The 55,475-nt window shown below is 67.9% G+C and carries 51 protein-coding genes (1 of these 51 running past the window's edge); 23 read left to right on the forward strand and 28 right to left on the reverse strand.

Translation table 11 applies throughout. The features are described from left to right. Positions 1-562 precede the first annotated feature (562 nt). Both ACP7AU_RS05680 and ACP7AU_RS05685 read left to right on the forward strand, forming a co-directional pair. On the forward strand, positions 563-1,387 hold the full coding sequence (locus ACP7AU_RS05680; RefSeq protein ID WP_426050796.1) for a DUF3667 domain-containing protein: 825 nt from the start codon (positions 563-565) through the stop codon (positions 1,385-1,387). A 363-nt stretch (positions 1,388-1,750) separates the two neighbouring features. Further along, a complete protein-coding gene (locus tag ACP7AU_RS05685) occupies positions 1,751-2,929 on the forward strand; it encodes a DUF819 domain-containing protein (protein WP_426050797.1) in 1,179 nt (392 codons plus the stop codon). 364 nt (positions 2,930-3,293) lie between these two features. Here the strand turns inward: ACP7AU_RS05685 and ACP7AU_RS05690 are convergent, their stop codons facing one another. Both ACP7AU_RS05690 and ACP7AU_RS05695 read right to left on the reverse strand, forming a co-directional pair. After that, on the reverse strand, positions 3,294-3,719 hold the full coding sequence (locus ACP7AU_RS05690; RefSeq protein WP_426038855.1) for a hypothetical protein: 426 nt from the start codon (positions 3,717-3,719) through the stop codon (positions 3,294-3,296). A 32-nt stretch (positions 3,720-3,751) separates the two neighbouring features. Then, complete coding sequence (locus ACP7AU_RS05695) at positions 3,752-4,855, reverse strand: phytase (RefSeq protein WP_426050798.1); 1,104 nt, start codon at positions 4,853-4,855, stop codon at positions 3,752-3,754. 252 nt (positions 4,856-5,107) lie between these two features. Here ACP7AU_RS05695 and ACP7AU_RS05700 point away from each other — a divergent pair, with 252 nt between their 5' ends. The 5 genes from ACP7AU_RS05700 (at position 5,108) to ACP7AU_RS05720 (ending at position 12,839) form a co-directional block, all read left to right on the forward strand. Then, a complete protein-coding gene (locus tag ACP7AU_RS05700) occupies positions 5,108-7,825 on the forward strand; it encodes a TonB-dependent receptor (RefSeq protein ID WP_426050799.1) in 2,718 nt (905 codons plus the stop codon). 204 nt (positions 7,826-8,029) lie between these two features. After that, entirely contained in the window at positions 8,030-9,895 is a 1,866-nt protein-coding gene (locus ACP7AU_RS05705; protein WP_426050800.1) for an ATP-binding protein, read from the forward strand. 74 nt (positions 9,896-9,969) lie between these two features. Beyond that, the gene (locus ACP7AU_RS05710) at positions 9,970-10,479 is read left to right on the forward strand and encodes a hypothetical protein (RefSeq protein ID WP_426038851.1); all 510 of its coding nucleotides are present in this window, start codon (positions 9,970-9,972) and stop codon (positions 10,477-10,479) included. 142 nt (positions 10,480-10,621) lie between these two features. Then, the gene (gene lpdA, locus ACP7AU_RS05715; protein ID WP_426038850.1) at positions 10,622-12,046 is read left to right on the forward strand and encodes a dihydrolipoyl dehydrogenase; all 1,425 of its coding nucleotides are present in this window, start codon (positions 10,622-10,624) and stop codon (positions 12,044-12,046) included. Between the two features lies 1 nt (position 12,047). Beyond that, positions 12,048-12,839, forward strand: a complete 792-nt coding sequence (locus tag ACP7AU_RS05720) for an SDR family oxidoreductase (RefSeq protein ID WP_426050801.1) — start codon at positions 12,048-12,050, stop codon at positions 12,837-12,839. Here the strand turns inward: ACP7AU_RS05720 and ACP7AU_RS05725 are convergent. Continuing rightward, positions 12,836-13,840, reverse strand: a complete 1,005-nt coding sequence (locus ACP7AU_RS05725; RefSeq protein WP_426050802.1) for a retropepsin-like aspartic protease — start codon at positions 13,838-13,840, stop codon at positions 12,836-12,838. The genes ACP7AU_RS05720 and ACP7AU_RS05725 overlap by 4 nt on opposite strands. A gap of 136 nt (positions 13,841-13,976) precedes the next feature. Between ACP7AU_RS05725 and ACP7AU_RS05730 the strand changes: the two genes are divergently transcribed. Beyond that, entirely contained in the window at positions 13,977-14,348 is a 372-nt protein-coding gene (locus ACP7AU_RS05730; RefSeq protein ID WP_426050803.1) for a hypothetical protein, read from the forward strand. On the opposite strand, the gene ACP7AU_RS05735 is transcribed toward ACP7AU_RS05730, so the two are convergent. From ACP7AU_RS05735 to fsa, 3 genes are all read right to left on the reverse strand, one after another. After that, positions 14,345-15,307 (reverse strand): tyrosine recombinase XerC, encoded by a 963-nt coding sequence (locus ACP7AU_RS05735; RefSeq protein WP_426050804.1) that lies wholly within the window; start codon positions 15,305-15,307, stop codon positions 14,345-14,347. The two genes, ACP7AU_RS05730 and ACP7AU_RS05735, sit on opposite strands and share 4 nt — an antisense overlap. After that, entirely contained in the window at positions 15,289-15,999 is a 711-nt protein-coding gene (locus ACP7AU_RS05740; protein ID WP_426050805.1) for a DUF484 family protein, read from the reverse strand. The genes ACP7AU_RS05735 and ACP7AU_RS05740 overlap by 19 nt, the downstream gene beginning before the upstream one ends. A 66-nt stretch (positions 16,000-16,065) precedes the next feature. Then, on the reverse strand, positions 16,066-16,719 hold the full coding sequence (gene fsa / locus ACP7AU_RS05745) for a fructose-6-phosphate aldolase (RefSeq protein ID WP_425989386.1): 654 nt from the start codon (positions 16,717-16,719) through the stop codon (positions 16,066-16,068). A gap of 217 nt (positions 16,720-16,936) precedes the next feature. Here fsa and ACP7AU_RS05750 point away from each other — a divergent pair, with 217 nt between their 5' ends. Continuing rightward, positions 16,937-19,099 carry a primosomal protein N' gene (locus ACP7AU_RS05750; protein WP_426050806.1) on the forward strand — a complete coding sequence of 721 codons (2,163 nt, stop codon included), beginning with the start codon at positions 16,937-16,939 and terminating at the stop codon, positions 19,097-19,099. A gap of 379 nt (positions 19,100-19,478) precedes the next feature. Here the strand turns inward: ACP7AU_RS05750 and ACP7AU_RS05755 are convergent, their stop codons facing one another. From ACP7AU_RS05755 to ACP7AU_RS05765, 3 genes are all read right to left on the reverse strand, one after another. Further along, positions 19,479-20,315, reverse strand: coding sequence for a glutaminyl-peptide cyclotransferase (locus ACP7AU_RS05755; protein ID WP_426038843.1), 837 nt, complete (start codon positions 20,313-20,315; stop codon positions 19,479-19,481). Next, entirely contained in the window at positions 20,315-21,145 is an 831-nt protein-coding gene (locus ACP7AU_RS05760; protein ID WP_426038842.1) for a TerC family protein, read from the reverse strand. The genes ACP7AU_RS05755 and ACP7AU_RS05760 overlap by 1 nt, the downstream gene beginning before the upstream one ends. 66 nt (positions 21,146-21,211) lie before the next feature. After that, a complete protein-coding gene (locus ACP7AU_RS05765; RefSeq protein ID WP_426050807.1) occupies positions 21,212-22,216 on the reverse strand; it encodes a cation diffusion facilitator family transporter in 1,005 nt (334 codons plus the stop codon). Positions 22,217-22,427: 211 nt separating this feature from the next. Here ACP7AU_RS05765 and ACP7AU_RS05770 point away from each other — a divergent pair, with 211 nt between their 5' ends. From ACP7AU_RS05770 to ACP7AU_RS05805, 8 genes are all read left to right on the forward strand, one after another. Beyond that, complete coding sequence (locus ACP7AU_RS05770; protein WP_426038840.1) at positions 22,428-22,982, forward strand: F0F1 ATP synthase subunit delta; 555 nt, start codon at positions 22,428-22,430, stop codon at positions 22,980-22,982. 100 nt (positions 22,983-23,082) lie between these two features. Further along, positions 23,083-24,618: a F0F1 ATP synthase subunit alpha gene (atpA, locus tag ACP7AU_RS05775; protein ID WP_426038839.1), complete on the forward strand. Its 1,536-nt coding sequence runs from the start codon at positions 23,083-23,085 to the stop codon at positions 24,616-24,618. Positions 24,619-24,652: 34 nt separating this feature from the next. Beyond that, positions 24,653-25,531, forward strand: a complete 879-nt coding sequence (locus ACP7AU_RS05780) for a F0F1 ATP synthase subunit gamma (RefSeq protein WP_426038838.1) — start codon at positions 24,653-24,655, stop codon at positions 25,529-25,531. A 43-nt stretch (positions 25,532-25,574) separates the two neighbouring features. After that, the gene (atpD, locus tag ACP7AU_RS05785; protein WP_426050808.1) at positions 25,575-27,122 is read left to right on the forward strand and encodes a F0F1 ATP synthase subunit beta; all 1,548 of its coding nucleotides are present in this window, start codon (positions 25,575-25,577) and stop codon (positions 27,120-27,122) included. Between the two features lie 2 nt (positions 27,123-27,124). Then, positions 27,125-27,394: an ATP synthase F1 subunit epsilon gene (locus tag ACP7AU_RS05790; RefSeq protein WP_426038836.1), complete on the forward strand. Its 270-nt coding sequence runs from the start codon at positions 27,125-27,127 to the stop codon at positions 27,392-27,394. A gap of 15 nt (positions 27,395-27,409) precedes the next feature. Further along, entirely contained in the window at positions 27,410-27,733 is a 324-nt protein-coding gene (locus ACP7AU_RS05795; RefSeq protein WP_426038835.1) for a YnfA family protein, read from the forward strand. Between the two features lie 135 nt (positions 27,734-27,868). Next, positions 27,869-28,255: a DMT family transporter gene (locus tag ACP7AU_RS05800; RefSeq protein ID WP_426050894.1), complete on the forward strand. Its 387-nt coding sequence runs from the start codon at positions 27,869-27,871 to the stop codon at positions 28,253-28,255. A gap of 19 nt (positions 28,256-28,274) precedes the next feature. Then, positions 28,275-28,511 carry a DUF1272 domain-containing protein gene (locus ACP7AU_RS05805; protein WP_426038834.1) on the forward strand — a complete coding sequence of 79 codons (237 nt, stop codon included), beginning with the start codon at positions 28,275-28,277 and terminating at the stop codon, positions 28,509-28,511. Between the two features lie 106 nt (positions 28,512-28,617). Here ACP7AU_RS05805 and ACP7AU_RS05810 read toward each other — a convergent pair whose 3' ends face one another. From ACP7AU_RS05810 to obgE, 8 genes are all read right to left on the reverse strand, one after another. Further along, complete coding sequence (locus ACP7AU_RS05810) at positions 28,618-29,106, reverse strand: RNA pyrophosphohydrolase (protein ID WP_426050809.1); 489 nt, start codon at positions 29,104-29,106, stop codon at positions 28,618-28,620. A gap of 143 nt (positions 29,107-29,249) precedes the next feature. Continuing rightward, complete coding sequence (locus ACP7AU_RS05815) at positions 29,250-30,449, reverse strand: divergent polysaccharide deacetylase family protein (protein WP_426038874.1); 1,200 nt, start codon at positions 30,447-30,449, stop codon at positions 29,250-29,252. Positions 30,450-30,725: 276 nt separating this feature from the next. Beyond that, positions 30,726-32,087 (reverse strand): S41 family peptidase, encoded by a 1,362-nt coding sequence (locus ACP7AU_RS05820; protein WP_426050810.1) that lies wholly within the window; start codon positions 32,085-32,087, stop codon positions 30,726-30,728. A 179-nt stretch (positions 32,088-32,266) separates the two neighbouring features. Next, a complete protein-coding gene (locus ACP7AU_RS05825) occupies positions 32,267-33,319 on the reverse strand; it encodes a murein hydrolase activator EnvC family protein (protein ID WP_426050811.1) in 1,053 nt (350 codons plus the stop codon). Continuing rightward, complete coding sequence (gene rlmH / locus ACP7AU_RS05830) at positions 33,319-33,783, reverse strand: 23S rRNA (pseudouridine(1915)-N(3))-methyltransferase RlmH (RefSeq protein WP_303697093.1); 465 nt, start codon at positions 33,781-33,783, stop codon at positions 33,319-33,321. The genes ACP7AU_RS05825 and rlmH overlap by 1 nt, the downstream gene beginning before the upstream one ends. Positions 33,784-33,795: 12 nt before the next feature. Further along, entirely contained in the window at positions 33,796-34,296 is a 501-nt protein-coding gene (gene rsfS / locus ACP7AU_RS05835) for a ribosome silencing factor (protein ID WP_426038830.1), read from the reverse strand. Between the two features lie 218 nt (positions 34,297-34,514). Next, on the reverse strand, positions 34,515-35,162 hold the full coding sequence (locus tag ACP7AU_RS05840; RefSeq protein WP_426050812.1) for a nicotinate-nucleotide adenylyltransferase: 648 nt from the start codon (positions 35,160-35,162) through the stop codon (positions 34,515-34,517). A gap of 230 nt (positions 35,163-35,392) precedes the next feature. Beyond that, positions 35,393-36,445 (reverse strand): GTPase ObgE, encoded by a 1,053-nt coding sequence (gene obgE, locus ACP7AU_RS05845; RefSeq protein ID WP_426038829.1) that lies wholly within the window; start codon positions 36,443-36,445, stop codon positions 35,393-35,395. A 161-nt stretch (positions 36,446-36,606) separates the two neighbouring features. On the opposite strand from obgE, the gene ACP7AU_RS05850 reads away from it, so the two are divergent. Further along, positions 36,607-37,362 (forward strand): hypothetical protein, encoded by a 756-nt coding sequence (locus ACP7AU_RS05850; RefSeq protein WP_426038828.1) that lies wholly within the window; start codon positions 36,607-36,609, stop codon positions 37,360-37,362. Positions 37,363-37,541: 179 nt separating this feature from the next. On the opposite strand, the gene lpdA (ACP7AU_RS05855) is transcribed toward ACP7AU_RS05850, so the two are convergent. The 5 genes from lpdA (ACP7AU_RS05855) to ACP7AU_RS05875 form a co-directional block, all read right to left on the reverse strand. Continuing rightward, the gene (gene lpdA / locus ACP7AU_RS05855; RefSeq protein ID WP_426050813.1) at positions 37,542-38,939 is read right to left on the reverse strand and encodes a dihydrolipoyl dehydrogenase; all 1,398 of its coding nucleotides are present in this window, start codon (positions 38,937-38,939) and stop codon (positions 37,542-37,544) included. Between the two features lie 22 nt (positions 38,940-38,961). After that, positions 38,962-39,459, reverse strand: coding sequence for a hypothetical protein (locus ACP7AU_RS05860; RefSeq protein ID WP_426050814.1), 498 nt, complete (start codon positions 39,457-39,459; stop codon positions 38,962-38,964). Between the two features lie 90 nt (positions 39,460-39,549). Continuing rightward, entirely contained in the window at positions 39,550-41,253 is a 1,704-nt protein-coding gene (locus ACP7AU_RS05865) for a 2-oxo acid dehydrogenase subunit E2 (protein WP_426050815.1), read from the reverse strand. Then, positions 41,253-42,380 (reverse strand): alpha-ketoacid dehydrogenase subunit beta, encoded by a 1,128-nt coding sequence (locus ACP7AU_RS05870; RefSeq protein WP_426038824.1) that lies wholly within the window; start codon positions 42,378-42,380, stop codon positions 41,253-41,255. The genes ACP7AU_RS05865 and ACP7AU_RS05870 overlap by 1 nt, the downstream gene beginning before the upstream one ends. 4 nt (positions 42,381-42,384) lie before the next feature. Next, positions 42,385-43,617, reverse strand: a complete 1,233-nt coding sequence (locus ACP7AU_RS05875) for a 3-methyl-2-oxobutanoate dehydrogenase (2-methylpropanoyl-transferring) subunit alpha (RefSeq protein ID WP_426050816.1) — start codon at positions 43,615-43,617, stop codon at positions 42,385-42,387. A gap of 143 nt (positions 43,618-43,760) precedes the next feature. On the opposite strand from ACP7AU_RS05875, the gene ACP7AU_RS05880 reads away from it, so the two are divergent. Beyond that, positions 43,761-44,249, forward strand: a complete 489-nt coding sequence (locus ACP7AU_RS05880; protein WP_426038822.1) for an Lrp/AsnC family transcriptional regulator — start codon at positions 43,761-43,763, stop codon at positions 44,247-44,249. Positions 44,250-44,277: 28 nt separating this feature from the next. After that, complete coding sequence (locus ACP7AU_RS05885) at positions 44,278-45,213, forward strand: pirin family protein (RefSeq protein WP_426050817.1); 936 nt, start codon at positions 44,278-44,280, stop codon at positions 45,211-45,213. Here the strand turns inward: ACP7AU_RS05885 and ACP7AU_RS05890 are convergent. Together ACP7AU_RS05890 and ACP7AU_RS05895 are read right to left on the reverse strand one after the other, a co-directional pair. Further along, on the reverse strand, positions 45,210-46,565 hold the full coding sequence (locus tag ACP7AU_RS05890) for an alpha/beta hydrolase family protein (protein WP_426050818.1): 1,356 nt from the start codon (positions 46,563-46,565) through the stop codon (positions 45,210-45,212). The two genes, ACP7AU_RS05885 and ACP7AU_RS05890, sit on opposite strands and share 4 nt — an antisense overlap. Positions 46,566-46,718: 153 nt before the next feature. Beyond that, the gene (locus ACP7AU_RS05895; RefSeq protein WP_426038819.1) at positions 46,719-47,678 is read right to left on the reverse strand and encodes an alpha/beta fold hydrolase; all 960 of its coding nucleotides are present in this window, start codon (positions 47,676-47,678) and stop codon (positions 46,719-46,721) included. A 60-nt stretch (positions 47,679-47,738) separates the two neighbouring features. On the opposite strand from ACP7AU_RS05895, the gene ACP7AU_RS05900 reads away from it, so the two are divergent. After that, positions 47,739-48,575, forward strand: a complete 837-nt coding sequence (locus tag ACP7AU_RS05900; RefSeq protein ID WP_426050819.1) for an aldo/keto reductase — start codon at positions 47,739-47,741, stop codon at positions 48,573-48,575. Positions 48,576-48,697: 122 nt separating this feature from the next. Beyond that, positions 48,698-49,027 carry a hypothetical protein gene (locus ACP7AU_RS05905; protein WP_426050820.1) on the forward strand — a complete coding sequence of 110 codons (330 nt, stop codon included), beginning with the start codon at positions 48,698-48,700 and terminating at the stop codon, positions 49,025-49,027. A gap of 76 nt (positions 49,028-49,103) precedes the next feature. Here the strand turns inward: ACP7AU_RS05905 and ACP7AU_RS05910 are convergent, their stop codons facing one another. Continuing rightward, the gene (locus ACP7AU_RS05910; RefSeq protein ID WP_426038816.1) at positions 49,104-51,281 is read right to left on the reverse strand and encodes a 3-hydroxyacyl-CoA dehydrogenase NAD-binding domain-containing protein; all 2,178 of its coding nucleotides are present in this window, start codon (positions 51,279-51,281) and stop codon (positions 49,104-49,106) included. An 11-nt stretch (positions 51,282-51,292) separates the two neighbouring features. After that, positions 51,293-52,498: an acetyl-CoA C-acetyltransferase gene (locus tag ACP7AU_RS05915; protein ID WP_426050821.1), complete on the reverse strand. Its 1,206-nt coding sequence runs from the start codon at positions 52,496-52,498 to the stop codon at positions 51,293-51,295. 123 nt (positions 52,499-52,621) lie between these two features. Here ACP7AU_RS05915 and ACP7AU_RS05920 point away from each other — a divergent pair, with 123 nt between their 5' ends. Further along, on the forward strand, positions 52,622-53,218 hold the full coding sequence (locus ACP7AU_RS05920; protein ID WP_426050822.1) for a CAP domain-containing protein: 597 nt from the start codon (positions 52,622-52,624) through the stop codon (positions 53,216-53,218). A 103-nt stretch (positions 53,219-53,321) separates the two neighbouring features. Here ACP7AU_RS05920 and ACP7AU_RS05925 read toward each other — a convergent pair whose 3' ends face one another. After that, positions 53,322-53,825, reverse strand: coding sequence for a ferritin-like domain-containing protein (locus ACP7AU_RS05925; RefSeq protein WP_426038813.1), 504 nt, complete (start codon positions 53,823-53,825; stop codon positions 53,322-53,324). A gap of 84 nt (positions 53,826-53,909) precedes the next feature. Further along, positions 53,910-55,475: the 3' portion of a threonine--tRNA ligase gene (thrS, locus tag ACP7AU_RS05930; RefSeq protein ID WP_426050895.1), read on the reverse strand. It continues 369 nt past the right edge of the window; 1,566 of the gene's 1,935 nt are visible here — the last part of the coding sequence; its start codon lies off the right edge, out of view; it ends in the stop codon at positions 53,910-53,912.

Raw genomic sequence — 55,475 nt, forward strand, 5'->3', positions numbered from 1 at the left:
AGGCCGGATGCCACCCGTCGGCGAAAGCACCGAAAACACCGACGAGGACTCCCGATCGAACCGCCGTCCGATCGAACTCATCGACTCGCCGGCCTTCCAGCGATCCCAGATTTCAGCCCGCTGGGCCGCCGAGTAATAGATCCGCCGCCGCTGCTTCATGACCCACGCTCCATCTCCGAAGAAAAGCTAGCGTGTTGCGGTCACCGGTTGAGCCCACCCTCAAAAGCGGACATTCGGACGGTCCGGGAGGGGGTGGGCGAGCGGACCTTCCCAAATCAGACATTCGTCACTTCAACGGCAACCGCCGCTCCGCTGCTGTGATCTGGTCTGGCTCTTCCAGGAAGGAGCGCTGGCGGCAGATTCATCTCCTGGCCGCCGGCGGGCAGCCGCCGCATTCGCTTGCTTGGGAAGACGGGATTTTTCTAGAGTGTCGTCTCAGGGTTGAGAGCGAGCCATGGCGACTGAACCGGGTGTCTGCGCGGCGTGTGAAACGCCTCTCGCCGGGCGATATTGTCATGCCTGCGGTCAGGACTCTCAGGCCAGGCCCGCGCCGTTACTTGCCATGGCGAAGGAGGTCGCGGCCTCCTACAGCCTGATCGACGGCAAGCTGGCCCGCACCCTGGCGGTACTGGCGGTGCGGCCGGGTCGGTTGCTGGAGGCCTGCCGCGCCGGGGCGGGGTCGCTGTATATCACGCCGCTGAAGCTTTTCGTGGCCACGACGGCCCTGTTTCTGGCCGTGCTGCACTTCGGCGACACCCGTCTGTATCAGTCCACCTGGAAGGTCGTGCCGGGTCAGACTGTCGTGGTGACCCGTGATCCGGGTGTGGGCAACATCGTCACCGGGGCAGTCGAGCAATCGCGTTGGCTGCAGAAGAATATCGAGCCTGCCGTCGATCCGGCGGTGACACTGGCGCTCCAACAGGCTGCGGCGGCCGCGAGGACCCCGCCAGAACGCACCTCGCTCGAGGCCGTCATCGCCGGGATCCAGATCGACGAGAAGGCAGCGAAGCGGATGTCGGCCTGGTTGCCGAACCTGCTGTGGCTGCTGATGCCACTCTACGCGACGTTGTTGATCCCGTTGTTCGGGCGACGACGGCTGTTCCTGGAGCACGTCATCTTCGCCATGTGGGCCCATGCGATCTCGTTCGTGATGATGATGATCCTGGCCGGGATCAACAGCCTGGGGGGCAATCTGCCGGCCTACCTTCTGATCCTGCCCTATCTGGCCTATTTCACCGTGGCGGCAGCCCGGTACTATGAGATGGGCCCGATCTCGGCCCTGTGGCGTGGGGTGGCCCACCTGACCGCCTATGGGTTGCTCGTGCTTTTGCCGATGGTGGTTGTGATCATGATGACCGTCGCCGACTGGGGCGTGATCTTGCCGTAGACGAAGGCCTGACATCTGGTTTCCGGCACGTCATGATCACGGGTCAAATGCTCCCGAGAGACAACGGGTATCAGTCCTGAATGTCAGGCGCAGCATGCAGCATCTTGAACGGCGCCTGACGCCCCGAGGCGATACGATTTGGCCGGCGTGAAACCCGGTCGACCCCTGATCGGTGCAATCAGCAGCGTACGGTTAGGGCCGAACGCGGTCATGCATCCACGATCCGAAACCATGCCTGGGGGCAGGCGCCAATGGACGTCACCTAGGCCTCGCGCACCATGAGCGAGAGGCAGGCGGAGCCTCCCGTCAGGCCTCGCGCGCCGGCCTGATTGCCACCGTCCCCAATCCGGCTAGTGTCGTTCGATGACTTCATCGGCCGCCCTGATTTCCAGCCCGCTCGGCGTTCTCACTGTCCTGGTCGTCATCGTAGCCCTGTCCGATGCGCTCGGCCGGATCGGAGTGTTCCGAAAGCTCGGGGCGGCGATGATCGTCATCGTGCTGGGGGCGCTACTGGCCAATCTCCGGGTCATTCCGCCCGCCGCCTCGGGCGGGCCGGTCTATGATCCGATCTTCACCTACGTCATCCCGGCGGCGATCTTTCTTGTGTTGCTGGACGTTAATCTGAAGGCGTTGAAGCGGGCCGGGGCTCCGATGATTGGGGCCTTCCTGATCGGTGCGGTCGGCACCTTCCTGGGCGTCTGGATCGCCAATGTCGTCACGCCGATCCAGGGCATGGTCGGGGCGTCCTACGGCCCGCTCGCCGGGATGTTCACCGGCACCTACATCGGCGGCGGCGCCAACTTCAACGCTGTGGCCCAGGCCTACGACATCACGCGCGACGGCGGGCTCTATACGGCGGCAACCGTGGTCGACAACGTCATGACCGACGTCTGGATCATCGTCACCCTGGCCCTGCCCGCCCTGTTGCTGAAGTCCGGATGGTTCGGCAAGCCGGGCGATCCGGCACAGGCTCCGGTCCACGCCCACACGCCGCCGCCACCGCTCACCGGCACGCTGGCCATCGCCATTCCCCTGGCCCTGACCGCCGTCGCCATCTGGCTGTCCGGCCTCGCCTCGACCTGGCTGGAGGCGCGGGGCATCACCGTTCCCTCCATCCTGATCGTCACCACCCTGGCCCTGCTCGTGGCCCAGGCGCCCGCCGTCGCCCGCCTGACCCAGGCCAATACGCTCGGCCTGTGGGGCATCTATCTGTTCCTGGCCGTCGTCGGGGCCAATGCCGACCTCGCCGCCCTGGTCGCGGCCGGCAGCCTGACGCCGGTGTTGTTCGCCTATGTCGGCATCGTCTTTGCAGTCCATTCCGTTGTCCTGTTCGGCGTTGGCGCGGTGCTGAAGCTGGAGCCCATCGTCCTGGCCCTGGCCTCCAGCGCCAACATCGGCGGCTCCTCCACCGCCTTCGTCCTGGCCGAGTCAGAGCGCCGTCAGGACCTGGTCCTGCCCGCCATCCTGATCGGCTCCATCGGCAACGCCATCGGTACCTATGCCGGCTTCGCCATGGTCGCCCTGCTGGCCGCCACGGGCTGAGATCGACCTGGCCCGGAGCGGGTCCTCCGAAGGTCTTGTGTGGCTCCATTTGCGACCCTGGCCCACGGTCGAAAGGGACCTTCGGCCACAAGACGGTCCGGCCACCCATGGCCAAAAGGTGCGGAGAAAGAATTTATTCCCATTGCGTCCTTGTGCCTGGGCGTGTTGGCGCCCATGTCATCGCCAGGGTCTTTGACAATACCAGGACGCGCCACTCGCCGGCATTTCGCATAATCCCGCCGCCGGACGAAGGCGGGGGAGCCAGCTGATTGATTTTATGAGGTCCGGTTGCGGTGTCGTCCATTTCGTCAGGGTGTTTTCGGCGGACGAACCCGGACCAGACCGCCGAAGAGGAGGGTCGCCCTCAGTCCTCGTTCGCCGCGTTCGGGTCGATCGCCTCATCGACCAGACGTCGCCAGTGGGGATCGGTGTCGTCGACCAGATCGACGTCATCCAGCAGGGCTACCACCGCGTCGCCGTCGGGCAGGATCAGGCCCAGGACTTCCATGGGTTCGCCGAAGGCGCCGGCATGGACCTCCGCCTGGACCGCGACCGCCCCCTGTTCGCCGTCATCGTCCCACCAGATGACGGGCTGGGGCAGGTCCATGTCGATGACCTTCGGGTCTTCCGAGTCGCCCAGGGCGAAGACCGCGCGCCGCGCCTGGACGTCGTCCAGGGTGGCGACGCGGCCGGTGAAGGGCTTCAGCCGCGACCAGTCGTCGGCGTCGAAGCCTCCGCCATCTTCGCCAGGGCCTTCGGGCGAATCGTGGGTGTTGTGGTCGTCGGTCATCCAGCCAGACTAGCGACCTGAGGCCCTGAGGATCAATCGAGGCCGAGGGCCGCCTTGATCACGCGCCAGTCGATGTATTTGAAGTTCTGGGTGCCGACGTCGTTGACGTCGTCCTGCACGACCACCAGCCCTTCCGGGAAGGCGTCCGAGACGCGACCGCCCATGGCCGCCAGACCGTCTGTGCCTGTGACGCCGTCCACGACCCCGTCCTCGACCACGAACCGGCCCTTGTATTCGGGGGCGGCGCCGTCGATGTGCCAGACCGGGAAGGCGCTGTCGCCCTGGCTGGAGCCGATCAGATAGCGGGCCGCGCCGTCGGCGAGGATCGTCAACCCTTCTGCGTCGGCGACCAGTCTGTCGGTCTCGATGCCCTGGATCAGGGTGCGGACGTCGCCCGAGGCCGGGTCGAGGCCGTAACGCCAGACGCCGACATTCTCCTCGGCCAGATAGAGGGCGTTGGTCGCCTCGTCGGCGGCGCAGCCCTCGGAGATCGACCCGATCTCGAAGCGACGGACCTCGCGCGAGACCGGCCGGTCGGCGGCGTCGGTGGTCAGGACGAACTGGCGGACCTCGCCCTTGTGGCCGACCAGGATGGCATGGATCTCGCCGCTACGACGCGCGAAACAGAACCCGTAGGGCTCGACCACGTCGGTGCGGATGGCGCCCCAGGGCCGGACGCCGTTCTGGCCCGTCCCGGCGGGATCGAACAGATAGAGGGACACCCCCTCCCTGCCCGGGGTCCGGTCGCTGGCGCCCAGCACGACCTGAGGCCGGCCGGCGACGGTCAGTCCTTCGATCGCATCGACGTTGTTCAGCAGCCCCTCGGGCAGGAACTGGAGCACGACGCCGTCGAAGCCGTAGATGTAGAGGCCGGCCTTCTTGTCGGTGCCGGCGACGAAGCCGGCGGTGGTGGTTCCCATGACCTCGACCGGTCGCTGACCGACCCAGATGGCGGGATCGTCGGCCGCATCCTCGCCACCGCCGGTGCCGACCGACGGCGTTTCCAGCGTCGCCCGGACGCGGACGCCGGCGCCCACCAGACCTTCGCCCTCGCCCTGGTAGTCGACGTCGTGGGTGGCGCAACCGACGAGGAGCAGTGAGGCGATTGCAGCGGTGCAGAGGCCGATCTGGCGCATGGCGGATCCTCAATGAAAGGGCGTGGCGCGGCGGTGCAGACCACGTGGGAAACCGCCGGTCAACCCCGGGCTCCGGCTTTCTCGGACGGCCGCAGCGGTCATTCACCGTCTACGGAAGAACTGTCACATCCTGGCCAGGCAACCGCTACCACAGCGTCGCACAAGCGTCGCTGTGGCGTCGTCGCTGTGGCTTAGCAGCGGCCTCCAGAGCCGACGGCCGGGGGGTCGATCGGACCATCGGGGATGCTCAAAATGAAACGCGCACTTCTGCTGGGGGCTGCTGTCGCGCCCCTGCTCATCGGCAACGCCGCCTTCGCTCAGGTACAGGCCGCCGATCAGGTTGACGAAATCGTCGTCACCGGCCGCCGGCCGATCGCCGAATCCGAAGCCGCCGCCCTTCAGGTCCAGCGCAACTCCGACAGCCTGGTCAGCGTCATCGCTTCCGACGCCGTCGGCAGTCTGCCCGACCAGAACATCGCCCAGGCGATCGCCCGCGTGCCCGGCGCGGCCGTGGCCAGCGACCAGGGCCAGCCCCGCTACATCAGCCTGCGTGGCGCGCCAGTGAACTGGACCACCCTGTCGATCAACGGCATCGGCGTCGTCAGCCCCGAGGGCCGCGACACCCGCTTCGACAGCCTGCCCTCGGCCATCGCCTCGCAGATCGTCGTCAACAAGGCGGTCACCCCGGACCTGACCGGCGAGACCATCGCCGGCAACATCAACATCGTCACGCGCTCGGCCTTCGACTATCCAGGCCTGCGCGTCGCCGGCAAGCTGGGCGCCGGCGTCGTCGAACTGGGCGACCGCGAGGAATACGAAGGCCAGCTGGTCGTGTCGGACCGTTTCGACACCGGCATAGGAGAGATCGGCATCCTGGCCTCGGGCTCGTACTACGAGCGCAACATGGTCACCGACAACTATGAGATCGACTGGGAGATCGTGTCCCAGGACGTTCAGCCCGGCGGCGCCAACCGCCTGTGGGCGCGCGAGACCGAGAACAAGCTCTATCGCCTGACCCGCACCAACTATTCGCAATCGGGCCGTCTGGACTGGCGTCCGAACGACACGAACCGGGTCTTCTTCGAGTCCATCTACACCACATTCCAGGACGACGAGGCGCGCGACAACTTCCTGTTCGACATGGACGACCGTCAGGCCGATCCGTCGGTCCCGCCGCGCTCGGCCGCCGCGCCCTGCGCCGTCGTGCCCACGGGCGTCGTGACCAACACCGGCTATGCCGACAGCTGCATCGGCAACACCTCGCTGCTGGGCACGGTCTACGGCATCGACATCAACCAGCGCGCCACCCTGCGCGCCTACGAGCAGTCGATCTTCACCAATACCCTGGGCGGAGAGCATGAGCTCGGCGCCTGGAACCTGGACTGGCGCCTGAACTTCACCCGCTCGATCGACGATCGTTCGGTGGTCGGCGAAGCCCGCTACGAAAGCCCGTCGACCCGCAACCTGCGTCCGACGATCTTCTACGACTTCACCAATATCGACCGCCACAACATCGAGCTCTACAATACGATCACGACGGGAACAGGCGTGGCCACGACCTACAGCCGCGGCGCTCGCGTCACCAACATCGACGACTTCCAGCGCACTCTCACCCAGCTGACCTCGCTGCGGGCGATCGATGAAACCGAGGCCTACACCGGCCGTTTCGACGCCCGGCGCGAGCTGTCGCTGTTCGGGGCTGACGCCCGGGTCACTCTCGGAGGGCAGTACGATCAGCGCACCAAGGAATCGAACGAAAGCCAGATGGCGCTGACCACCGCCGCCCAGTTCGCGGCGGCCGGGGTGTCGACCACCTATCTGCCGGTCTCGCTCAGCACGCCTTTCATGGGCAGGATTCCGCTGGGCTACACCTTCCGCTATTTCGACCTGCAGGCCATGCGGGACCAGGTGTCGCGCGCCGCGGCCCTGAACCCCTACACGCCGATCAACGCCAACTTCTACAATGTCAAGGAACAGGTCGCGGCGGCCTACGGCATGGTTCGCCTCGGCTATGACTGGGGTTCGTTCCTGGCCGGCGCCCGCATCGAGCACATCACCAACACCGGCCAGGCGATCGTGGCCCTGGGCGGCGCCAACACCCGGGTCGAGGTCGAGAACGAACAGACGCTGGTCTATCCGAGCGTCCACGTGAACTACGACATCGACGAGGACCGCAAGCTGCGCCTGTCCTTCTCGACCGGCGCGGCCCGTCCCGACTACGACCAGCTGCGTCCGAACTTCACCTTCAACGACGCCAACCAGACCGTCTCGGGCGGCAACCCGGACGCCAAGCCGGAACGGGCATACGGCGTCGACGCCTACTATGAATGGTACGTCCAGCCGCAGGGGTTCTTCTCGGCGGGCCTGTTCTACAAGCGGGTAGAGGACGTGTTGTTCACCGACACGCGCCTGTTCAATTCGACCGTCCTGAACACCACGGGCACGGATCGTTCGCAGTATCGTCTGTCTACCCTCGTCAACGGCGGCGAAGGCTATATCTGGGGCTTCGAAGGCGCTTTCCAGCTGCAGCTGGACCCGTATGTCGAACAGCTGGAACTGCCGGAATGGATGGGCGGCTTCGGTTTGACCATCAACGTCACCGCCAACCAGAGCCAGGCCACCGCTCCGGACGGGTCGCGGGTGTCGCTGCCGAACACCTCCGACGTCGTCTACAATCTGGGCGCCTACTATGAGAAATACGGCCTGTCGGCTCGCCTGAACTTCCGCAAGCGCACGGCCTGGCTCGACGCCTATGGTCCGGTCGCGGACGGCGGCAGCACCTACTGGGCTGCCGATGACGAGATGGACGCCTCGGTCCGCTATGCGGTCACCGACAACTTCGAGGTCTATCTGGACGCCTCGAACCTGACCAACACGCCGGGCCGTCGCTACTCTCGCGAAAGCCAGTACACGATCGAGTGGGAACGGTTCGGCCGTCGCTTCGACGCAGGTATTCGCTTCAACTTCTAAGGCGAATAAAACGTATCAAGACGGGAAGGGCCGGGCGGCGACGCCCGGTCCTTCTGCGTCAGTCGGGGATGCTTCTCCGGATCGCGCGAAAGCGACTGGACCCGCGCCGGGACAGGCCGTAACCGGCTTGTGACGCCGGGCGGCGCCGGGCTTGCAGTCAGCCGGTCGAACACCGCGCCGCGTGCCAAGACAGGAAGACCGAACATGTTCATGGAAGGCGACATCGACTGGGTCCTCGTTCTGGGAATCGTCGCCGCCGTGACCTCGGTCATCGCCATTCTGGCTCTGGTGTTCGCGGTGACCAACCGCACCCGCCATGTCTCGACCTCGGATGAGCTGGGGGCGGTGTCCCGGGCCCGCGAGGCGGCCGAGACGCGGCTGTACGAGACCCTGAACGCCATTCCCGTCGCCCTGGTCCAGACGGATCGCGGCGGCAAATTCGTCTTCGCCAACCGGGCCGCCCACCAGCTGATGGGCCGCCGCGACGCCGAGCTGATCGGTCTGCGGTTCCACTCGGCGACCTGGGGAATCACCTATCCCGACGGCCGGCCCGTGCCGCCGGACCTGCTGCCCAGCGCGCGGGCCCTGCGCGGCCAGACGGTAAAGGGCTTTCAGCACATCCTCGCCAACCCGGCGACCCGGCGGAAGATGCTGGTCTCGGTGACCGCCATGCCGATCGAGGACGCCCACGGCCAGATCATCGGCTCGACAGCCGCCCTCGTAGAGACCGAAGGTCTGACCACGCCGGAAGCGTTCCAGCCCGAGACCGCGTCGGTCGCGGCCGGCGACGACCTGACCCGCCGCGTGTTCGAAGCTGCGTCCAGCGCCCTGGTGGTGGTGTCCGCTCACGGCGTGGTGCGCGAAGCCAATCCGGTGGCCCTGGCTCTGTTCGGGCGCACGCTCGATGTCATCGGCGCCGATTTCGCCGACCAGTTCCTGGGCGAGACCGAGCGGGTCGAGGGTCGCCAGACCCTGCGCGCCGCGATCAGCGCCCAGCCTGGTGAGGCCGATGGCATCGTCTCGACGATGGGCGGCGACAACGGCGTGGCCTGGCGCATCCTGCCGCTGAACGCACCGGACGAGGCGGTCGACGCATTGTTGCTCGCCGGCGATCCCGTCGTGCCGGAGACGGCGGTTGAGATCGAGGTCGAGTCCGCCCCCGTCGTTGAGTTTGAACCCGGCATGGCCCCCGCAGCCGTCCTCCTGGCCGAGCCGGCCGCCGCCCTGACGCCGCAACTGGAAGCCGCCGCGGCCCGCGAGGCGGAACTGCAGGCCGAGCTGGAAGCCGCTCGCGCCCAGATCGAAGCGGAACGGGCCGAGGCTCAACGGGCGACCAAAGAGGCGCGCGCACAGGCCCTGTCCCAGGTCGAGACCGGCAACGAGGCCTCGCGTCGGCTGGAGAGCGTCGGCCGCCTGACCGGTGGCGTGGCCCAGGACTTCAACGCCCTGCTGGCCGTCATGACCAGCGCGCTCGACATGCTGCTGAAGACCGCCGACGACCCGGCCCGCGTGCGACGTCTGGGCCAGGCGGCGCTGGCGGCCGGGCAGCGAGGAGAGGCCCTTACCCGTCGTCTGTCGGCCTTCTCGCAGGGCGAGGACGCCCATGCCCAGGTGCTGGATTCCGGCGTGTTGCTGCGCGCCATGGAGACCCGTCTGCGGGCCCTTGCCGGGCCGGGCGTCGACCTGTTGATCGAGGGGCCTTCCCACGCGGCGCCGGTGCGCGTCGATCCGGTCGGTTTCGAAGGCGCGGTCCAGGCGCTGGTCCGCAATGCGGTCGAGGCTCTGGGCGGCGCGGGATCCGTGGCCGTGCGGCTGGAAGCGCTCGCCGAGGGTGGGGCGCGGCTGACGGTGCGCGACACCGGCCCGGGGCTGGATGCCGCGACTGCGGCCCGTGCGCTGGAACCCTTCTTCACCACCCGCGACGGCGCGGCGGGTCTGGGCCTGGCCCAGGTTCACGCCTTCGCCCGCCAGTCCGGCGGCGCCCTGACCCTGACCGGGGCCGAGGGCGAGGGCGCCGAGGCGACCGTGATCCTGCCGCCCGTCGAACCGGCGATCGCGGGCGCGGCCTGACGCTTCACGGCTTGGCTTGGCGGGGCGGCGTGTTAGATTAACGAACGTCGTTTGATCGCGTTCGGAGCCCGGCCATGAAGATCCTTCGGTTCGTTCTGGTGCTGGCCGTGATCGGCTATGCGGGCTGGCTGGCCTGGCCTTTTCTTTCCACCTTCTTCGAGGGCGCCTCCACGACGGTAGCGACCGAGCGCGCCTCCGCCGTCGTCGAGACCGGAGGCGGCATCCCCCAGACGGCGCTGTGGATCGGAGCGGTGGCCCTGTATCTGGTTGCGGCCTTCATGCTCGGCGCCGGCAATCCGAAGGCGGCTGTGGCCTATTTCCTCGGCTTCCTCGCTGATGCGGTGCTGAGGCTGGCCATCGACCGATCGGGCGGCGGCGGTCCGGCCAGCGCCTCGATCCAGGCGGACGCCTCCGCCGGCGGAGGCGAGATCGCCCGACAGTCGGCCGAGGCGGTGGCCCCGATCGGCCTGTCGGTCGATCCGACCTGGCTGGTGCTGGGCATATTGCTGGTGGTCGGCCTCATCATTGTCGCCGTCTCGCGACGGAGGCGGCGACATCGTTCGCCCGGCCATCTCGCCGCCTGATCCACATTCTTCGTCGGCCTATCGCCCCTTGGGCTACTTGAGGCCGGAAGGGACCCCCATATCCCCGCCAGCGGTTGACCCGGAACGGTCAGGCGCTAGGACAGCGGCCGACTCCCCGACTGCGCCCGATACAGAGGTTCTCATGGCAGACGCCGCCCCCGCCGCTCCCGTTTCCTACGATGTCGTCGTGATTGGCGGCGGACCCGGCGGTTACAATGCCGCAATCCGGGCGGGGCAGCTGGGGCTGAAGGTGGCCTGCGTCGAAAAGGGCGAGACCCTGGGCGGCACCTGCCTGAACGTCGGCTGCATGCCCTCGAAGGCCCTGCTGCACGCGTCGGAACTGTTCGAGATCGCCAACAAGGAGTTCCCGACCCTGGGCATCGATGTTGGCGCCCCCAAGGTCAACCTGCCGCAGATGATGAAGCAGAAGGCTGAAAGCGTGACGGCCCTGACCAAGGGGATCGAGTTCCTGTTCAAGAAGAACAAGGCCGAGTGGATCAAGGGCACGGGCAAGATCGTCGGTACCGGCAAGGTGGAAGTCACCGCCGCCGACGGAACCGTCACGATCCTGACCGCCAGGAACATCGTCATCGCCACAGGCTCCGAGCCCACCCCTCTGCCGGGCGTGGACTTCGTCGAGGGCAAGATCATCGATTCCACCGGCGCACTGTCGTTGTCGGCGATTCCCAAGAAGCTGATCGTCATCGGCGCGGGCGTGATCGGGCTGGAGCTCGGTTCCGTCTGGCGTCGCCTGGGGGCCGAGGTCACCGTCGTGGAGTTCCTCGACAAGGTCGGCGCCGGCATGGATGCCGAGGTCGCCACCGCCTTCCAGCGCGGCCTGACCAAACAGGGCATGATCTTCAAGATGGGGACCAAGGTCACCTCGGCGAAGTTGGCCAAGGACGGCGTGGTCCTGACGCTAGAGCCCGCCGCTGGCGGCGCCGTCGAAACCCTGACCGGCGACGTGGTCCTGGTCGCCATCGGTCGTCGTCCCTACACCGCCGGGCTGGGCCTGGAGAGCGTCGGCATCGAGACCGACAAGCGCGGCTTCCTCGTCAACGACCATCTGAAGACCGGCAAGGACGGGATCTGGGTCATCGGCGATGCGACCCACGGCCCGATGCTGGCCCACAAGGCGGAAGAAGATGCCGTCGCCGTCATCGAGTTCATCGCCGGCAAGGCGGGCCACGTCGACTATGATCTAGTCCCCAGCGTCATCTACACCGGGCCGGAAGTGGCCTGGGTCGGCAAGACCGAGGAACAGCTCAAGGTCGCCGGCGTCGCGTTCAAGAAGGGCAAATTCCCCTTCACCGCCAACAGCCGCGCCAAGATCAACCACGAGACCGAGGGCTTCGTGAAGGTTCTGGCTGATGCGACGACGGACAAGGTGCTGGGCGTGCACATCTTCGGCCCCTCTGCCGGCGAGTTGATCGCCGAGGCCTGCATCACGATGGCTTTCGGCGGCTCATCGGAAGACATCGCCCGCACCTCCCACGCCCATCCGACCCGCTCGGAAGCTGTCAAACAGGCGGCTATGGGCGTCGAGGGCTGGACGATGCAGGCCTAGGGTGGACCTCCACCTTGCCGGCAAACGCGCGCTCGTCTGCGGCGGATCCAGCGGTCTTGGTCGCGCCGTGGCCGAAGCGCTGGCGGCGGAGGGTGCCCATGTCGCCCTGCTGTCGCGGGACGCGGAAAAGCTGCAAGTCGTGGCCGACGGGATCAATGCGACGTCGACCGGCCGAGCCGTGATCGTGACGGCCGATCTGGCGGATCACGCGGGCCTGCTGGCTGCGGTGGATACGGCCGAGCGCTTGCTGGGCGGGCCGATCGAGATCCTGCTGAACAACACGGGCGGGCCGCCGCCGTCGGGCGTCGCGGGGCTCGATCCAGACCTGTGGCGCGCTCAGTTCGAGTCCATGGTGCTGTCGGTTTTCCGTCTGAGCGACCGGGTCCTGCCGGCCATGCGCGCGGCGGGCTGGGGCCGCATCCTGAATGTCGCCTCGTCCTCGGCGGTGGAGCCCAATCCGATGCTGGGCGTGTCCAACACCCTGCGCGCCGGTATCACCGGCTGGGCCAAGAGCCTGGCGACCGAGGTGGCCGCGGACGGCGTGACCGTCAACACCCTCCTGCCCGGCCGTATCGACACGCCGCGTATCCAGCAGTTGGACAAGGCCGCCGCCGAACTCACGGGAGGCACGCGGGAACAGGCGCAGTCGAAGTCGGTCGAGAGTATTCCGGTCGGGCGGCTGGGCGATCCGGCCGAGTTCGGCGCCGTGGCGGCCTTCCTCGCCAGTCCGAGGGCGGCCTATGTCACGGGTTCCCTGATCCGCATTGATGGCGGAGCCATAAGGGCGATCTAGCGGCGCTCGATGGCCGAGGGCGTGGTTCGCGGCTGCAGCCCGCCGAAGCCCATGCGACGCGCGCCATAGTCGAGCTCGACCCGGCGGAAACGGTAGAGCACGTCGGCGCCGATCAGCAGCGCCGGCTGGTCGCCCAGCCCCAGGGTGTTGAAGGCGTGCAGCTCGGCGAACAGCAGGGGCGTGGCGCCCAGCTCATGCCGGCCGATCCTCAAGGTGTTCAGGCGACCGGCATAGGCGTCGATCGTCTGGCCGGTGAAGCCGTAGAGCGGGATGGGCCGCGAACCCACCTGACCGCCGATGGCGCGCAACAGGGCGGTGTTGCCGATCGAATACTGGCCGCCGCTGTCGACGAACGACTGGACCGGGACGCCGTCGGCCACGGCGTTGGTCAGAATCAACTGGCCCGAGGAATCCAGTCGCGCCCGCGCGCCGCCTGGCAGGCGCGTCGGGATGACGGAGGCGGAGCCCCCCGCGTAGAAGGCGGGGCCCGAGGGCGTCAGGCTGACGGTCCGGTCCGCCAGGTTCATCGACAGCCGGAACTGGGACAGGATGTCCAGGCCCAGCAAGCCGTCGGCGGCCAGCAGCGACCGCTCGAACACGGGCATGACCACGTTGTTGAAACGTCGCCGCCCGAAAGTCACCCGCCCGGCCACGGCTGTGGGCGTCTCCTGGGCGGAGGTGATGCCGTGGACGACCACCGTGGGACCGGCCGGCAGACCCAGGGCCTCGGCCAGATCGCGGGCGATGGAGGTGCGCTCGGCGCCCGTGTCCAGCACGAAAAGGCGCGGGCTGCGGCCGTTCAGCCGCACGGCGGCAGCCATCCGGGTCAGCAGGTTCGCCGACAGCGACAGGGCTTCGGGCGGCGGGGCGGGCGGGGTGACGGCCTGTTGCGTGAAGCCGCCGAGACCGGTGAGCAGAAGGGCGCCGCCGCCCAGCATCAGCCGGCGGTCGAGGCCCTCGCGCCCGGGTTCGTCCCTGATCTGCGTTGTCCGCTCGATCATGGCCGCCTCCCCGCAGCATTTGCCCGAGCCTAGGACGGCGGCCGGGGCGCGCCTAGCCTGCGCCGCGTTACCGATTGGTCATGTCGGAGTGCAGCCGGAGGGTGTATACCGGGCGTTCAGAATAAAGATTCCGATGTTGTCGATGCTGCTCCTTCTCACCGCCGCGCCCCAGACCGCCGAGATTCCTGCCCCTTCCCTTCGGCCCGGGACAATTCAAGAGATGATCGTGCCGGAGCGTCCTGCGCAAGAGAACGCCGCGCGGATGCCGGTCTTGAGCGACACCGGTTTCGGCTGCGACAGCGATGTCAGGTTGGCCACGTATCCGAATGCCGGAAACAGCCTTCTATGGCGCGACGGCGGCGACCCGGTCGGCCTCTATCGCCTGCTGGATCGCCGAGTGAACGGCTGTCCGGAACCGATCGTCGTCAACTACCGGGTGCCCGGCTCGAACGCGATCGGTCGTGAAGCCGTCGCGCCCGGACGCGGAGATCGCCTTCCGGCCCACTAGGCTCGTGGATGGGCCGCGGCGTAGGCGCCCAGCAGATGGGCGGCGTCGACGGCGGTGTATTTCTGGGTCGTGGACAGGCTGGCGTGGCCCAACAGCTCCTGAATACTGCGCAGATCGGCGCCCGCGCCCAGCAGATGGGTGGCGAAGCTGTGCCTCAGTGCGTGGGGCGTGGCCGATGCCGGCAGGCCTAGTCGGCCGCGCAATTTCTGTACCGTCGCCTGCACATGGCGGGCGCTGAGCGGGCCGCCGCGACGGGCCCGAAACAGGGCGTCCGACGGCTCGAGCGGGAAGGGCTGGGCGGCGAGCGCGGCGTCAACCGCTGACCGCACGGCGGGCAGGACCGGGACCATCCGGGTCTTGCCGCCCTTGCCGGTGATGCGCAGGCTTTCGAGCAATGGCGCATCGGCGCGGGTCAGGCCGAGCGCCTCCGAGATTCGCAGGCCACAGCCGTAGAGCAGCGACAGGACCGCGACGTCGCGCAACGCCTCCCACGGTTCGGCGTCCGGATCGAGGGCGGGCTCGGCGAGCATGCCCCGGGCCTGATCGGCGCTGACCGGGCGGGGCAGGGAGGGCTTCACCCGGGGCCCGCGCACCAGGGCCAACTGGGGCGCGGGCGTGCCGCAGCGGCGGTCGAGGAAGACGTGGAAGGTGCGGATCGCCGACAGGGTCTGGCTGAGCGAGCGGGCATTGAGTGGCCCATTCTTGCTGGAATTGGCGCCGGAGCGTCGCTCGGCGAGGTGGGCGCGCAGTTCGGCGGCGGCGACGGTCCCGAGGTCGGCGAGACGCTGCGGCTCGCCACGATGGCGTTCGAGGAAGGAGAGATATTGGCGACCGATATGGCCGTAGGCCTCCAGCGTGCGGGGCGACAGGCGGCGCTCATGCGCCAGATGCTCAAGCCAGGCCGAGAGGGCCTCATTTGCGCTGAGGCGCCTTGGGGCGGTCAGTTGAGGATCGGCCATCGCTCGGCCGTGCGTTCGACGACCCGGGCGATGAAGGCGACCAGTTCGCAGCCCATGCCGGGGGTGAAGCCTTCTTCCTCGGGCGAGGCGAAGGCGCAGAGGCCGGGGCGGGCCTCTTCGGGGCGCTCGCCGCCGAGGTGCGGCGCCATGCGGATCAGGGCCACGGACCTGGCCTGCTCCGTCGAAGGGCCGAAAAGGTCGAGGCCGTCGAACATGGGCCCAAGCCAGGTCAGCCCGTGGTCGCCGAGCAGGGTGTCGACGGCGCCGACCTCCAGCCCCCGCCAGCCGAAGGGCACGCCACCCGGCTTCTCGATGGCCATGGCGGCGCCCGCGAGGCCGAAGCGGCCCTGCGCCACCGCATCCAGCCTGCGGGCGAGATCGGAGTGGTTGCGCGACTCCATCAGATTCAGGGCCGCGACATGGGTCTGGGTCTGGGCGGCGAAGTTCGCACGGGCGACCGACTCGATACGTTTCCTGGCGTCGGCCTCGCGCTCGGCGGCTTCCTCGAGCCGGGTCAGGGCGGCGCGGCCGAACTCGACGACATTGCGCCCAGGCGGCTTCAGACCGACCTCCGCCAGCAGGGAACGGTCGTCCAGCAGGGTCTGGGGGTTGGCTTGCAGCCAGGCGCGGACGTCGGGCCAGTGAAGGTCGCCGGCGGCGAACAGGTCTGCGGTCTGGTCCCTGGACGTCACGTCGGCGCTCCTCCCGGAACGCCGGGTCGTAAACTACAGAATGGAGCGTCCCGGTTTGTCGATCCTCTAGAGGATCGACTGGCCCGTCTTGCCCCAGTCCGCCAGGAAGGCATCAAGACCCTTGTCGGTTAACGGGTGCTTGATCAGGGCCTTGAAAGTGTCTGCGGGCAGGGTGGCGGCGTCCGATCCGGCGAGCGCGGCGGCCGTCACATGGGCCGGGTGACGCAGGGAGGCGGCCAGAATCCGGGTCTCGAAGCCGTGGATGTCGTAGATCGCGCGGATCTCTTCCAGCAGCTCGATGCCCTGGGCGCCGTGGTCATCGAGGCGGCCGACGAAGGGCGAGACGTAGGTGGCGCCGGCCTTGGCGGCCAGCAGGGCCTGGGCGGCGGAAAAGCAAAGGGTGACGTTGGTCTGGACGCCCTTGTCGGCGAAGGCGCGGGCCGCGCGCAGGCCGTCCCAGGTCAGGGGCAGCTTCACCACGACGTTCGGGGCGATGGCGGCGAGCTTGTCGCCTTCCTTGACCATGGTCTCGAAATCGGTCGCCACGGCCTCTGCCGAGATCGGGCCCTCGACCAGGGCGCAGATTTCGGCGATGACCTCGGCGATGTTGCGCCCGGACTTTGCGATCAGCGTGGGATTGGTGGTCACGCCGTCCACCATCCCGGTGGGCAGCATGTCCTTGATGACGGCGACGTCGGCGGTGTCGAGGAAGAGTTTCATGGGTCCGGGTTTTAACGGCGTAGGCAGGCGAGAGCGAGCCTCTAAATCCTCCCCCGTCGGGGGCTTGCGGTCGGCTCGTGTACGAGCCGATCCTCAAGGCTCGAAGCGAAGCGGAGAGACGGAGGGGGCCCGATCCGGAGTCCGACGGAGGCGGCGGGCCCCCTCCACCCCCGCGCAAGCGCGCGGCGGTCCCCCTCCCCCGACGGGGGAGGAATAGGTGCAAGTCGCCTCGGTTCTCATTCCCCTGCCGGTGCACGAGGCCTTCGATTACGAGGTGGCCGAAGGCATGGACCTGGCGCGCGGCGATCAGGTCTCTGTGCCCCTGGGGCCGCGCCTGATGCGGGGCATCGTGGCCGAGGTGCGCGAGACGACGGGGTCGAACCGGCGGCTGAAGGCGGTCGAGGCGAAGCTGGACGATCCGCGTCTGCCGCCGGGGACCGTGGACTTCGTCGAATGGGCCGCGCGCTGGACCCTGAGCCCGCCCGGAGAGATGGCGGCGACGGCCTTGAAGGGACTGCGGGCGCCGAGGCCCCGGCCGGAGCGGCGGCTCAGGCGCGTCGGCGACAGGGTCCCGGCGCGACCCACGGCCGGGCGGACGGCGGTGCTGGAGGCGCTCGGCGAGACGGCGATGCCGGGGGCGGCGCTGGCCCGGGCGGCCGGGGTCTCCTCGGCCGTGGTCAAGGGGCTGGTCGACGAGGGCGTGCTCGAGGTCATCGAGATCGAGGCGGAGGCCGCCTTCGATCCGCCCGATCCCGACCATAGGCCGGCGACGCTGAACGCGGACCAGGCCGCGGCGGCGGACGTGCTGTCTGCGGCCACCGAGGCCGGCGTCTTTAAGCCCTTCCTGCTGGACGGGGTCACGGGGTCGGGCAAGACCGAGGCCTATCTGGAGGCGGTGGCGCGGACGCTGAAGCGGGACCCGTCGGCCCAGATTCTGATCCTCCTGCCCGAGATCGCCCTGACCCAGGCCCTGATCGAGCGGATCACCAAGCGGTTCGGGGCGGCGCCGGCGGAGTGGCATTCGGGGGTCGCGCCGCCGCGTCGGCGGATGGTGTGGGAGGCGGTGGTCGCGGGCCGCTGCAACATCGTGGTCGGGGCGCGCTCGGCCCTGTTCCTGCCCTTCACGAAGCTGAAGCTGATCGTCGTCGACGAGGAGCACGACGGGTCGTTCAAGCAGGAGGACGGGCTGGTTTATCACGGCCGCGACCTGGCCGTGGCGCGGGCGCGGATCGAGGGGGCGGTGGTGGTCCTGGCCTCCGCGACACCGTCGCTGGAGACCCTGTGGAACGCCCATCACGGCCGCTACGGCTGGCTGAGGCTGTCGAGCCGGCACGGGGCGGCGGTGCTGCCGGCGATCAGCCTGCTGGACCTGAGGCAGAACCCGCCCGACCCCCAGACCTGGCTGTCGCAGCCGCTCCGGGAGGCGATCGCGGAGACCTTGCTGGCGGGGGAGCAGACCCTGCTGTTCCTCAACCGGCGTGGCTATGCGCCGGTGGTGCTGTGCCGGGCCTGCGGGCATCGGATGACCTCGCCGGACACCGACAGCTGGCTGGTCGAGCACCGCTACACCGGGCGGCTGGTCTGTCACCTGACCGGCTTCTCGATGGTGCGGCCCAAGCTGTGTCCGTCGTGCGGGGCCGAGGACAGTCTGGTCTCGGTCGGGCCCGGCGTCGAACGGGTCGAGGAGGAGGTGCGCCAGCTTTTCCCGCAGGCGCGGACGGCTGTGTTCAGCTCCGACACCATCCCGGACCCCAGGGCGATGCGGGCCCTGATCCAGCGGATGACGGACGGGGAGATCGACATCCTGGTGGCGACCCAGGCCGCGGCCAAGGGCCACAATTTCCCGCACCTGACCCTGGTCGGGGTGGTGGACGCGGACCTCGGCCTGCGCGGCGGGGACCTGAGGGCGGCGGAGAGGACCTTCCAGCTTCTGACCCAGGCGACGGGCCGGGCGGGGCGGGCGGACAAGCCGGGTCGGGCGATCCTGCAGACCTGGACGCCCGAGCATCCGGTGCTGATGGCGCTGGCGGCCGGGGACCGGGACGCCTTCGTTGAGGCCGAGATGGCTGAGCGGGAGGCGGCCTCACTGCCGCCGCATGGACGGCTGGCCGCGATCATCCTGTCGGGCATCGACGCGATGGCGGTCGAGAAGGTCGCCAACGCCCTGGCGGCGGCGATCCCCAACGCGGAGCGGCTGGAGGTCTATGGCCCGGCCGATGCGCCCCTGGGGCTGATCCGGGGGCGGCGTCGCAAGAGACTGCTCGTGCGGGCGGACCGGGATGTCGACCTGCAGGGGTTCCTGCGGTCGTGGCTCAGCCGGGTGAAGGTGCCGGGATCCGTTCGGCTGACGGTGGATGTGGATCCGTACAGCTTCCTGTAGCGACCGTTCGTCCGGTGGGTGCGGACGTAAAACACCCTGACGAAACGGACGAAACGACTGGTCGGACGAGGGAAAACAAGGATTTGTGCGTGGGCGGTTTGTTCAGCGGACGAAAATCGGGCGGACGACGCGCTTCGCGGATTGAGATGTCAAAGACCTGACTGGGACGTGGGGTCGACGGCTGGCGGTCGCAAGAGGCGAGAGAGAATAAATTCCTGCAACCTGTTTCCTTCCTGCGCCGCAGGCGTGGGGAGGTGGCTCGAAGCGTAGCGAAGAGACGGAGGGATTCTCAGCGGCGGCAAGAACGCTTGCGGCAGCTCGCGCAGGGCTCGCTGCCACCTCCCCATGCGCAAGCGCGCACAGGGGGGGACTTGTGACGTCAGCGCGGGCCGGTCAGGCGGATCTCGAACAGTTTCGGCCAGTTCTTGCCGGTGACGAAAAGCCGCCTGTTCTCGGCGTCCCAGGCGATGCCGTTGAGGACGTCGTCCGAAGGATTGGCGACCGGGTCGGGCAGGATGCCGGTCAAGTCGATGACGCCGATGACCACGCCCGTGGCCGGGTCGATGCGGACGATGAAACTGGTTTGCCAGACGTTGGCCCAGACCTCGCCCTCGATGAACTCCAGCTCGTTCAGCCGCTCCAGCGGCCGGCCCATGTAGGTGACCGGGACCGAGCCGGTCTGTTGCAGGGTGACGGGATCGAGGAAACGCAGCGACGGGGAGCCGTCCGACAGGATGACCCGCGTGTCGTCGTGGGTCAGGCCCCAGCCCTCGCCGGAATAGGAGAAGGTCCCGGCCGGTTCGAGGTCGTCGATGTCCCAGACGAAGCCGTGGCCGCCCTGCCAGGTCAGGGTAATGATGCGATCGCCGACGGCGGTCAGGCCTTCGCCGAAGAACTGCATATCCAGATCGCGCTTCTGCAGGACCACGCCGTCCTCGAGGCGCACGCGGCGCACGCTGGACGGATGACGGCCCGTGCTCTCCAGCAGGATGCCGTCGTGGAACTCCAGGCCCTGGGTGAAGGCGGCGGGGTCGTGCGGATAGGTGGCGACGATATCGTAGCCGTAGCGCGGCGGTCGGGCGGGCTGGGTCGCGGGCGCGACGGCCTGCGCGACGGGGGCGGCGGGCGCTGACGTCTGTGCAACCACGGCCGGGGCGAAGGCGAGGCCGATCAGCCCCGCGAACGCCGCGACCGGACGGAACGCCCGCCCACGCATCAGTGGGCCGGGTCGGCGGCGGCTTCCGCCTCCGCTTCCCTCGCGCGCACTTCCGCCTGATCGGCGACCTGACGTGCGAGTTTGGCCTTCTCCTGTTTGGAGGTGGCTGAGCGTCCCAGCATGTTCAGCGCCTCCACCCCGGCCGAGAAGGCCATGGCGGCATAGATATAGCCCTTGGGCACATGGAAGCCGAAACCATCGGCGATCAGGACGAGGCCGATCATCAGCAGGAAGCCGAGCGCCAGCATGACCACGGTCGGGTTCTTGGCGATGAAGTTGGCCAGGGGGTCGGCGGCCAACAGCATGACGGTCACTGCGGCGAGAACGGCGACCACCATGATCGGCAGATGTTCAGTCATGCCGACGGCCGTCAGGATGGAGTCGATCGAGAAGACGAGGTCGAGGATGATGATCTGGACGATCGCCGAGCCAGCGTTGGAGATCATCACATCCTTCTTGTCGAGGACGTCATGCGACGGCGTCGGGTCGACCGTGTGGTGGATTTCCTTGGTGGCCTTCCAGATCAGGAACAGGCCGCCCGCGATCAGGATCAGATCCTTCCACGAGAATTCGTTGCCCATCACCGTAAAGACAGGCTGGATCAGGCCGACCAGCCAGGCGATGACCGACAGCAGGGCCAGGCGCATGATCAGGGCCAGGCCGATGCCGATGCGGCGCACGCGCTGGCGATGCTCGGGCGGAAGCTTGTTCGACAGGATCGAGATGAAGATCAGATTGTCGATGCCGAGCACGATCTCCATCACCACCAGGGTAACGAGGGCGGCCCATGCGGCCGGGTCGCTAAGCAGCGGGATAATGCTGTCGAACATCAAGGTCTCTCTGGCGGGAAGGATTTTCTCTGTAGCGCACGCCGCGCGGCGCAGTTCAAGCCCAGGCTAGGACGCAGGCCGCGTCGAAATGACTTCAGGGACCTGATTGACCAGGGCCCCCGCCCCGCCGCAGGCCATCACGGCGGCCCGGACCGCGGCATGGCTGGCGAGGCTCTGGGCCTCGACATAAATCCGGCCAGCCTGGGGGTAGGCGGCGCGGATGCGGTGCTCCAGCCGGGCGACCGTGTCCTCGACCTCGGCGGCGGTGAGGTCGTCGCGGAAGTCGAGGCTGAGGCAGACGAGGATCTCGTTGGGACCGAAATGCATGGTGCGGGCGTCGTTCAGCCCCATGACCCCGGGCGCGGCGCGGGCGATGGCCTCGACGCCTTCGCGGGTCGCAGGATCGGCCGCCTCTCCGGTCAGCAGGCTCTGGCTCTCGACGGCGAGGAAGGCGGCGGCGATCGCCAGGATGAGGCCGATGACGACCGAGGCGACTCCGTCCAGCACCGGCAGATCGAACAGATGGCTGCAGACCACCCCGACCAGGGCGACGACGAGACCGACCAGGGCAGCGGTGTCCTCGAACAGGACGGTAAAAATGGTCGGGTCCTTGGATGAGCGGATGACGGCGAAGAAGGGCCGGCCCTCGCGTTGCTTGTTGAAAGCGTTCAACGCCACCAGCCACGATGCGCCCTCGAACAGCACGGACAGGCCCAGCACGACATAGTTGACCCAGGCGTTCTGGATCGGCTCGGGCGACCGGATACGCTCTATGCCGTGGGTGATCGAGAGGACCGCGCCGACGCCGAAGATCAGGACCGCGACCACGAATGTATAGAAATAGAGCTGCAGCCCGTGGCCGAACGGGTGGCCGACGCTCGCCGGCCGGGCGGCGCGTCTGAGCCCGATCAGCAGGATGATCTGGTTGCCGGTGTCGACGCCCGAGTGGATCGCCTCTGACATCATGGCGGCCGAGCCGGTGAACAGGGCGGCGCCCAGCTTGGTCACCGCGATGGCAAGGTTCCCGGCCAGGGCGGCGAAAATGACGTTCTTTGAGGTTGAGGCTGCCATAATGTCGCAGTGGTGAGCGTGGGTGCGACCGTATCGTTCCCCGGCTTCGGTTGCGACAGCGAAAAGCCCATGCTATCAGGCGCCCGGCTTCCAGGGGGCGTTTCCGACGAGACGGCCCTTGGCGTGCTTTCCTTAAGCATTACAAGCCTTTGACCGGCGCGAGCTTCGCGGCCGGTCGTTTGAACAGACACGCACAGCGGACGGACAGGCCTTGGCTGACGATTTCAGAACTACGGAAGTCGGCGCGCGCTACGCACAGGCGCTGTTCGACCTGGCCCTGGAAACCGGCCGCCTGGAGGCCATTCGCGCCGACCTGAAGTCGCTGAAGGCCGCCTGGATCGAGAGCGCCGACCTGCGCCGCCTCGCCACCTCGCCGGTGATCGCCGCCGAGGACCAGCAAAAGGGCCTCGCGGCCATCGCGACCAAGGCGAAGTTCGACGCCACCACGAAGAATTTCCTCGGCCTCCTGGCCCAGAACGGCCGCGCCCGCGACCTGGGCGCCGTGATCTCCGGCTTCGAGAGCCTGTATGCGGCGCACACCGGCGTCGTCGCGGCGGAAGTCGTCTCGGCCGTGCCGCTGTCGGCCGCCCAGACCACCCATATTCGCTCGGCCCTGTCGCAGGCGCTGGGCAAGGCTCCCGAGATGACCGCCCGCGTCGATCCGTCGATCCTGGGCGGACTGAAGGTCAAGGTCGGCTCGAAGCTGTTCGACGCCTCGCTGAAGACCAAGCTCGACCAGATGAAGTTCGCCCTGAAGCGGGCCTGACCCGCTTCACACTAAAAAAGCAGCGGGCCACGGCACGCACCGAAACAAGCATGCAGCGGACCTGACGGCCCGCCCTGAAGACCAAGACAGAGAGATCCAAATGGACATCCGCGCCGCCGAGATTTCGGCCATCCTCAAGTCCCAGATCGCCAACTTCGGCGTTGAAGCCGACGTCTCGGACGTCGGTCAGGTCCTGTCGGTCGGCGACGGCATCGCCCGCATCCACGGTCTGGACAATGTCCAGGCCGGCGAGATGATCGAATTCCCCAAGGCCGGCGTTAAGGGCATGGCCCTGAACCTGGAACGCGACAACGTCGGCGCCGTGATCTTCGGCCAGGACAACCAGATCGCCGAGGGCGACGAAGTCCGCCGCCTGGGCGAGATCGTGGACGTTCCGGTCGGCAAGGGCCTGCTCGGCCGCGTCGTCAACCCGCTGGGCGAGCCGATCGACGGCAAGGGCCCGATCCAGTTCACCGAGCGTCGCCGCGTCGACGTGAAGGCTCCTGGCATCATCCCCCGCAAATCGGTTCACGAGCCGATGCAGACCGGCCTGAAGGCCATCGACACCCTGATCCCCGTCGGCCGCGGCCAGCGCGAACTGATCATCGGCGACCGTCAGGTCGGCAAGACCGCTGTGGCGATCGACACCATCCTGAACCAGAAGTCGATCAACGTCGAAGGCGCGTCGGAAGGCGAAAAACTCTACTGCATCTATGTCGCCATCGGCCAGAAGCGCTCGACCGTGGCCCAGATCGTCAAGACGCTCGAGGAGCGCGGTGCCCTGGAATACACCATCGTCGTCGCCGCCACGGCGTCCGAGCCGGCCCCGCTGCAGTTCCTGGCCCCGTTCTCGGGCACGGCCATGGGCGAGTTCTTCCGCGACAACGGCATGCACGCCCTGATCGTCTATGACGATCTGTCCAAACAGGCCGTCGCCTATCGCCAGATGTCCCTGCTGCTGCGCCGTCCGCCGGGCCGCGAAGCCTATCCGGGCGACGTCTTCTACCTGCACAGCCGCCTGCTGGAGCGTTCGGCCAAGCTGAACGAGGACAACGGTTCGGGCTCGATGACGGCCCTGCCCCTGATCGAGACCCAGGCCAACGACGTCTCGGCCTATATCCCGACCAATGTGATCTCGATCACCGACGGCCAGATCTTCCTGGAATCCGACCTGTTCTACCAGGGCATCCGCCCGGCCGTGAACGTCGGCATCTCGGTGTCGCGTGTGGGCTCCTCGGCCCAGATCAAGGCGATGAAACAGGTCGCCGGTTCGATCAAGGGCGAGCTGGCCCAGTACCGGGAGATGGCCGCCTTCGCCAAGTTCGGCTCGGACCTGGACGTCTCGACCCAGAACCTGCTGGCCCGCGGTGCGCGCCTGACGGAACTGCTGAAACAGCCCCAGTACTCGCCGCTGACGGTCGAGGAGCAGGTCGTGTCAATCTATGCCGGAACGCGCGGCTTCCTCGACAAGATCGCGGTGGCCGACATCGCCCGCTTCGAGTCCGAACTGCTGGCTCGCATGCACTCGGCCCACCAGTCGACGCTGGACGCCATCAAGACGACCAAGGCCCTGTCCAAGGAGCTGGAAGCCGAACTGAAGGCCGCCATCGAAGCCTTCGCCAAGACCTTCGCGTAAGACTGACCGGTAGGGATTAGAAGAGCACCACCCGATGGCCAGCCTCAAGGAAATGCGCAATCGGATCGGAAGCGTGAAATCCACGCAGAAGATCACGAAAGCCCTGAACATGGTCGCCGCGGCCAAGCTGAAGCGCGCCCAGGACCAGGCCGTGGCGGCGCGTCCCTATGCGCTGAAGATGGCCGCCGTCATCGCCAACCTGGCGGCCGGCGTGTCCGGCGACGGCGCGCCCAAACTCCTGGCCGGAACCGGCTCGGACAAGAAGCACCTCGTCGTCGTGGCGACGGGCGACAAGGGTCTGGCCGGCGGTTTCAACACCAATGTGATCCGGGCCGCCAAGGAACGGATCAACAGCCTGATCGCCGCCGGCAAGGACGTCCGGATCATCGCCGTGGGCCGCAAGGTCCGCGACGGCCTGACCCGCCAGTTCGGCGCCCGCATCGTGCGCACTTTCGAGCTCAGCGAGCACAAGGTCATCGGCATGGCCGCCGCCGAGCCGATCGCCGCCCTGATCGCCGAGGAGTTCGAGGCCGGTAACGCCGACGTCGTGACCCTGTTCTACAGCCGCTTCCAGTCGGTCATCTCGCAGGTCCCGACGCCGAAACAGCTGATCCCCGCCGTCGTCGATGGCGACGCCCCGCCGATCGACCTGAACGGCGCCGTCTACGACTACGAGCCCTCGGAAGAGGAAATTCTCGACGTCGTGCTGCCGCGCAACATCACCACCCAGGTGCTGGCCGCCCTGTACGAGAACCAGGCCAGCTTCTTCGGGGCCCAGATGGGCGCCATGGACAACGCCACGCGCAATGCGGGCGACCTCATCAATGCCTTGACGCTGAGCTACAACCGCAAGCGCCAGGCCCAGATCACCACCGAACTGATCGAGATCATCGCCGGCGCGGAAGCGCTCTGATCCTCCGATCCTGACAGAACACACGATAAACGGACTGCACCCGATGACCGACACCGTCGCCAAGAAACCCGCCGCCCCCAAGAAGCCCGCTGCTTCCAAGGCTCCCAAGGCTCCCGCCGCCTCCGCGACCGGCAACGCCGTCGTCACCGTCGGAACGGGCGTGGGCAAGATCGCCCAGGTCATCGGCGCCGTCGTGGACGTCGAGTTCACCGGCGAACTGCCGGCGATCCTGAACGCGCTGGAAACCCGGAACGTCGACCAGAGGACGGGCGAGCCCTTCACCCTGGTCCTGGAAGTGGCCCAGCACCTGGGTGAGAACATGGTCCGCACCATCGCCATGGACACGACCGAGGGCCTGACGCGCGGCCAGCCGGTGACCGATACGGGCACCTCGATCCTGGCTCCGGTCGGCCCGGGCACGCTCGGCCGCATCATGAATGTCGTCGGCCAGCCGATCGACGAAGCCGGTCCGATCCAGACCACGATGTACCGCCCGATCCACCGCGAGGCGCCGTCGTTCGAAGAACAATCGACGTCTTCGGAAATCCTGGTCACGGGCATCAAGGTCATCGACCTGATCTGCCCCTACACCAAGGGCGGCAAGACCGGCCTGTTCGGCGGCGCCGGCGTCGGCAAGACCGTTACGATGCAGGAACTGATCAATAACATAGCCAAGGCCTACGGCGGTTATTCGGTTCTGGCCGGCGTGGGTGAGCGCACCCGCGAAGGCAACGACCTGTATCACGAGATGATCGAGTCCAACGTGAACGTCGCCGGCGGCGGCGAAGGCTCGAAATGCGCCCTGGTCTACGGCCAGATGAACGAGCCTCCCGGAGCCCGCGCCCGCGTGGCCCTGACCGGCCTGGCCCAGGCCGAATATTTCCGCGACGAAGAGGGCAAGGACGTCCTGCTCTTCATCGACAACATCTTCCGCTTCACCCAGGCCGGTTCGGAAATGTCCGCCCTGCTGGGTCGTATCCCCTCGGCCGTGGGCTATCAGCCGACCCTGGCCACCGAGATGGGCAACCTGCAGGAACGCATCACCTCGACCAAGAAGGGCTCGATCACCTCGATCCAGGCCATCTACGTCCCCGCCGACGACCTGACCGACCCCGCGCCCGCCGCCTCCTTCGCCCACCTGGACGCGACGACCGTTCTGAACCGCGACATCGCCGCCCAGGCCATCTTCCCGGCCGTGGACCCGCTGGACTCGACCTCGCGGATCATGGACCCGCTGGTCATCGGCGAGGAACACTACCGCGTCGCGCGTTCGGTCCAGGAAGTCCTGCAGCAGTACAAGTCGCTGAAGGACATCATCGCCATCCTCGGCATGGACGAGCTGTCGGAAGAGGACAAGCTGGTCGTCTCGCGCGCCCGGAAGATCAGCCGCTTCCTGTCGCAGCCCTTCTTCGTGGCCGAGCAGTTCACCAACGCGCCGGGCAAGTTCGTGTCGCTGGAAGACACGATCCGCTCGTTCAAGGGCATCGTCGCCGGTGAATACGACCACCTGCCGGAAGCCGCCTTCTACATGGTCGGCGCGATCGAAGAGGCCGTCGAAAAGGCCGCCAAGCTCGCCGCGGACGCTGCATAAGCATGGCCGGGAAGCTTTCTTTCTCGCTGGTGTCGCCTGAGCGCGAGGTCTTCGCTGGCCTCGTCGATCAGGTCGATGCGCCGGGCGTCGAGGGCGACTTCGGCGTCCTCGCCGACCACGCCCCCTTCATGACCGCCCTGCGCGAAGGCCCGGTCACGGTGTTCGACGGCTCGTCGAAGCGCACCTTCGAGGTCAAGGGTGGCTTCGCCGACGTGACTCCCGCCGGCCTGACCATCCTGGCCGAGGCGGCGACCGAGGTCGCGGCGGCCTAGGGTCCGCGCGCCGTCATGACGGCGCTCATCTATCTGCTGGCAGCCGGCGCGGAAATCGCCGGCTGTTTTGCGTTCTGGGCCTGGCTGAGGCTGGAGCGTTCGCCGCTGTGGCTGATCCCCGGCATGGCCGCCCTGGCCCTGTTCGCCTGGCTCCTGACGCGGGTCGAGACCGATTCGGCGGGGCGGGCCTATGCGGCCTATGGCGGGGTCTATATCGCCGCGTCACTGCTGTGGCTGTGGCTGGTGGAGCATCGGGCGCCCGATCGCTGGGATATGCTCGGGGCGGGGATCTGTCTGGTCGGGGCAGGTGTGATCCTTTTCGGTCCGCGAGGGGCATGACGGTCGCCAATGTCCGTCGCCAAACCGATCAGGCGCCGACGCCAATCTCGCCAACCTGACCAATCGACTTGATCGGGGCTAAAACGGCCCTAGATATCGGCGGCAAGACGAGGCCACGCCCTCGCCCCGACGCCGCTGGGCCTCGGGCCAAGCCCGGGACGGCCCGGCCTTTCGCAAGGAGGGCCGTATCCAATGGCCTGGGTCTATCTTCTCATCGCCGGCCTGTTCGAGATCGTCTGGGCCTATTTCATGAAACAGTCCGAGGGCTTCACCCGGCTGTGGCCCAGCCTGCTCACGCTCGGCTTTATGGCCGTCAGCTTCGCCCTGTTGTCCATGGCGATGAAGTCGCTGCCGATGGGCACGGCCTATGTCATCTGGACCGGTATCGGCGCGGTCGGGGCCTTCATCGTCGGCGTGGTGCTGCTCGGCGAGAGCCTGACGGTGCTGCGCGTGGTCGCGGCCTTGCTCGTCGTGGCCGGCCTGGTCATCTTCCGCCTGGCGCCCGGCGGTTCGTCGCACTGACGCCCATGAGGAGGTGCGGATGCTGGAGCTTCGGCCCAACTGCGAATGCTGCGACCGGGATTTGCCGCCGGAGAGCCCGGACGCGCGGATCTGCACCTTCGAATGCACCTTCTGTGCGTCGTGCGTGGCAGGTCCGCTGAACGGCGTCTGCCCCAACTGCGGGGGTAACTTCGTCTCGCGCCCGATCCGGCCGGTGGGAAAACTGGCGCGCTTTCCCGCGAGCGCACGGCGGGTCACGCGAGCGACCTGTCCCTGATTTTCGTGCACCCCGGCGAAGGCCGGGGTCCAGATCACGGATGCGGACGGCCGGGATATCGCGCCGCGCGTCGCTCATCGCCGGGGTGCGCCGGTGAGAGAGGAACTTAGGCGGCGAACTTCGAGAAGGCCGCGACCACCTGATCGTAGGCCTGCCGTTTGAACGGCACGATCAGGTCGCAGGCTTCCGACAGATCGCCCCAGCGCCAGGCGTCGAACTCGATCTCGTCGTGCTGGTCGAGGCGGATTTCGGCCTCGTCGCCGGCGAAGCGGAAGGCGAACCAGACCTGTTTCTGGCCGTCCCACGGCTTCTTGCCCTTGAGTTTGTGTTGCGCCTTCAGGGCCTCGGGGAAGTCGTAGACGATCCAGCCCTCTGTGCGACCGATCAGCTCGGCTGAGACGACGCCGGTCTCCTCCTCCAGCTCGCGCCGGGCGGCGGCCTCGATGTCCTCGCCCTTGTCGACGCCGCCCTGCGGGAACTGCCAGGCGTGCGAGCCCGCCTGTCCGGCGCGACGGCCGAACCAGACCTTGCCGTGCTGGTTGAACAGGACGACGCCGACGTTGGGACGGTGGGTGGGGTGGAGATCGCTGTTCATATCCGAGCATCCCCGCAAAGGCGGGGACCCAGTTCTGTTGTGAGGCACGGTGGGCGGGATTAGCCTCAAAGCGCGCGCAGAGCCAGCCACGGGCCTAAAGGCCCGGGGCCCCGCCTCTGAAGCGATGCAAAAGACCTTTAGGTCTACCGCCCCGGCCGCTGCGTCATCGACGACGCCGGCGCCAGTTGCAGGCCGCGGGCGTCCAGACCGGCGGTCCAGCGGGCGGCGGCCTCGACCGTGACCGGATAGGCAAAGCCAGTCCCCAGAGCCGCGCCGCGCGACTTGGCGGCGGCCTCGAGCGCATTCAGGCGGCCGATGATGGCGGCCGGTGTCTGGGTCTCGTCGATGATCGCGTCTGCGCTGGCGCGAGCCCAGGCGCCGGGCCTGCGGCGGGCCGAGCCGTCGTCAAGGAAGGCGACGCCGCGCTGGCGGAGGGTCCCGAGGAAGGCCGCCATGCCCGTGTCCGAGGTTATGAACCGGTCGCCCAAATAGTTGGTGACGCCGAAATAGCCGGTCGCCCGACCGAGCAGCCAGGCCATCCTGGCCTCGACATCGTTGGGCGTGGCGTTGGCCAGCAGGGTGTAGGGGCCGGGATCGTTGTTGGGGTAGCCGGTCGGCTCCATCGGAATCTCGATCATGACCTCGTGGCCCTGGGCGCGGGCCAGGTCGATCCAGCCCTGCAGCCCTTGGGCGTAGGGGACGAAGCTGAGGGTCACGTCCGGGGGCAGGCGTTCGATGGCGGCGCGGGTCGTGACGGCGTTGAGGCCGAGGCCGCCGACGATCAGGGCGATGCGCGGCTTGCCGTTGGGCTGGAAGGGTCGGGCATAGGCCTGGGCCGGGACGCGGCCGTCGGCGGCGATGACAGGGAGCGCGCCTTGCGGCCCGGGTTGGCTGAGACCGGCGATGGGCGCCGCCGGCAGGGGCGAGGGGGCGATCCGGGGCGCGGCGATGGCCGAGCCGCCGGCGACGGTCGCGCCGTCCGGCAGGGTGATCAGGGCGTCGCCGCCGGCCGCGCCGGTCGGATCGAGGGCGGGGTCCGCGCCCAGACCCTGCCAGGCGGCGAACCCGCCCATGGAGAAGGCTTCTAGGCCGGTGGGCGCCGGCGCCGCGACCGGGGCCTCGCGCTCGAGGGCCACGCGGGCGGTCGGGGTTCCTGCGCGGGGGTCGCCGAGAACGGTCAGGAACAGGGCCACCGTGCCCATCAGAAGAAGACCGGCCGCGCCGACGGCGACCGGCGGCTTCCTGAACACGGCGAGGGCCGACTTGAGGTCGAACTTCGGCAGCCGCCCCGTTGGCGGGGCGCCGGCCGTGGCGGCGAGGGCGGACTGACGCTTGGCGAACATGGACGAAGTACGCTCTGCAATCTGGCGGCCGGACGGATTCCGGACGGCGATCATCGCGCACGACTATGAACAGGCGGCGGTTAAGAAAGCCTAACGGCGCGTTAGGCATGTTTCAGTGTCTCCTCCCTGCGGCGCAGGCATGGGGAGGTGGCTCGGAGCGAAGCGGAGAGACGGAGGGGTTCTGCGTGCGGCAAGAACCCCTCCGTCAGCTCGCGAAGAGGCTCGCCGCCACCTCCCCATTCGCCAAGCGGCGAACAGGGAAGAGACTTGAGGGCGCTACTCTTCTTCGGTCGTGTCGATTGCGGCGACCTCGACCGACCCGTCGCTGGTCACAATGCCTTCCGGGGCGGCCGCCAACCGGGTCAGGTCGCCGCCGGCGCGCAGGACGTCGAGCGCCCGCTGGAGCTGGTAGTCGGCGTCCTTGTCATAGTCCGCACCCGGCGCCTCGCGCGGGGTGTGGGCGCCCTTGCGCTCGGCGCCGATGGAGGCGTCCAGCGCGGTCGCATAGGCGGCCTCGGAGTAGATGAAGCTTGAGCGGGACACGATCCGGGCTTCGGCCTCGGTGCGGGCGACCTCAAGGTCGGGCTCGATGCCGGTCTTCTGGATCGAGGCGCCGGACGGGGTGTAGTAGCGCGCCGTCGTGATCGACAGGGCCCCGTCGCGGCCGCCGCCCAGCGGGATGACGGTCTGGACCGACCCCTTGCCGAAGCTGGTCAGGCCGACCAGCGTGGCCCGTTCCTGATCCTTCAGGGCGCCGGCGACGATCTCGGACGCCGAGGCGGAGCCGTAGTTGATCAGCACCACCAGATGCAGGCCGCCGGTCAGGTCGCCCGGGCGGGCGGCGTAGCGTTCGATCTGCTCGGGTTTGCGACCGCGCTGGCTGACGATCTCGCCGCGTTCGAGGAAGGCGTCGGAGACGTCGATGGCCGCCGTCAGCAGGCCGCCGCCGTTGTTGCGCAGGTCGAGCACGAAGCCCTTCACCGCCGGGTTGTCGCGCCGGATCTTCCCGATCGCCTCGGTCAGTTCGCGGCCGGTGTTTTCGTTGAAGGTCGAGATGCGCAGATAGCCGAAGTCGCCCTCCATGCGGCTGGTGACCGATTCGACCTTGATGACCTCGCGCACCAGGGTCACCTCGAGCGGCTCCTCGCCGTCGCGCAGGAAGGTGACAGAGACCGAGGTGCCCATGGCGCCGCGCAGTTTCTCCGACACCTGGGTCACGGTCAGGCCCGAGGCGTTCTGGCCCTCGATGGCCGAGATGATGTCGCCGGCCTGGACGCCGGCGCGGGCGGCGGGGCTGCCGTCCATCGGCGAGATGACCTTGACCAGGCCGCCCTCGGCCGTGATCGTCAGGCCGACGCCTGAATATTCGCCCGAGGTCCGCTCCTGCAGGTCCTCGAACCCCTGCGGCGGCAGATAGTTGGAGTGCGGGTCGAGCGCGGTCATCATGCCCGCCAGGGCCGCCTCGATCAGCTTCTTGTTGTCGACCGGAACGACATAGGCCTGTTCCACCACCGCCAGCACGTCGCCGAACAGCTGCAGCATACGGAAGGTTTCGTTGCGTGGCGTCTGGCTGGCGACGGTCACGCCGCTGAGGCCAAGAGCCGCGACGGCGGCGCCGACGATGAGCAGTTTACGCATTCGGTCTCTTTCGGAGCCGCCGGAGCAGCAGAGGGCTAAGTGAGTCGAGCTTAGGGCCTAGGACCACACGACCAAATCGTGGCGGTCCCGCGTTCAGTGGATAAAATCAGCGTCATGTCGGCTTGGGAAGCGGTTTCGCCAGGTCGCGCCCGGTGACGAGGGCCGGGGCCATGGCCCCCTCACAGATACGGCGCTGGATCCACGGCCCGATCCTCCCGGCGCAGTTCGAAATAGACCTCGCCGCCGCGCGCGGTCGAGCCCAGACCCTGGCCGTCCGCCACCCGCTCGCCCGTCTCTACGGAGAGGGTGTCGAGGCCGGCGACCACGGCGCGCCAGCCGCCGCCGAGATCCAGGATGACCACCTCGCCCCAGCCGCTGAGCGGGCCGGCATGATCGACTCGGCCTGCGGCGGGGGAGGCGATTGCACCGGCGGGAGCGGCCCAGCGCAGGCCCTGTCCCGACTTCGCCAGAGGCGCGCCGCTGACCGGCGCGGTGAGGCGGGTGCGACCGCCGGGCAGGCGGGTGGACGGCGTGGGCGCGTCGGTGACCGTCGCGGGGCGGCCGCCGAGGTTGCGGATCCGGGTCTCCAGGGCGGCTGCGGCGCGCTCGGCCAGGGCGGCGTCGGCGCGCAGCACGGCCAGCAGGGCGGTGCGGCGGCCGGACAGGTCCTCGATCTCCGCGCGGCGGTCGCCCTGGGCGCTTTCGGTGGTCAGGAGGCGTTCGCTGGACAGGACGGCGAGGCGGCGGATGCGGACGACCTCGGCCTGACGCGTGGCGAAGGCAGCGGCGCGGCGCTGCATCTCCGGGGCCATGGCCCTCATCAGGATGGCGGCGCGGACGGTGTCGACGGCGCGGTCGGCGGGGATCAGCAACGGCGGCGGCGGCTTGCGGCTCATCATCTGCAGGGCGGACAGGAGCCGGCCCTGACCGTCGCGGGCCTGGGCCAGTTCGGCGACGATGGCGGCCTCGCGCCGGCCCAGGTCGCGCAGCCGCTGGCGCTGGGCGGACAACTGCATGTCATCGGCGGTCTGGTCGCTGCGCAGGGTCGCCAGTTCGCGGTCCAGGCCGGTGATCTCGGTCTGGGCGTCGCGGGCGTCGGCGCGCAGGCGCCGCGCGCGCACCTGTTCGTCGCGGTACTGGGCCTGAAGCTGTTCGAGGTCGTCCTGGACCGAGGCTGCAGCGGGCAGGCCGGACAGGGCGATCAGGATAGACAGGACGGCGGCGCGGTTCATCAGTCCCGATGATAGGGTGATCCGGCCAGGATCGTCACCGCGCGATAGAGCTGTTCGGCCAGCATGGCCCGGGCCAGGGCGTGGGGCCAGGTCTGGGGTCCGAAGGCCAGGGTCGATCCGGCGGCGGCGAGCACGCCGGCGTCCAGCCCGTCCGCCCCACCGATGACGAAGACCAGCCGCCGCTCGCCCCGGTCGCGCAGGGTCGCGATATGGTCGGCGAAGGCGCGGCTGGAGTACGTCTTGCCGCGCTCGTCGCAGGCGATCAGGTGCGCGCCGTCGGCCGCCGCCAGCAGCAGTTCGGCTTCCGGCGCCTTGCCGGTCTTGCGGGGTTCGAGGTCGATCAGATCAAGCGGGCCGAGGCCCAGCACCCGGCCGGCCGCCGTCGCCCGGGCCGCATAGTCCGAGGCGAGCGTCGCCTCGGGCCCGCGTCCCGGCTTGCCGATCGCGGCGATGGCCAGCTTCATCCCGGAGGATGCTTACGCGTTGGCGGTGCGGTGGGCGCTGTCGACGGCCCAGATCTTTTCGATGTTGTAGAACATCCGCACTTCGGGCCGGAACAGGTGGACGATGACGTCGCCGGCATCGATCAGAACCCAGTCGCAGTGCGGCAGGCCCTCGACCTTGGCGCGGCCAAGACCCTGTTCCTTCAGCGTGCGCAGAAGGTGGTCGGCGAGCGCGCCGACATGGCGGTGCGACCGGCCCGAGGCCACGATCATGCTGTCGGCCATGGGCGACTTGCCCCTCAGGTCGATCAGGACGATGTCCTGGGCCTTGTCGTCGTCCAGCTTGGTCAGCAAGGCGATTTCAAGCGGGGTGGCACCGGTCGGGACGACGCCCTGACGGTCGAAGTTCGAGGGGTCGTCGCCGCCGTCGTCCGCGCTGAACAGCGGGAAGTCTTCGGCGGAATCGTCGGAGAGGTCTTCGTCGTGACCGTCTTCGGCCCCGTCTTCTGAGTGGATGGGCGCGATCGGCTCCATCTCATGGGCCGTGTTCGAAACGGCGTCTTCTTGCGCGTCGTGCGCGGGCGAGGGGGTCAGCGGAAGGCTCCGGGCGGGTTCACTAAAGAGGCTCTCTAGCACGAAAGCCCGAAAACGTCACCCGGTGGCTTTTTAGTTGGCTAACGCTCGACGCGCCCCCCGGTCCGATCTCCGATCGGCCGGAGGACAGGCTCTGTCTCGCTGCTTGAGCCGTAAGGTCATTTCTGGGCCCGCAAGGCCGTGGACGAACTGGGGTTCAGCGGCGCCGTCAGATAGGTCCAGGAGGGAGCCGCCATCGTGGGCAACAGGCGCGCCTCGTTGGACGAAACCCGGTGGCCGGCGAAGCGGTGGGCGGCGGGGGCGGCGCGGCTTTCAAGCAGGCTGCCCGGCCGGGCGATCACGGCCACCGGCATCATCCGCATGATGTCGGTCCAGCCCCGCCAGCAATGGAAATTCGCCAGATTGTCGGAGCCCATCAGCCAGACGAAATGCACGCCGGGGTGACGCAGTTTGAGCGCGCGCAGGGTGTCGATAGTCCAGGTCGTGCCGACGCGGGTCTCGAAGTCGGAGACCACCATGTGCGGGCCGCGCGCGAAGGTCTCGGCCGAGGCCATGCGATCGGCCAGGGGCGCGGTCTGGCGCCTGTCCTTCAGCGGGTTCTGGGACGAGACCAGCCAGATCACGCGGTCGAGATCCATCCGCTGGACCGCCGTCTCCGCCACATGGGCATGCCCGTCGTGGGCCGGATTGAACGAGCCGCCGAACAGCCCGACCTTCATCCCGGCGGCCAGGCCCAGGCCGTCTCTCAGCGCCCCTGATCGGGGGCCGCTCGCCTGGGGCGCGGGACCGGCGTGAAAGAAGGACAAGGCGGGCGGGCTCGCGTCGGACTTATGCTCACGGATGAGCAAACGAAAGCGCAGCTAACACGACGTCGGTCGGCTTGTCGCGGTCAGCCGCCGGTCTTGTTGAGCGTCTCGCCGATGACGCCGGCGTCGGGGCCGGCGAGCCAGACCCGGACCGTCGCCATGCGGCTCGACCGCCCCCGCCCGACTTGCTGCGCACAGTCGCCCTCCCCCAGGGGGGAGGGGAGGGCTCTCTAGGGCTTCCAGCCGTCGGCGAAGACCTCGATCTCGTCGCCCTCTTCGTCGATCTCGCCGCGCGTCTTGCGGACCTCGGCCCAGGCGGCGCGGAGCAGTTCCGGCACGCCTTCGCCGGAGACGCCGGAGACCATCATCGGGCGGCGGCCGGCGACGGCCTCCAGCTCGGCGGCCTTCTCCTCGCGCGCCTCGGGGGTCAGGGCGTCGATCTTGTTGAGGGCCAGGATCTCCTGCTTGTCGCCCAGACCTTCGCCGTAGGCGTCGAGCTCGCCCCGGATGATGCGGTAGGCCTCGGCCACATCGTCCTGGGTGCCGTCGATCAGGTGGATCAGGGAGGCCGAGCGTTCGACGTGACCGAGGAAACGGGTGCCGAGACCGGCGCCTTCCGAGGCCCCCTCGATCAGGCCGGGGATGTCGGCGATGACGAACCGTTCCCCGGGGCTAAGGTCAACCATGCCGAGGTTGGGGGCCAGGGTCGTGAACGGATAGTCGGCGATCTTGGGCCGCGCCGCCGAGGCGGCGGCGAGGAAGGTCGACTTGCCGGCGTTGGGCAGGCCGGCCAGACCGATGTCGGCGATCAGCTTGAGCCGCAGCCAGATCCACATCTCCTGGCCTTCCTGGCCGGGGTTGGCGTGGCGCGGGGCCTGGTTCTGCGGACCCTTGAAGCGGACATTGCCCCAGCCGCCGTTGCCGCCAGAGAGCAGCAGTTCCTTCTGGCCGACCTCGACCATGTCGAGCACGACGGTTTCCTTGTCCTCGCCCAGCACCTGGGTGCCGACGGGGACCTTGAGGACGACGTCTTCGCCCCGGGCGCCGTGCATCTGGCGACCCATGCCGTGGGTCCCTGTCGGGGCCTTGAAATGCTGCTGGTAGCGGTAGTCGATCAGGGTGTTCAGCCCGTCGACGGCCTCGACCCAGACGTTGCCGCCATTGCCGCCGTCGCCGCCGTCCGGCCCGCCGTTGGGGATGAATTTCTCGCGCCGGAATGAGACGGAGCCCGCGCCGCCGTTGCCGGAACGAATGTAGATCTTGGCCTGGTCGAGAAACTTCATCGGGGATTTCTAAGTAGGGGCGCGGACGCGTGCGACGCGATCGCGCGCGTCTTGAGGGCGGCCCATAGCCCAAGAGAGCGGCGATTTACAGGCAGGCCGCTTAAGCGGATCGAAAGCGGTCGTCGTCCAGGATCATCGAGAACACAGAAGGAGAGATCAGAATGATCTCGCTGACGACCTCGGCGACCCAGCCGCTGCCGTTCTGGCGCACTCCCTTGCCGGGGCAGGCGAAAACGCCTCAGGACGCGTCGCCGGGCTTCGGCCTGCCGTCCCTCTCCGACATGCGCGACGCGCAGAAGTCGATGAAGAAGGAGATGGCGGCCAAAAAGGTCCAGGCCGTGCGTGAACGCCGCGACGCCCTGATGCTGATGGTCAAGATCGACCCCAGGGCGGCGCTGAAGATGACGGCCGAACTGGCGAAGGAGCTGAAATCGGCGGTGAAGGACTATGTCGAGGCCGGCGGCAGGAACGTGACCGACGGCGAGATGGCGATGATGCGCCGGGACGCGAAGGACGCCCGCGAGGCCGCCGACGCGGCGCTGAAGGGGCTGCCCCCGGAACCGAAGGATGCCGAGGTCGAGGCTCCGACGGTCGATGCGGAGATGAAGCGGGCGCAGGCCGCCTATGCCGCCGCCTTCGACATCGCCGACGGGCGCGACGAGACGGCGGACCGGGCCGAAGCCGTGTTCGGCGCGGCCATGGTCGACCAGGGCTTCTTCGAGCAGGTGAAGATGGCGCTCGGTGAGCTCAAGGAAGCGCGCGAGAAGATCAAGGCCGACCGGGCCAACCCGAAATCGCCGGACAGGGACGACTGGAAGGCGGCCGACAAGGACATGGCTGAGCTGGAGAAGGCTCTGGATTTCGCTCCGACGGGGATGCCCGGGCTGGTTTCGGGCGGGGCGTCGGTCAAGGCCTGACCTGCCCTGGGTCTCCACGCGTGTCTGTGCCTCCCCGAGGGGGCCGTCCCGAGGCGCGAGACCGACGTCGCCAAACCCCAACTGCCCCGTCCGCTTCACCGACAGCGCAAAGCCTCCGTCAAGGACAGGGACTCACAGACAGGGAATAACGCAGCGGCCCGATAGGGAGGGGCAGGGGGTCAGATGTGGATGGCGTGGCCCAGCGCCCTCAGGCTCGCCTCGTGGAAGGCCTCGCCGAGGGTCGGGTGGACGTGGATGATCCCCGCGACATCCTCCAGCACGGCGCCCATCTCCAGCATCTGGGCGAAGCTGTTGGACAGTTCGGCGACGTGCTGGCCGACGGCCTGGACGCCGAGCAGGCGGTGGTCGTCCTTTGACGCGAGCACGCGCACGAAGCCGCCGTCCTCGGCCGCCTCGATGGCGAGCGCCCGGCCGATGGCGGCCAGCGGGAAGACAGCGGTGATCACGTCGTCGCGTCCTGCGACGTCGAGCGGCCCGAGGCCCGCCGAGACAATCTCCGGCTCCGTGAAACAGACGGCGGCGATGGTCACGGGGTCGAAGCGCTTGTCGTGGCCGGCGATGACCTCGGCCACGACCTCGCCCTGGGCCGAGCCCTTGTGGGCCAGCATGGGTTCGCCGGTCAGGTCGCCGACGGCCCAGACGTTCCTCATCGAGGTGGCGCAACGGTCGTCGGTCTTCACGAACGGCCCGGCCATGGCGACACCCATGTTTTCCAGACCCCAGCCGGCGGTGCGAGGACGACGCCCGACGGTGACCAGCACCTTGTCGGCGTCGAGCGACAGAGGCTCGCCCTCCTTCGTGGTGATCGACAGTTTCCCGTCCCCGAACCCGCCGGCCCGGGCGCCGAGGTGCATCTCGACCCCGTGGTCGGTCAGCCACTTCATGACCGGGTCGGTCAGGGCCTTGTCGTAGAGCGGCAGGATGCGCTCGGCCATCTCGACGATGGCGACCTGGGCCCCCAGTTTGCGGTAGGCGATGCCCAGCTCCAGACCGATATAGCCGCCGCCGACCACGACCAGTTTCCCCGGCACGGCGTCCAGCGACAGGGCCTCGGTCGAGGAGACGACGTCGCCGCCGAACGGCAGGAAGGGCAGTTCTACGGGCTCGGACCCCGTCGCCAGGATGACGTGCTCGGCCGTGATCGTAATCGGGCCGTCGGCGGTCTCGACGCGGCAGGTCTTGGCGTCCTCGAAGGTCGCCCATCCCTTGATGACCTTGACCTTCGCCTTCTTCAGCAGGGCCGCGACGCCGTTGTTCAGCTTACGGACGATCCCGTCCTTCCAGGCGACGGTCTTCGACAGATCGATCGCCGGCTCCGACGCCGTGATGCCCAGGGTGCCTTCGCCGGCGGCCTTCGACACGGTCTCGAACTTCGAGGCCGCGTGGATGATCGCCTTGGACGGAATACAGCCGACGTTCAGGCAGGTGCCGCCCAGCCCGTCGCCGCCGTCGACGAGGACGGTGTCCAGCCCCAGCTGGCCGCAGCGGATGCCCGCGACATAGCCGCCGGTGCCCGCGCCGATGATGAGGACTTTGGTCTTCAGGGTCTGGGTCATGCGTCGTCGATACTCGGAAAAGTCAGGGCTGAATCTCTTCGACCAGCTCGAGGATGGTGCGGAACAGGGGATCGCCCTGCTGGACGGCGTCGACCGTGGCGGTCGTGCCTTCGCGCAGGTTGGAGGCGTCCTCGGGGACCAGGGCGACGGCCAGGGCGCCGACCTCCGGGGTCCAGCCAATCGTGCAGAAGGGTGTCCGGTTCCAGGCGACGCGGAACGGGCCGGTGACGACGTCCTCGCCCTTGATGATCCAGGCGGGCTCCAGCGTCGCGAAGCCGAAGGCCTCGCAGCCGCGTTCGCCGGGGTCGCCCTGGAAGGACGGGCCCGATGCACGCGCCCGGGCGTCGGCGAGACAGTCGGTCGGATCGGTTCGTTCGACCGACACGACCCGACCGACGAAGGCGGCGCGGGCCGTCGCGGTCTCGTAGGACGTGTTTGGTGGTGGCGGCAGGCAGGCCCAGGCCGGGGCCGTCCCCAGCAGGGCCACGGCGGTGACGGCGGCGATCAGGATGCGGGTCATGGCGCTCTCTCCTCGCGGATCAGAGGTCCATGAACGCCACCGGGCGACATTTCGCAAACCACGGTCCCTGACGATGCCGCCACAGCCGTCTCAGCCCATCCACAGTGTCGCGGGATGCTCGAGCAGGCCCTTGATCCGCTGCACGAAGACGGCGGCGTCGTGGCCGTCGACGATGCGGTGATCGAAGCTGGACGACAGGTTCATCATCTTGCGCACGACCATCTGGCCGTTCCGCACCACGACCCGGTCCTCGATCTTGTTGGGGCCGACGATGGCGACCTCGGGGTGGTTGATGATTGGGGTGTGGACCAGGCCGCCGAGCGTGCCCAGCGAGGTGATGGTGATGGTCGAGCCGGACAGTTCCTCGCGTTTCGCAGAGCCGTCCTTGGCCGCGCCGGAGACGCGAGCGATCTCGGCGGCGGTGACGTAGGGGTCGAGCGATTCCGCGTGGCGGACGACCGGCACCATCAGGCCGTTCGGGGTCTGGGCGGCGATGCCCAGATGCACGGCTGCGTGCTGGGTCAGGACTCCGGCCTCGTCGTCATAGGTGGCGTTGATCTGCGGCTGGTCGCGCAGGGCCACGACGATGGCGCGGGCGATGAAGGGCAGGACGTTGAGCTTTCCTTTGCCGCTCGTCTTCGCCTGGGCATTCAGATGGGCGCGAAGCTCCTCCAGCGCCGTGACGTCGATCTCTTCCACATAGGTGATGTGGGGAATGCGCCGGACGCTCTCGGCCATCTTCTCCGCGATCTTGCGGCGCAGCCCGATGATGCGGACCTCGGTCGTGCCCTCGGCCTTCACATAGGTCGAGGCGGACGCCGATGGTCCGTGTTTGGACGGACCGCGTGCGCCGCCCGATACGAAGGCGTCGAGGTCGCCGTGTTCGATGCGGCCGGCCGGGCCGGAGCCGGGCACGAACTGCAGTTCCAGACCCAGTTCACGGGCGCGCTTACGCACAGCGGGCGAGGCCAGGGGGCGGACGCCGGGCGTCTGGGCGGTGCGGGCCGGTGCTGCGGCAAGAGCCCCTCCACCCCCCGCGAAGTCGCGGGCGGTCCCCCTCCCCATGCCTTCGGCACGGGGAGGAGACGATGCGGCAGCGGTGGTCTCCTCCCCGCGCGCAGCGGGGGGAGGTGGCTCGGAGCGCAGCGGAGAGACGGAGGGGCTCTTGGACGCCTCAACATTCCCGGCGCCCTCGACGTTGAAGCTGACCAGGGCGCCGCCGACCGGAGAGGCCTTGCCGATTTCGCCGTGCAGGGCGGCGACGACACCGGAGACCGGCGAGGTCAGCTCGACGGTAGCCTTGTCGGTCATGATCTCGGCGAGGATCTGGTCTTCCTGAACCGTGTCGCCGACCGCGACGTGCCAGGCGACCAGTTCGGCCTCGGCGGTGCCTTCGCCGACGTCGGGCAGTTTGAAGACATAGTTGCCGGCGGCGAGCGACGACGGGGTTTCGACGACGTCTTCGGCCTCGGGCGCTTCCAGAACAGGCGCGGCGTCCGGCTCCGGTTCAGCGACCGGCGCGGGCCGGGCCTCGGCAGAGGCATTGCCTGCGCCCTCGACCTCGAACTCGACCAGCGGGCCGCCGACGGGCGACATGGCGCCGGGTTCGCCGTGCAGGGCGGTGACGACGCCGGAGACCGGGCTGGTCAGTTCGACGGTGGCCTTGTCGGTCATAATGTCGGCGAGCAGCTGGTCCTCGGCGACGACATCGCCGATCGCGACGTGCCAGCCGACCAGTTCGGCCTCGGCGGTGCCTTCGCCCACGTCGGGCAGTTTGAAGACGTAGCGGCCCATCAGCGCGACCCTCCGGTCATGACGGCTTTCAGCGCGGTGGCGACCCGTTCCGGCCCGGGGAAATATTCCCACTCGAAGGCGTGCGGGTAGGGGGTGTCCCAGCCGCAGACGCGGGTGACGGGGGCTTCCAGGTGATAGAAGCAGCGCTCCAGCACCAGGGCGGAGAGCTCTCCTCCGTACCCGGAGGTTTTCGGCGCCTCGTGCACGATGACGCAGCGGCCGGTCTTCTTCACCGAGGCTTCGATGGTCTCGATATCGAGCGGCACGAGCGAGCGCAGGTCGATGACCTCGGCGTCCACGCCCGCGTGTTCCGCGCCGGCCAGCGACACCCAGACCATGGTGCCGTAGCAGAGGATGGTGACGTCATTGCCCTCGCGCATGATCCGCGCCTTGCCGATGGGCTCGACATATTTGCCTGTCGGGACCTGGGCCAGATCCTGGGTCTTCCACGGGCTCACCGGCTTCTGGTGCCAGCCGTCGAAGGGGCCGTTGTAGAGCCGTTTGGGCTCGAAGAAGATGACCGGATCGTCGTCCTCGATCGCCGCGGTCAGCAGGCCCTTGGCGTCATAGGGGTTGGACGGAATGACGACCTTCAGTCCCGCAATGTGGGTGAACAGGGCTTCCGGCGACTGCGAGTGGGTCTGGCCGCCGAAGATGCCGCCGCCGTAGGGTGAACGGACCACGATGGGCGAGGTGAACTGGCCGCCCGAGCGATAGCGCATCTTGGCCGCTTCGGAGACGATCTGGTCGTAGGCCGGATAGATGTAGTCGGCGAACTGGATCTCCACGACCGGACGCAGGCCGTAGGCCCCCATGCCGATGGCGGCGGCGACGAGGCCGCATTCCGAGATCGGAGTGTCGAAGCTGCGGGTCAGGCCGTGCTTTTGCTGCAGCTGGTCGGTGACGCGGAAGACGCCGCCGAAATAGCCGGCGTCTTCGCCGAAGCTGAGGACGTTGGGATCCTCGGCCATCTTCACATGCAGGGCCGAGTTCAGCGCCTGGATCATGTTCATCGGCTGGACGGCGCCGGCCTCCGGCGCGACCGAGGCGGGGGCCTCGGTCTGATCGACCATGTCGGGGGCGATGCCGTCGTGCTGGTCGGCGTCGGTGAAGGTCTGTTCGCTCATCGGATCAGACTCCCACTTCGCGGCGCTGTTCGGTCAGGCGCCAGTCTTCGGTCGCATAGACCTCTTCGAACATCGTCTTCACGCTCGGGCGCGACTGCCCCAGCGTCCCTATGGCTTCGGATTCCTTGCCGGCCGCGCGGACCTGGGCGACGGCCTCGGCCTCCGCTTCGGCCTGGGCTTCGTCGGACCATTCGCCGAGCGCGATCAGGTGCTGTTTCAGGCGCGCGATCGGATCGCCCAACGGCCATTTCTCATGCTCGTCGCCAGGCCGATAACGGCTCGGGTCATCCGAGGTCGAATGCGGGGCACCGCGGTAGGTGAACAGCTCGATCACCGTCGCGCCCTGGTTCGACCGGGCGCGTCCTTCGGCCCACTGGGTCGCGGCCCAGACGGCGAGGAAGTCGTTGCCGTCGACGCGCAGGGCCGGAAGGCCGTAGCCGATGGCCTTGGAGGCGAAGGTCGTCTCAAGCCCGCCGGCGATGCCCTGGAAGGAGCTGATGGCCCACTGGTTATTGACGATGTTGAGGATCACCGGGGCGCGGTAGACGCTGGCGAAGGTCAGGGCGTTGTGGAAGTCGCCCTCGGCCGTGGCTCCGTCGCCGATCCAGGTGATGGCGATCTTGTCGTCGCCCTTGTAGGCGCTGGCCATGGCCCAGCCGACCGCCTGCGGCACCTGGGTGCCGAGGTTTCCCGAGATGGTGAAGAACCCATAGTCCTTGGCCGAATACATGATCGGCAGCTGACGCCCCTTGATCGGGTCCGAAGCGTTGGAATAGATCTGGTTCATCATGTCGACGAGCGGATAGCCGCGCGCGATTAGCAGGCCCTGCTGGCGATAGGTGGGGAAGCCCATGTCCTCGCGGCTCAGGATCATGCCCTGGGCGACTGCGATGGCCTCCTCGCCAGTACACTTCATATAGAAGCTGGTCTTGCCCTGGCGGTGGGCCCGATGCATCCGGTCGTCGAAGGCGCGGGTCAGGATCATCGCCTTCAGACCCTTCTTCAGGGTCTCCGCGTCGAGGCGCGGGTTCCACGGCCCGATGGCCTGGCCCTCATCGTCCAGCACCCGGATCAGGCGGAAGGCCAGGTCCAGCATCTGCACCGGGCGGGCGTCGACCGGCGGGCGGTCCACACTACCGGCAGCGTCGAGTTTCAGGTGGCTGAAATCCGGGGCATCGCCCGGACGGCCCGAGGGCTCCGGCACGCGCAGCGAGAGCGGCTTGGTGTTCCTGGTCATTCCATCCTGCCGTTCGGTTGATCCGACCGCACTTCTTGGCGGCTGGATAGCATGAGCGCGAAATCAAGGCTCGCCTATTTTAGCCTTGCGTCAAGCAGTTTTAGGGTATTTTATTGCGCCATAACGACAAATGGAGAAACGCATTGGCGGACGAACTGGATCCCATCGACGCTCGAATTCTGGACATCCTGCAGCAGGACGCCGGATTGTCGGTCGCGGAAGTGGCCGAGAGGGTGGGACTGTCGGCCTCGCCGTGCTGGCGCCGGATCAAGAGACTGGAAGATTCCGGCCTGATCCGCAAGCGGGTGACTCTTCTGGACGCCGCCCTGCTGGGTCTGGACTTCGAGGTCTATGCCATCGTCAAGCTGAGCCTGCCCTCGCGTGAGAACCTGGACGCCTTTGAGGCCGCCGTCGCCAACTGGCCCGAGGTGGTCCAGTGCGCCACCATCACCGGGCGCGAGGACTATGTGCTGCGGATCATCACGTCGGACATGCACGCCTTCGACAAATTCCTGCGCGACAAGTTGCTGACCCTCGGCATCGTCTCGGACTGCGAAAGCCATATCGTCACCCGCGGCGTCAAGAATGTGACGACCCTGCCGCTGGGCATCATCACGCCTCACGTGCAATAGGACCGGTTACAGATAGAGGAGCCCGCCCATGATCGAGATAGTGATCGACGCCCGCAAGAAGGACCTCGGCGGGTTCGAGGTCGGGCGCATCCTGCCCTTCCATTCGCGCCGGATGGTCGGGCCCTTCATCTTCCTCGATCACATGGGACCGGCCGAGTTCGCGCCGGGCGCGGATGCGATCAACGTCCGCCCGCACCCGCACATCGGCCTGTCGACCCTGACCTATCTGTTCGAGGGCGAGATCATGCACCGCGACAGCCTCGGCTACACCCAGGCGATCCGGCCGGGCGAGGTCAACTGGATGACCGCGGGCAAGGGCATCACCCACTCCGAGCGCACGGACCCGTTGAAGAAGGCGCAGGGCGGCCCGATGAACGGGATGCAGGCCTGGATCGCCCTGCCGAATGAGGCCGAGGAGATCAACCCGTCGTTCCAGCATTACGGCGAGGACGCCCTGCCGGCCTACGAGAACGGCGGCCTGTTCGCCCGTCTGGTGGCGGGCGAGGCCTACGGCGCCACGGCCAACGTGAAGACCTCGTCGCCGCTCTTCTATGTTCATTGGGAGATGCAGGAAGGCGTGCGCACCGCCCCGCCTCCGGGCAAGGGCTCGGGCGGCATGTCCGAGCGGGCGCTCTATGTCGCCAAGGGCTCGATCGAGGTCGGCGACCGCACCTTCCATGAGGGCCAGATGATCGTGCTGGAGCCCAATGCCGAGCCGACGGTGAAGTCTCTGACCCAGGCGACCGTTATGGCGCTCGGCGGCGAACCGGTCGGCCAGCGGATGATCTGGTGGAACTTCGTGTCGTCGTCCCAGGCGCGGCTGGACCAGGCGAAAGAAGACTGGAAGGCCGGGCGGATGAAGCTGCCCGACGAGGATGATCTGGAGTTCATTCCGTTGCCGGAGGATTCCGCCGTCACGACCCGATCCGAGCCGATCAAGCCGGAACCGACGCACCCGGTCTAGGGTCGGGCGCCGGTCACTCGAACCACCCAGTCCGTCACGGTCGAAATCGCCTCAGGCGCCAGGGACTCGGTAATGGTCCCATATTCGCCCGGCAGGCCGGTCCCGGCCGTCTGCATCAGATGATTCAGACCGGGCAGGACGACGATCTCGGCCATCGGCTGGATGCGGGCCAGGGCCTCGGCGTTCTGGTCGGCCGGGACCTGCAGATCCTTGCCGCCATAGATCGCCAGAAGCGGCACATGCAGGCCGGCCAACGCCGGCGCGGGATCATGGGCAGCGAACCAGCGGTACCAAGGTGAACTGAGCAGGCGGAGGCCCGCCTGGGCCTGTGCGGGCGACTGTCCGGCGGCGATGAGAACGGCCTCGGCATCTCGGGCGGCTGCGGCGCCATCGTCCTTGTTTCGGACGACGGCGGCCATGACCTCACCCTGCACGCGCCGCGCTTCCGCGACCTGATCGGGCGCGGCGCCGGAGGCCTCGGCCAGACGGGCGGCCTGTTCGGTGATAATGTCCGCCCCGGAGACGGCCTGCCCGGCGATCATGACGACGAAGGCGGCGGGCGCACCCTCCGAGACGGCCAAGGGCGCGGTCATGCCGCCTTCGCTATGACCCATCAGGCCGATGCGCGCGGGATCGATCTCGGACCGCGTCCGCAGGAAGGCGATGGCCGCAGCGGCGTCGGCGGCGAAATCCGCAGAGGTGTCTTCGGTCGTGCCCCCGCCCGATCCACCCACGCCTCGATCATCGTAGCGCAGCACGGCGACGCCGCGCCGGGTCAGGGCGTCGGCCCAGACGGCGAAGGGCTTGTGATCGAAGATGGTCTCGTCCCGGTCCTGGGCGCCCGACCCGGTCAGCAGGACCACCGCCGGGAATGGCCCATCGCCTTCCGGCAGGGTCAGGATCCCGGCCAGGGTGATCCCCGCGCCCTCGTTACGGAACGTCACGTCTTCGGCGGGATAGGGAAAAGGCGGGACGGGCGTCTGAGGCCGCGCCGGACCCGCGGGCTCTGCTCCCGTCGCCGCCCGCGTCAGGATGAGCGGCAGTGAGGCAGCGCCTTGCGACCAGGCGCCGGTCCAGGTCTGACCGTCCGCCGATCTTGCGCCCTCGAACCGTCCGTGAGCGACGGGGACGGTGAAGCGGACGACGCCGCCCGTTTCGCTCAATTCGGTGACTGGAATGCCGCGCGCGTTCTGCGCCGGGCTGTCCATGAAGACCTGTCCGCCCGCCTCGACGCGGATGACGAGGGGCAGGGAGGTCCCGCCGACGTTCAGCGCGCCTTCCCAGCGACCGACCAGATCAGCGGCTTCAGCCTGGGCGGGGGCGACGACGGGTGGGACGGACATCGCGATCATACGACTCTCTCAACAAGCCAACCTCCACCGTGCACCCGGGCGAAGGCCGGGGTCCAGATGGAAATCGAGTTATCGGCAGGCTGGATGCGGTGGCGCATCCAGACGAACGGGTCTGTGATCTGCACGGACAAAGAGAAACGGGCGGTGTCTCCTCTAAAGAGACCGAAGGAACTCCAGCAGCGCCGCATTGACCTCATCCGGCCGCTCCTGCTGCAGCCAGTGGCCGGCGCCCGGCAGGACGGTCTGGCTGCGCAGGTCGGTGAGCCAGTCCTTCAGCCCCGCCTCGTGCTGACCCGCATAGTGGCGGACGGGATCGCGCTCACCAACCAGGAACATCGACGGCTGGCGGATCTGTTTGCCTTGCAGGAAGGCGGTCAGGGCCCAGTTGCGGTCGATGTTCCGATACCAGTCCATCGGCCCCCTGAAGCCTCCGGCGGTGAAGGCGGCGACATATTCCGCGTGGTGCGCCTCGCTCATCCACGGCGGCAGGGTCGCGTCCTCGGGCGCCTCGGACAGGAAGTTTTCCCCCGGAGCGATGAAGCCGGTCGACTGGCGATCGGGCGGGGTCGATCCGTCGTAGGAATAGAACCCCTTGCGGAGACCTCCCGCCACATCGGCTTCGAAGATCGTGTGATGATCGGGGTCCTGGAACTGGACCATGTAGAGCTCGCCGAGCCCGGCGCGTTTGGCCAGCGCAGACATGGCGGCGGTCGGCGGGCCCTTGGGACGGCGCGGCTGGAACGGCACCGACAGTCCGGCGACGGCGGTGAACATATCCGGCCGCATCAGGGCGCAGTGCCAGGCGACCGGCGCGCCCCAGTCGTGGCCGACGACGGTGCAGGTCTCCGCTCCCAGGGCCCGGACCAGATCGACCATGTCGCCGACCAGATTGAGGATCGAATAGTTCTCGACCCGCTCCGGCTTGTCGGTGCCGCCATAGCCGCGCATGTCCGGCGCCACCGCGTGGTAGCCCGCTTCGGCGAGGGCCTGAGCCTGCGCCCGCCAGCTGATGCCCAATTCGGGGAAGCCGTGGATCAGCAGCACGAGAGACCCTTCGCCGGCCTCCAGAATCTGCTGCCTGAGGCCGTCTGTCTGGACGATGCGGGTCTGCATGGGACGGGTTCTCCGATGAGGCCTTTGAAGCCGACCGCGACGTCGTGCATTGATGTCGCCATGACGCGCATGACCAGCTTCTCCGACGGTACGATCGTTCCGGCCCTGGGCCAAGGGACCTGGATGATCGGCGACGATCCCAGGACCCGCGACGCCGAACAGGCGGCCCTGTCTCGCGGCATCGACCTGGGTCTGACCCTGATCGACACGGCGGAAATCTATGGCGACGGCCGGTCCGAACGGCTGGTCGGCGAGGTCATCAAGGATCGCCGGGACGAGGTCTTCCTGGTCTCCAAGATCCGGCCCGACAACGCCGGCGAGATGACCATGATGCTCCATTGCGAGAAGTCGCTGGAACGGCTCGGCGTCGACCGGCTCGACCTCTTTCTGCTGCACTGGGAGAGCCGTCACCCGCTGGAGGAGATCGTCGCCGGGTTCGAGGAACTGATCGACGAGGGAATGATCGCCCGCTGGGGCGTGTCCAACCTCGATATCCGCACCATGAACCGGCTGGACGAGGTCGACGGCGGGGAGCGCTGCGCCACCAACCAGCTGCTGTACAATCCCGGCTCGCGCGGGATCGAGTTCGACCTGCTGCCCTGGCAGCAGGAGCGGCTGATGCCGGTGATGGCCTATTCGCCTCTCGGGCGCGGCGATCTGCTGACTCATCCGGCGCTGCAGGCTGTGGCCGACCGACACGACGCCACTCCGGCCCAGATCGCACTGGCGGCGGTCCTGCGTCAGGAGGGCATCATCGCCATCCCCAAGGCCTCGACCGTGGCCCATGTCGAGGCCAATGCGGCGGCGCTGGAGATCGAACTGGACCACGAGGACCTCGAAGCCCTCGACCGCGCCTTCCCGCCGCCCTCGACCGCACAGCCGCTGGACATTATCTAAAGAAGCCGGACCGGCGCTGACGAGAAATGACGCCGCATACGGCCACGCTTTTCGGCTGACCGTTGTTCGGATACAGAAATCTCCATGACGCCGACATGCCGTCGGCTGGGGGAGTTTCCACCATGCGTAGCCTGCTCATGATTGTCGCGGCCGCCGCCGCGATCGGCGTCCCGGCCGTCGCCCAGACGGGCGCTGTGTCCTTCTCGATCGAGAACAACAGCGAGCACACCATCGACGCCATCCTCTACGGCCAGTCGTCCTCGGACGAGTGGAGCGACAACATCCTCGACGTCGAGGTCGAGCCCGGCGACACGGTCGAGGTGACCGTCGACGACGAACTGGAAGACTGCATGTACGACTTCGCCTACAGCTTCGATGACGGGTCGGCCTACGCCGAGCGCGTCGACATGTGCGAGATCGACGGTACGACCTACGAGTTCACCGGCGGCTGATCCGTTCACGGATCGCCCAAAGAAACGGCCCCGGGAGCGATCCCGGGGCCGTTGTCTTTTCAGGTTTCAGGCGCGATCAGGCTGCGGCCTTGGCGCCCGTGAACCTGCCGTAGAAGGTCTCGCCCTTGGCGGCCATGTCGCGCAGCAGCTGCGGGACCTTGAAGCGCTCGCCGTAGCGGGCGGCGTAGTCGTCGGCCCGGGTCACGAAGGCCTTCAGCCCGATCTGGTCGATGTAGGTGATCGGGCCGCCGGTCCAGGGCGCGAAGCCCCAGGCCAGGATGGCGCCGACATCGGCCTCGCGCGGGTCGTCGATGACGCCCTCTTCCCAGCAACGCGCCACTTCCACCGCCTGGCGATAGAGCAGGCGCTGCTTTTGATCCTCGACCAGTTCCGGCGTCGAATCGTTGATCTTGACCGGCGCCAATTCCGACAGGCCCGACCAGAGCTTCTTGGGCTTCACGTCGTAGTCGTAGAAGCCCTTGCCGTTCTTGCGGCCGTAGCGGCCCAGGTCCTCGACCATGGTGCGGATGATCTCGGCGCCGGCCAGCGGAACGTATTTGTCGCCGAGGTCGAGGGCGGTCTGTTTCGACACCTTCATCGACAGATCGAGGGCGACGTCGTCGTGCATTTCCAGAGGGCCGCGCGGCATGCCGGTCATGCGACCGATGTTGTCGATCAGGGCGGGGGCATAGCCCTCTTCCAGCATGGCCAGACCCTCGGCGACATAGGTGCCGAAGCAGCGCGAGGTGTAGAAGCCGCGGCCGTCGTTGACGATGATCGGGGTCTTCTTGATCTTCATGACGTAGTCGAGCGTCTTGGCGATCGCGGCCTGACCCGTCTTCTCGCCCAGTATGATCTCGACCAGCATCATCTTGTCGACCGGCGAGAAGAAGTGGATGCCGATGAAGTCCTCGGGACGAACGGAGGCTTCGGCCAGGCCGGTGATCGGCAGGGTCGAGGTGTTGGATCCGAACACGGCTCCGGCTTCAAGCTGGGCCTCGGCACGCCTGGTGACGTCGGCCTTGATCTCGCGGTTCTCGAACACCGCCTCGATGACCAGGTCCGAGCCCTTGATCTGCTCATAGTCGGTGGTGGCGATCACGGAGCCGAGCAGGGCGTCGTACTTGTCCTGGGTCAGCTGGCCGCGCGACAGGCGCTTCTTCAGAAGCTCCTCGACGTGGGCCTTGCCCTTGTCGGCGTCTTCCTGGGTGCGGTCGATCAGTATGGTCTGGATGCCGGCCAGCGCCTGCACATAGGCGATGCCCGCGCCCATCATGCCGGCGCCGATGACCGTGACCTTCTTCGCGTCCGAGGCCGGGATGCCGGCCGGCCGCACGGCGCCCTTGTCGAGCTCCTGCTTCGACAGGAACAGCGAGCGGATCATGCCCTGGGCCTGCGGGGTCATCAGGGTCTTGATGAAGTAGCGCGTCTCGATCCGCAGGGCCGCGTCCATCGGCACCTGGATGCCCTCATAGACGGCCTTCATCAGGTTGATGACGGCCGGATAGTTGCCGTAGGACTGCTTGCGGATCATCGCATTGCCGACCAGGAAGTTCTGGATGCCGGCCGGGTGGTAGGGGCCGCCGCCGGGTTGTTTGAAATCCTTCGAATCCCAGGGCTGAACGGCCTTGCCGCCGCCCTTGATCCAGGCCTTGGCGGCCTCGACTTCAGTTCCCTTGGCCACGACCTCATTGACAACGCCCGCGCCCTTGGCGTCGTTCGGACGCCACGAGGAGCCGGCGCTCATGGCCGTCATGGCCGCCTGCACGCCGATCATGCGCGGCAGGCGTTGGGTGCCGCCGCCGCCGGGGAACAGGCCGACCTTGATCTCCGGCAGGCCGAGCTGGATCTTCGGATCGTCGCCGACCACGCGGTAGTGGCAGGCCAGAGTCAGTTCCAGACCGCCGCCGAGCGCCAGGCCGTTGATGGCCGCCGCGATCGGCTTGCCGCAGGTTTCCAGCGCTCGCAGCGAGCCGTTCATCTTCCAGCCCGCGTCGAACGCGGCCTGAAGGTCGCCGCCGCCGGCCAGCGATCCGCCGGCCATGTCGCCGAGGTCGGCGCCGGCGCAGAAGCCCGAGGCCTTGCCCGAGGTGAGGACCGCACCCTTGATGGCGTCGTCGGTCTTGATGCGTTCGACCAGCTCAGGCAGCTCGGCCATCACGCTGGACGTCAGGGTATTCATCGAACGGCCCGGCACGTCGAAGGTGACCAGGGCGATGCCGTCGGCGTCGACGTCGATCTTGAAGTTTTCCATGCTCGTGATCCTCAGACGCGTTCAATGACGGTGGCGGTGCCCATGCCGCCGCCGATGCACAGGGTGATCAGGGCGGTCGACTTGTCGGAGCGCTCCAGCTCGTCGAGCGCGATGCCGGTGATCATGGCGCCGGTGGCGCCCAGCGGGTGGCCCATGGAGATGCCGCCGCCGTTCACGTTCATCTTGTCGTGCGGGATGTCCAGCGCCTGCATGTAGCGCAGGACCACCGCGGCGAAGGCCTCGTTCAGCTCCCACACGTCGATGTCGGCGACCGACATGCCCAGCCTGCCGAGCAGCTTTTTCGTCACGAACTCGGGGCCGGTCAGCATGATCGAGGGTTCGGAGCCGATCGAGGCGGCGCCGACGATGCGGGCGCGGGGCTTGAGGCCCAGGGCCTTGCCGGCTTCCAGGGTGCCGATCAGCACACCGGCCGAGCCGTCGACGATGCCCGAGGAGTTGCCGGGCGTATGGACGTGGTTGACCCGCTCGACCTCGGGGTAGCGCTGGCTGATCACGGCGTCGAAGGCCATCTCGCCCATCATGGCGAAGGAGGGGTTCAGTCCGCCCAGCGATTGCATGTCCGTGTTCGGACGGATGGTCTCGTCGCGGTCCAGCTGGACCAGGCCGAGCTGGTTCCTGACCGGGACGACCGATTTCGAGAAGCGGCCGTCGGCCCAGGCGGCGGCGGCGCGCTTGTGGCTCTCTACGGAATAGGCGTCCACGTCATCGCGGCTGAAGCCGTATTTCGACGCGATCATGTCGGCGGAGACGCCCTGGGGCACGAAATAGGTCGGGAAGGCCGAGGAGGGATCCACCGGCCAGGCGCCGCCGTCCGAGCCCATCGGCACCCGGCTCATGGCCTCGACGCCGCCGCCGACGGCGAAATCGGCCTCGCCGGATTTCACCTTGGCGGTCGCCATGTTCACGGCTTCCAGGCCCGAGGCGCAGAAGCGGTTGATCTGGACGCCGGCCACGCTCTGGGCCCAGCCCGCCGACAGCACGGCGGTGCGGGCGATGTCCGCGCCCAGTTCTCCGACCGGAGTGACGCACCCCAGGATGACGTCGTCGACCTTCGAGGTGTCCAGGCCGTTGCGGTCGCGCAGCGCTTCCAGCACCTGGGTCGCCAGGCTCAGCCCGGTGATCTCGTGCAGGGATCCATCCTTCTTGCCCTTGCCGCGCGGCGTCCGCACGGCGTCGTAGATATAGGCCTCGGTCATGGGGTCAGTCTCCATTGAGGACGGATTGGAAGGTAAAGCGTCTAAAGCCGACGTTTACGTCAACGTCAAGATAAGAGTTGTCTCGCCTTGGAACAGCCCCCATCGCGGGGGATTTCATCTCCGATGAACACCCGATCCCTTCTCGCTGCAATCGTCGCCGTCCTCGCCCCGGCCATGAACGCCTGCGCCCAGTCCGGTCCGGCGGAGGAACGGGTCTGGATCGAACCGGCCTCGGAACAGGCCCGGACCCTGCAGCCCATCGCGCCCGCCGACGACGCCCGGCCGTCCGACGAGGTCGAGGCGCGCCTCCTGGCGGCCCACAACCGCGAGCGCGCGCAAGCCAACAGCCAGCCGCTGATCTGGAGCGACATACTGGAGGCGGAGGCGCGCCACTGGGCCGTCGAACTGATCGACAGCGGCCGTTTCGCCCACGATCCGCGCCCGCACGGCCACGGCGAAAACCTGTGGATGGGCTGGGGCGACCGGGTCTTCACGCCAGAAAACATGGTCGGCGACTGGATCACGGAGCGGCGAGACTATCGCCCCGGCGTCTTTCCGGACGTCAGCCGCACCGGCGACTGGATTGCGGTCGGCCACTACACCCAGCTGATCTGGCGCGGCACGACCCACGTCGGCTGCGCGGTCGCAAGCCGGGGCGAAAGGGCCGTGCTGGCCTGCCGCTATTCGCCGCCCGGCAATATCGACGGCCAAAGGCCGTGAAGGCGAGGTCGGCGCCAGGGCGACAGCCGCACGGACGATCATAGGCGCAGGTGGAAGCCGGCGGAATTGCTCCCGCCGGATCCGTTCGGACAGAAACGGGAACCTACGCGGCCCTGGGCTGCGTAGCCTGTTCGTTGACGGTCGCGTCAGCGATGGTCGTCAGGTCCTCGTCGGTCTGGCTTTCCTCCTGCAGGGTCTCGTCCAGCAAGGCGGCCGCATCCTTCATGCCGAGCACCAGAGCCCATCGCTTCAGCGTGCCGTAGCGGGTGATCTCATAGTGTTCGACGGCCTGGGCGGCGGCCAGAAGACCGGCGTCGAGCGCCGCCGTGCCCTTGTACTCCTCGGCGATCTCGTCGCCCTCGGCCAGGATGCCTTCGATGGCGTCACAGGTCTTGCCTCGCGCCGGCTTGCCGATGATCTCGAACACCTGCTGCAGGCGTTCGATCTGGACCTCGGTCTGGCCGATATGTTTCTCGAACGCCGCCTTCAGGTCCGGCGACTGCGCCGCGCGGACCATCTTCGGCAAGGACTTCAGGATCTTCCGCTCGGCGTAATAGATGTCCTTGAGCGTGTCGTGGAACAGGGTGTCGAGGGTCTTCTCTACCATGGTGCAAACTCCTTGATGATGCGCCCAGCGCGCGCACAAAAAAGAAGCTCTGCGTCCGATGGTTCCTGTGTTCGGCAGCCGACTCTAGGCGGTCTTGAGCCGCTTCAGATCCGGCGGCGTGGCTTCGTCGGTCAGGATGCGGATGGCCTCCTCGACCGAGACGACCGTCTGCGCCTGAGACCCAAGACGGCGGATGGCGACCTTGCCTTCTTCCGCCTCTTGCCGCCCGACCACGGCGATGACCGGCACCTTGCCGACCGAATGCTCACGCACCTTGTAGCCGACCTTCTCGTTGCGCAGATCAGTCTCGACCCGCAGGCCTGCGGCCTTGAACTTTGCGGCGACGTCTTCCGCATAGCCGTCGGCGTCCGAGGTGATAGTCGCGACCACCGCCTGCACCGGCGCGAGCCACAGGGGGAAGGCCCCGGCGTAGTTCTCGATCATGATGCCGATGAACCGCTCGAACGAGCCCAGGATGGCCCGGTGCAGCATGACCGGCCGGTGTTTCTGGCCGTCCTCGGCGATGTAGGTCGCATCGAGCCGTTCCGGCAGGACATAGTCCAGCTGGATCGTGCCGCAGGTCCATTCGCGGCCGATGGCGTCCTTGACGATGAAGTCCAGCTTGGGCGCGTAGAAGGCGCCGTCGCCGGGCGTGACCACCGGCTCGGTCCCGGCGGCGCGGGCGGCCTCGGCCATCAGGGCCTCGGCCTTGTCCCAGAATTCATCGCTGCCGGCGCGCGTCTCGGGGCGCGTGCCGAGGCTGATATAGGCCGTTTCCATGCCGAGATCGGCGTGGACCGAGCGGGCGAGGGCGATGAAGCTCGACGTCTCCTCGACGATCTGGTCCTCGCGGCAGAAGATGTGGGCGTCGTCCTGGGTGAAGCCGCGCACTCGCATCAGGCCGTGCAGCGATCCGGACGGCTCATAGCGGTGGCAGGCGCCGAACTCGGCCATGCGCAGGGGCAGTTCGCGATAGGAGCGCTGGCCCTGATCGAAGATCTGCACGTGGCCCGGGCAGTTCATCGGCTTGAGGCTCAGTTCCTCGCCCTCGACCGTCTCGCAGACGAACATGTTGGGCCGGTACTTTTCCCAGTGGCCGCTCTGTTCCCAGAATTTGCGGTCCAGCACCTGGGGCGTCTTGACCTCGACATAGCCGGCGGCGTCCAGGCGGCGGCGCATATAGGCCTCCAGCACGCGCCACAGAACCCAGCCCTTGGGATGCCAGAAGACCATGCCACGGCCCTCTTCCTGCATGTGGAAGAGCTCCATCGCCTTGCCCACCTTGCGGTGGTCGCGCTTCTCGGCCTCCTCCAGACGGGTCAGATAGGCGTCGAGATCCTCCTTCGTCGCCCAGGCGGTGCCGTAGATGCGCTGCAGCTGTTCGCGATTGCTGTCCCCGCGCCAGTAGGCCCCGGCCAGCTTGGTCAGCTTGAAGGCCTTGCCCACCGACTTGGTCGAGGGGAAGTGCGGGCCCCGGCAAAGGTCGATCCAGTCGCCCTGCTTGTACAGGGTGATCGTCTCCGTGCCCGGCAGGTCCCGGATCAGCTCGGCCTTGAACGCCTCGCCCCGCGCCTCGAAGAAGGTGATCGCCTCGTCGCGGTCCCAGACCTCGCGCTCGAACTTCGCGTCGCGATCCACGATCCGCGACAT

This window comes from Brevundimonas sp. SL161 (genome assembly GCF_049896985.1).
In the GTDB taxonomy this organism is placed as follows: Bacteria; Pseudomonadota; Alphaproteobacteria; order Caulobacterales; family Caulobacteraceae; genus Brevundimonas.

What these genes read in the sequence shown, in the direction of transcription:
- ACP7AU_RS05680 (WP_426050796.1), top strand. Translation starts at nt 563, where the DNA reads ATGGCGAAGGAGGTCGCGGCCTCCTACAGCCTGATCGACGGCAAGCTG.
- ACP7AU_RS05685 (WP_426050797.1), top strand. Translation starts at nt 1,751, where the DNA reads ATGACTTCATCGGCCGCCCTGATTTCCAGCCCGCTCGGCGTTCTCACT.
- ACP7AU_RS05690 (WP_426038855.1), bottom strand. Translation starts at nt 3,719, where the DNA reads ATGACCGACGACCACAACACCCACGATTCGCCCGAAGGCCCTGGCGAA.
- ACP7AU_RS05695 (WP_426050798.1), bottom strand. Translation starts at nt 4,855, where the DNA reads ATGCGCCAGATCGGCCTCTGCACCGCTGCAATCGCCTCACTGCTCCTC.
- ACP7AU_RS05700 (WP_426050799.1), top strand. Translation starts at nt 5,108, where the DNA reads ATGAAACGCGCACTTCTGCTGGGGGCTGCTGTCGCGCCCCTGCTCATC.
- ACP7AU_RS05705 (WP_426050800.1), top strand. Translation starts at nt 8,030, where the DNA reads ATGTTCATGGAAGGCGACATCGACTGGGTCCTCGTTCTGGGAATCGTC.
- ACP7AU_RS05710 (WP_426038851.1), top strand. Translation starts at nt 9,970, where the DNA reads ATGAAGATCCTTCGGTTCGTTCTGGTGCTGGCCGTGATCGGCTATGCG.
- lpdA (WP_426038850.1), top strand. Translation starts at nt 10,622, where the DNA reads ATGGCAGACGCCGCCCCCGCCGCTCCCGTTTCCTACGATGTCGTCGTG.
- ACP7AU_RS05725 (WP_426050802.1), bottom strand. Translation starts at nt 13,840, where the DNA reads ATGATCGAGCGGACAACGCAGATCAGGGACGAACCCGGGCGCGAGGGC.
- ACP7AU_RS05735 (WP_426050804.1), bottom strand. Translation starts at nt 15,307, where the DNA reads ATGGCCGATCCTCAACTGACCGCCCCAAGGCGCCTCAGCGCAAATGAG.
- fsa (WP_425989386.1), bottom strand. Translation starts at nt 16,719, where the DNA reads ATGAAACTCTTCCTCGACACCGCCGACGTCGCCGTCATCAAGGACATG.
- ACP7AU_RS05755 (WP_426038843.1), bottom strand. Translation starts at nt 20,315, where the DNA reads ATGCGTGGGCGGGCGTTCCGTCCGGTCGCGGCGTTCGCGGGGCTGATC.
- ACP7AU_RS05760 (WP_426038842.1), bottom strand. Translation starts at nt 21,145, where the DNA reads ATGTTCGACAGCATTATCCCGCTGCTTAGCGACCCGGCCGCATGGGCC.
- ACP7AU_RS05765 (WP_426050807.1), bottom strand. Translation starts at nt 22,216, where the DNA reads ATGGCAGCCTCAACCTCAAAGAACGTCATTTTCGCCGCCCTGGCCGGG.
- atpA (WP_426038839.1), top strand. Translation starts at nt 23,083, where the DNA reads ATGGACATCCGCGCCGCCGAGATTTCGGCCATCCTCAAGTCCCAGATC.
- ACP7AU_RS05780 (WP_426038838.1), top strand. Translation starts at nt 24,653, where the DNA reads ATGGCCAGCCTCAAGGAAATGCGCAATCGGATCGGAAGCGTGAAATCC.
- atpD (WP_426050808.1), top strand. Translation starts at nt 25,575, where the DNA reads ATGACCGACACCGTCGCCAAGAAACCCGCCGCCCCCAAGAAGCCCGCT.
- ACP7AU_RS05790 (WP_426038836.1), top strand. Translation starts at nt 27,125, where the DNA reads ATGGCCGGGAAGCTTTCTTTCTCGCTGGTGTCGCCTGAGCGCGAGGTC.
- ACP7AU_RS05795 (WP_426038835.1), top strand. Translation starts at nt 27,410, where the DNA reads ATGACGGCGCTCATCTATCTGCTGGCAGCCGGCGCGGAAATCGCCGGC.
- ACP7AU_RS05805 (WP_426038834.1), top strand. Translation starts at nt 28,275, where the DNA reads ATGCTGGAGCTTCGGCCCAACTGCGAATGCTGCGACCGGGATTTGCCG.
- ACP7AU_RS05810 (WP_426050809.1), bottom strand. Translation starts at nt 29,106, where the DNA reads ATGAACAGCGATCTCCACCCCACCCACCGTCCCAACGTCGGCGTCGTC.
- ACP7AU_RS05815 (WP_426038874.1), bottom strand. Translation starts at nt 30,449, where the DNA reads ATGTTCGCCAAGCGTCAGTCCGCCCTCGCCGCCACGGCCGGCGCCCCG.
- ACP7AU_RS05820 (WP_426050810.1), bottom strand. Translation starts at nt 32,087, where the DNA reads ATGCGTAAACTGCTCATCGTCGGCGCCGCCGTCGCGGCTCTTGGCCTC.
- ACP7AU_RS05825 (WP_426050811.1), bottom strand. Translation starts at nt 33,319, where the DNA reads ATGAACCGCGCCGCCGTCCTGTCTATCCTGATCGCCCTGTCCGGCCTG.
- rlmH (WP_303697093.1), bottom strand. Translation starts at nt 33,783, where the DNA reads ATGAAGCTGGCCATCGCCGCGATCGGCAAGCCGGGACGCGGGCCCGAG.
- rsfS (WP_426038830.1), bottom strand. Translation starts at nt 34,296, where the DNA reads ATGGAGCCGATCGCGCCCATCCACTCAGAAGACGGGGCCGAAGACGGT.
- obgE (WP_426038829.1), bottom strand. Translation starts at nt 36,445, where the DNA reads ATGAAGTTTCTCGACCAGGCCAAGATCTACATTCGTTCCGGCAACGGC.
- ACP7AU_RS05850 (WP_426038828.1), top strand. Translation starts at nt 36,607, where the DNA reads ATGATCTCGCTGACGACCTCGGCGACCCAGCCGCTGCCGTTCTGGCGC.
- lpdA (WP_426050813.1), bottom strand. Translation starts at nt 38,939, where the DNA reads ATGACCCAGACCCTGAAGACCAAAGTCCTCATCATCGGCGCGGGCACC.
- ACP7AU_RS05860 (WP_426050814.1), bottom strand. Translation starts at nt 39,459, where the DNA reads ATGACCCGCATCCTGATCGCCGCCGTCACCGCCGTGGCCCTGCTGGGG.
- ACP7AU_RS05865 (WP_426050815.1), bottom strand. Translation starts at nt 41,253, where the DNA reads ATGGGCCGCTACGTCTTCAAACTGCCCGACGTGGGCGAAGGCACCGCC.
- ACP7AU_RS05870 (WP_426038824.1), bottom strand. Translation starts at nt 42,380, where the DNA reads ATGAGCGAACAGACCTTCACCGACGCCGACCAGCACGACGGCATCGCC.
- ACP7AU_RS05875 (WP_426050816.1), bottom strand. Translation starts at nt 43,617, where the DNA reads ATGACCAGGAACACCAAGCCGCTCTCGCTGCGCGTGCCGGAGCCCTCG.
- ACP7AU_RS05885 (WP_426050817.1), top strand. Translation starts at nt 44,278, where the DNA reads ATGATCGAGATAGTGATCGACGCCCGCAAGAAGGACCTCGGCGGGTTC.
- ACP7AU_RS05890 (WP_426050818.1), bottom strand. Translation starts at nt 46,565, where the DNA reads ATGATCGCGATGTCCGTCCCACCCGTCGTCGCCCCCGCCCAGGCTGAA.
- ACP7AU_RS05895 (WP_426038819.1), bottom strand. Translation starts at nt 47,678, where the DNA reads ATGCAGACCCGCATCGTCCAGACAGACGGCCTCAGGCAGCAGATTCTG.
- ACP7AU_RS05900 (WP_426050819.1), top strand. Translation starts at nt 47,739, where the DNA reads ATGACGCGCATGACCAGCTTCTCCGACGGTACGATCGTTCCGGCCCTG.
- ACP7AU_RS05905 (WP_426050820.1), top strand. Translation starts at nt 48,698, where the DNA reads ATGCGTAGCCTGCTCATGATTGTCGCGGCCGCCGCCGCGATCGGCGTC.
- ACP7AU_RS05910 (WP_426038816.1), bottom strand. Translation starts at nt 51,281, where the DNA reads ATGGAAAACTTCAAGATCGACGTCGACGCCGACGGCATCGCCCTGGTC.
- ACP7AU_RS05915 (WP_426050821.1), bottom strand. Translation starts at nt 52,498, where the DNA reads ATGACCGAGGCCTATATCTACGACGCCGTGCGGACGCCGCGCGGCAAG.
- ACP7AU_RS05920 (WP_426050822.1), top strand. Translation starts at nt 52,622, where the DNA reads ATGAACACCCGATCCCTTCTCGCTGCAATCGTCGCCGTCCTCGCCCCG.
- ACP7AU_RS05925 (WP_426038813.1), bottom strand. Translation starts at nt 53,825, where the DNA reads ATGGTAGAGAAGACCCTCGACACCCTGTTCCACGACACGCTCAAGGAC.